This is a genomic window from Lentibacillus populi, from assembly GCA_014642895.1.
Taxonomy (GTDB): Bacteria; Bacillota; Bacilli; order Bacillales; family Amphibacillaceae; genus Lentibacillus_C; species Lentibacillus_C populi.
The window spans coordinates 57,672-115,342 of sequence record BMJD01000002.1; the positions used below are offsets into that span (position 1 = coordinate 57,672).

The window sequence follows — 57,671 nt, forward strand, 5'->3', positions numbered from 1 at the left end:
GAAAGGAAGGAGCTTGGCACTGTTGCAAGCTCTTTTTCTCTTTCGAATAGGAAAATAGTCCAGTGTTTACACTATACATATTGCAGTTGGTAGAGGGAAGTGGAAGTAATGGCCAAACGGAAGAAAAATGAGTGGTTTGACTGGTTAAAGGCACTGTTGATTGCATTAGGACTTGCTCTGATTGTCCGGACGTTCTTTTTTGCCCCGATAGTTGTAGACGGTCCATCGATGCAACCGACATTGCACAATGGGGATCAAATGATTGTGAACAAATTTGTATACAACATTAGCGAACCAGATCGCTTTGATATCGTTGTTTTTCATGCAACGGACAAGAAGGATTTTATCAAACGCGTAATTGGCCTGCCGGGTGAGCATGTTGCGGTCAAAGATGAAGTATTATATATTGATGGCGAACCGGTCGATGAACCCTTCTTGGAGGAACAGAAAGAAAATTTAGAACCGCAGGAAGTGTTAACGGATGATTTTCGGTTAGAGGATTTACCTGGTAATGATACAACCATACCTGATGGATACGTATTGGTTCTCGGTGACAATCGTGATAACTCAACAGACAGCCGTATACTAGGATTGATCTCTGAGGATCAGATCGTTGGAAAAACCAGTTTGGTCTACTGGCCATTCGATCGTTTCCGGTTATTAAAAGAATAGGGTGAAAAGGTATGCCGATACAATGGTTTCCAGGCCACATGGCTAAAGCACGACGTGAAGTCGAGGAAAAGTTAAAGCTAGTTGATTTTGTAATGGAATTAGTTGATGCACGCGCCCCATTATCATCGCAAAACCCAATGCTGCAGCAGGCTTTACAGAATAAGTCAAAAATGATTGTTTTGATGAAAAAAGACTTGGCTGATCAGCGGGAAACAACAAAATGGGTCGATTATTTTAATGAAAGAGGTACAAAAGCAGTAGCGATCGATGTAAATGATAAAGCAGATATAAAACACGTCATCCAAAATGCTAAAGAGCTTGGCCAGGAAAAAATGGAAAAACTGAAGGCCAAGGGAATACAGCCCCGTCCAGCAAGGGCCATGATTGTCGGGGTTCCGAATGTCGGTAAATCAACATTAATTAATCGCCTTGCCAACAAAAAAATCGCCAAAACAGGAGATCGCCCTGGGGTGACCAAACAGCAATTATGGATCAAGGTAAAGAAAGATTTTGAATTGCTCGACACACCGGGAATATTGTGGCCGAAATTTGAAGATGAGCTTGTTGGATATCGACTTGCTGCATTAGGCACGATAAAAGACCAGCTGCTATCCATGCAGGATATAACGGCTTTCGTAATCACGTACATGCAGCAGCATTATCCCGATTTGCTTGAAGAAAGATATCAAATTGCTCCTGATATGGAGGATATGTGGGAAATTTTTGAGATAATTGGTAAACAACGAGGCTGTCTGGAAAGCGGTGGCAATGTTAATTTTGATAAGGTTGCCGATGTCGTCATACGCGATCTTCGGACAGGCAAACTGGGCAGAATAACATTGGAGTCAGTTGAAGATTGATGGATTTGGCATACATCTCCGGGTGGATGCCTATTTTTTATTACTCAAAGTAATGCGGTTTTAGCCGATATAAAGATAGAGGTGTACAGATGAACAGAAAATCAATTGCTCTATTAAAGCAATTATTTGCAGCAAATCAGATCAATGAAGAACTTATCGCAGAATTGCGTCTGGATGAACGAAAAGGTGTCCAGCAATTAGTGGAACGCTATGATCGCCAAAAACAGAAAGATCAGGATCTTGAGAAGAAGTTTGCGGAAATGTGTCTGTATGAGAACAGAATTTATGATAATGGCTGTACTTATATTGCCGGAATGGATGAGGCAGGAAGAGGTCCGCTAGCAGGTCCGGTAGTGGCAGCTGCCGTTATTTTACCACGGGATTTTACTTTGCTCGGTTTAAATGATTCCAAACAATTAAATGAAGCAACCCGTAATCAGTTTTTTGACATCATCAAAAAGCAGGCAGTAAGTTATGGTATTTCCGTCATTAGCAATCAAAAAATAGACGAGATTAATATATTTGAAGCAACCAAATTAGCAATGTACGAGGCAGTCAATCAGTTAGATCCAATACCAGATCATATATTAATTGACGCCGTTCGTTTAGCTGATCTTCCTTGCTCCTCGGAAGCAATTGTCAAGGGGGATCAAAAGAGTATCTCGATTGCAGCCGCTAGTATCTTAGCAAAGGTTACGCGTGATCAGATCATGAAAAAAATACATACCGAATTTCCGTACTACGATTTTGCCTCGAATATGGGGTATGGAACGAAGCATCATTTAGATATGCTTTTGCAGTATGGTATTTCACCCTATCATCGGAAATCGTATGCCCCGGTTAGCAATGCAGCAAAGTAAACATTAGGAAAATGAGGTGATTCTACTTGAGCATTCAGCACATCACATCTCCCGCCAAATCCGATGTACATCATACGAAACAAGTATTAAGGCAAGGGCAGATTATCCAAGGAAAAGTTTTACATCTATATCCAAACAATAAAGCACAAATTCAAATTGGAACACAAAAAATGATTGCTCAATTAGAAGCTTCATTAACCATAGGGGAAACCTATCATTTTCAAGTACAAGCTACGGACGATATCATTCGCCTGAAGGTGCTTGGTGACAAGGTCAAAAGCAATATGACGGATAATGTCATGAATCTCTTGAAGCAATTAGGCCTAAAAGCGACGAAACAAAATAAAGCATTAATACAGATTCTGATGACGGAGAAAATCCCGTTTGATAAAGAACAGATAACCAAAGCATTTCAACTAATAGATAATACAGAAAATAAAATCCAGGCAAGGCAAGTAATAAAGGAAATAATTGCGACAAAATTACCATTGACGGATTCAATTTTTCAGGCGTTGTACACGAAAAGTACGAGCGGATTTTCAGAACGAATAAACGCACTACTGTTACAGCTTAAACAAGATACAAATATGGCACTGCAACAACTTTCTTTAATAGAACGCCTTACTGCCCTAACAGATGGAACAAATAGACAAAATGTTTTAGTGAAACACATCATTACAGAGGTAAACCGTAATAGCCCGACATTTTTTCAATTCGCAAAAGCTGCTGGATTTCTGGATACAACCGTTAATTTTGCAACGTGGAAGGCCGAATGGACGGGGTTTGAGAAACAATATAATAATGGCAAGGGGCTTTCCTTACCGTTTCATTTGGATGATGGCTCCATTTTAAGAATGCTGGAGCAATCCAACAGCAGACGATTTGGAAAGGTTGTGCAACCGTTCCTGCAAAAATGGACAGATGCTATCCATCAAGCATTGCAGAAAAATAAGCCTTTAACACAAAATGAATTTACTGTACTAAAACAAGAAATTAATGAAATAGTATTGCCATCGCTTACAGATAAACAAGCACGGCATATAAAGCAACCCGTACAAAATAATCCGGAATCATTACGAACCTTTTTAAGCTTTTTAACTGCGGCGTCCACGGATCAACTCGATCCAAAGCTGGAACTGCTGCTAACGAATATGATACGGAATAGGTACGTTACATTATCAAATCCAAGAGAGCAGTTTTTAACTCAAATTAGACAAGTTTTGCAATTCACAGGGTTGGATTATGAAAACCAGCTTGTAACGAAAGATCAGACTATGACAGTAAAAGCAATGCTGCTGCAACTGTTGCACAACAGTGATGGGATAACCCATGAACGGGCCCAACAATTACTGCATTTTATTAATGGTTTACAGCTTAACTCGGTACACGAATCGGCCAATTTCATTCAGGCAAGCTTATTACTGCCTGGTGAAAAGCTCGGACTAAATCAAGATTTGCAGCTTGAATTTGCAGGGAAAAAGACCGAGACAGGAGAAATTAGTGCTGATTATTGTCGGGTATTGTTTTATTTGGATTTAGCTCATTTAAACGAAACAGTTATTGATATGAATGTGCAAAAACGGTCGGTTGCGATAACGATTTATAATGATCACAGTGCATTGAATGCCCAAACGAATGCACTTAAACCAATGTTAAAAGCGGGTCTTGAAAAGCTTGACTACCATTTGTCGACAGTGTCGGTAAAACCGTTAAGTCAAAAGGAAAAAGCGAAAGCAAATAGTAGTTTTTATTCCACACAAGGAGTGGATTTTCGCATATGAATAAACGGCAAAAACTGCTGCATTACGCTATGATCATGGCGCAAGTGAGGCACCAATAGTGCAGTCTCGGAAAAGCATGATAGCAGAAGAGATTATTAAAAGGGACAAGAAAATGATGTCCAGGTTACAGGAAGATGCATCATTTGTGTACTTTTAACTGAGCTTAATATTAATGAAACAATTCCGGAAGAATTGTTTCAGGCGGTTGCCGAAGTGTTTGCCTTTGTTTGCCGAGGCGATAAGAAAAGAATGGAGAATGGTTAAAATGAATGAAAATCTAACTTTAAGAACTTTGGAAAAAACAGATTTGGAGTTTATTCATGCGTTATATAACAATCCGGAAATCATAAGCTACTGGTTCGAGGAGCCGTATTTGTCCTTTGCCCACCGGGAAGACTCTTTTGATAAAAACATGGACAATCAGAGGCACCGGCAATTTATTTTAATGAACATAGACGAAAAAGTTGGATTTGTTGAACTGGTCAGCATTGATCCACGTCATCGGAATGCCGAATTCACCATTATCATTCACCCGGATTTCCAAGGTAAGGGTTATGCCTATACGGCAACAAGACTGGCTATGGACTATGCTTTTTCCGTAATCAATTTGAATAAACTGTACTTGTATGTGGACACGACGAATGAAAAGGCGATACATATTTACGAAAAAGCTGGATTTCAAATGGAAGGTGTTACACAGGAGATGTTTTTTGTGAACGGAACTTATCATGATGCGGCAGTTATGTGTATATTTGACCGGGATTACTGGAAAATGCACGAGTAGTTTTTGTGCTGGTCAGGCATTGGTACCTCATTCTTGTGAGATATGTCGTTTTTTGTCCGCTGTTGGATCTTGTTTTATCTTCCTTTGGCAAGAATACCCTTTCCTCAGGGGGATCATGACCCATTGAAAGACAAAGCAATGGCGCAACAACCATTGTTGAGAGATGGACTTGGAATGCTTGATTACCATTTTTTAATCGTACTGGTTAAGCCGTTAAGCCAAATGGAAAAGCTAACAGATCGTACTTTTTATTCGGGACAAGGAGTGGATTTTTTGCATATGAAGACAAAACGGAAAAAAGCTGCTGCATTGCGCTATGATCACGACTCAGATTATGCACCCAGAGTTACAGCAGCTGGGAAGGGACTAATTGCCGAAACAATCATTGAAAAAGCAAAAGAAAACCAAGTGCCAATACAGGAAGATCCATCGCTTGTCGAACTTTTGGGAGAGCTGAATATAAACGAGAAGATCCCGGAAGAACTTTATCAGGCGGTTGCCGAGGTGTTTGCATTTGTCTATAAAGTGGATAGGGGTGTAATAGGAGAACAAAATGAATAAGTTAGGCGTTGAATCATCACGCCTTTATTTATCAAGCATTAACGGGCTGTAATACTCCTACCTCTAAGCGTGAGTAAACCAAAAACATAAAGGTGGGAGGAAAACAACTCGTAAATAACCGATTTTAGTCTTTTCGACCCACACCGCGTGGGCCTCGGGCTAATTCAGCGGGAGGTAGGTGAGGCTAAAACCGTCACGTCTGCATACCTTCGCCTCCACTAGCACGTCCTGTGCGTCGGAAATCCTCACTGAATGAAGTTTTACTTTATGATATAATAAATGAAAAAGGAAGGTGAATCGTTATGATGAATCGTAAAGAACTACACTGGATGGTTGACAAGTTACCAGAAGATAAGCTACCAAGACTAAGCGATTTTTTTCAACACATTTTTGATGAAGATAAATTAGAATTAAACGATACAACTAAAAAAGAGATAGATCAAGCGCGGGAACGTATTAATAAAGGCGAATACGTAACGTTGGCTGATCTTTTAAAGGATTTGCAAGATGTATAAGCTAAAGATTGACAAAAATGCTGAAAAATATATCAAAAAGTTAGATAGTCCAACTAGAAAAAGGATTCTAAACGCACTTATTGAACTTGCTGAAAATCCATTTGCCGACACCAGTGTTACCAGGATGAAAGGCTATACTAATTTGTTTCGGAAACGTGTCGGTGATTTTCGTATAATTTTTGAAATTGATCAGGGGAGCCTTATCGTTCTCGTACTAAAGGTGGGAAGCCGTGGTGATATTTACAAAAAATAACTGGGTTCCCACTACCTTTTTAATTTACCGATCAATCTTCCATTTTCAACTTTGGCATTGGGTTTTATAGGAACAAGCTAATTATCTTAACAACCTGTTACTTCTTCTTAAACTTAAAGGGAACTCTTCCCTTAAACTATTATGTATAACTCCTTGTAAACATCTATCAACCAATGCAATTTTCCCGTTCCTTAATTTCAAAAACAATATTAGACAACTACCTTTCTCTTTCCAGTCATTCGAATGATGGTCCTTATTCTTGTGAAATTTGTTGTTTTTTAATACAATGGAAATGCAGTGAATTTTGATGGGAGGATGAAGGATGAACATTCATGAGTATCAAGGCAAAGAAATCTTGCGCGAATATGGCGTAAACGTGCCAAACGGCCATGTTGCATATACGGTAGATGAAGCTGTTGAAGCTGCCAAGAAGTTAGGTACATCTGTAACAGTTGTAAAAGCACAAATCCATGCCGGAGGCCGCGGTAAAGCCGGCGGGGTTAAAGTTGCCAAAAATTTGGATGAAGTGCGTACATATGCGGATGAAATTTTAGGTAAAACACTTGTTACGCATCAAACGGGCCCAGAAGGCAAGGAAGTTAAACGCTTGCTTATTGAAGAAGGATGCGATATTAAAAAAGAATACTATGTAGGGGTTGTTTTAGATCGTGCAACTTCCCGTGTTGTCATGATGGCATCAGAAGAAGGCGGTACGGAGATCGAAGAAGTAGCTGCTAAAACTCCAGAGAAAATATTTAAAGAGGTCATTGATCCAATAGTAGGTCTAAGCCCATATCAAGCTCGCAGACTAGCATTCAATATCAATATACCTGATGAATTGCTATCCAAAGCAGTTAAATTTATGACTGGTCTTTATCAGGTATTTGTTGAAAAAGATTGCTCAATCGCAGAAATTAACCCACTTGTTACAACGGGTGATGGTCAAGTTATGGCACTCGATGCAAAATTAAATTTTGATGACAATGCAATTTACCGTCAAAAAGATGTTCAGGAATTCCGTGATTTAGATGAAGAAGATGAAAAGGAAATTGAAGCATCCAAATACGATTTAAGCTATGTTGCGCTCGATGGCAATATTGGCTGTATGGTTAACGGTGCAGGACTTGCAATGTCAACGATGGACATTATCAAACATTCCGGCGGAGAACCCGCAAACTTCCTTGATGTTGGGGGCGGTGCGACTGCTGAGAAAGTTACCGAAGCTTTCAAAATCATTTTGTCTGATCCAAATGTAAAAGGAATTTTCGTTAATATTTTCGGTGGAATCATGAAATGTGATGTTATCGCTGAAGGTGTTGTGGAAGCGACAAAACAAGTTGGTTTGGAACTGCCATTAGTAGTGCGTTTAGAAGGTACAAATGTTGATTTAGGCAAGAAAATTTTAGATGAATCTGGCTTAAACATTACTTCAGCTGGTTCCATGGCTGACGGTGCAGAAAAAATCGTTTCAATGGTTAAATAATTTCAGGCAGCATTCAGGCGATCTCTGTGTACGAATTGCCAGGAATGAAAAGCCAGATGGTTTAACCTTGAGTTTCAAAGAACGTATGAAGTGAAGATTACGTGGAAAGGACGGACGAAAATGAGTATATATGTCAATCAAGATACAAAAGTAATTGTCCAAGGAATTACCGGTGGAACTGCCAAATTTCATACCAAACAAATGCTTGAGTACGGTACGAAGATCGTTGGTGGTGTAACACCAAAAAAAGGTGGTACAGAAGTTGAGGGTGTTCCGGTATTTAATACAGTGAAGGAGGCTGTCGACCAAACAGGTGCAACGGCTTCCGTTATTTATGTACCAGCTCCTTTTGCTGCTGATGCGATTCTGGAAGCAGTAGATGCAGAACTGGATCTTACTATTTGTATTACCGAACATATTCCGGTTATGGATATGGTTAAAGTAAAACGTTATATGGAAGGCAAGAAGACACGCCTTGTCGGACCAAACTGCCCTGGTGTCATTACGCCAGAGGAATGCAAAATTGGTATTATGCCTGGTTACATTCATAAAAAAGGTCATATCGGCGTCGTATCCCGTTCTGGAACACTGACATATGAAGCTGTCCACCAATTATCGGAAAAAGGCTATGGCCAATCTACTGCAGTTGGTATTGGTGGGGATCCTGTTAATGGTACGGATTTTATTGATGTATTATCAGCATTTAATGAAGATCCAGACACAGAAGCAGTGGTCATGATTGGCGAAATCGGCGGTACTGCGGAAGAGGAAGCTGCTGCATGGATAAAAGCGAACATGAAGAAACCTGTTGTTGGCTTTATTGGCGGGGCAACTGCACCTCCAGGAAAACGTATGGGACATGCTGGTGCGATCATTTCCGGTGGCAAAGGTACAGCTGAAGAGAAAATCCGTGTTATGACAGAATGTGGCATTAAGGTTGCTGAAACACCTGCTGTAATGGGTGAAACAATGATCAAAGCATTAAAAGAAAATAACCTTGAAGCAAAATGTAAAACGCATTAACAAGTTAGAGGGAAGTCTGTCTTCCCTCTTCTTTCTATTGGAAATTTTTTGAATAAAAAAACCTATACCTAATAAAGGAAGTGGTTTCGTGCACATACTTCGAAAAAAATTAATTCATTTACACCGTTGTCGCGGGATTACCAGAAATTCGATCAGGAAAATGCTCCGGGCAGATCCTTCCTTATCCAATCTCTACAAGCTATCGTCTTCACAGTTAAGTCATCAATATACGATTCCCTTTCAAAACGCTCAATTACTCTATTCCGATCTTCATGACAAGCACGTCCATGCATCTATTAAACACGATTTGGATATGTTCCCTGTGGTAACAATAGTTGACGACAACTACCCCCCTGTGTTAAAAACAATTAAAGATCCGCCGTTTGTGCTTTATATGCTGGGGGATTTGTCTTTATTAAGCTATAGACCAGCTCTAAGTGTCATCGGAACACGCAGGCCATCACAAAATGCTTATAGGAAGATGCAGTTTATCTTACCGGCTTTGATTGAAAAAGGACTTTTGCTTGTCAGTGGCATGGCTAAAGGAATTGACGGGTATGCTCATCAACTGGCATTACAGCATAATGGGAAAACAATTGCTGTTTTGGGCAGTGGTTTTCATCATATTTATCCGAAACAAAACCGATCATTATTTCAGCGAATTGCCCAAGCAGGATTAGTTTTGTCCGAGTATACACCGAATACACCTCCAGAACGATTCCATTTTCCTGAACGAAATCGCATTATAAGTGGTCTCAGCTTTGCAACATTGGTCATCGAAGCAACGGAACGAAGCGGAACATTGATAACGGTTGATCAGGCACTTGATCAAGGAAGAGAGGTATATGCCGTTCCGGATTCACCGTTGCTGCCGCAAACGGTAGGATGCCATCGGATGATTCAGGATGGCGCCAAGCTGGTTATGAGTGCACATGATATTCTGGAGGATTGGGAATCAATGAAGCACATTTCCATGTAAAACTAGCATAAACTTGAAGAAAACGCTTTAAATTATCTGGGAAATTATTTCATCATGTTTGACAAATGGGAACGATATATTTACTATTAGTGAAGATTTCCAATTGAAAAGGGTGTTCAAAAAGTTACCAAATGATAAGGAGTGTACTTGGACACTTACAACTTTTCGAGTACACAATTGAAATAGGGTTACCTCAATCTGGGAGGAGAAAGAAAGTATGTCAGATTATCTTGTAATCGTTGAGTCGCCGGCAAAAGCAAAGACGATTGAACGATACTTAGGAAAAAAATATAAAGTGGAGGCATCCATGGGACATGTTCGGGATTTGCCGAAGAGTCAAATGGGCGTCGATGCAGAAGATCAATTCAAACCAAAATATATTACCATTCGTGGTAAAGGCGATGTTTTAAAGAAGCTGAAATCAGCCGCAAAAAAGGCGAAAAAAGTTTATCTCGCAGCCGACCCCGATCGAGAAGGGGAAGCGATTGCCTGGCATTTAGCACACAGCTTAAATATTGATGAGCATTCGGAATGCCGGGTTGTATTTAACGAAATTACCAAGGATGCGATTAAAGAATCATTTAAGCATCCGCGCTCGATTGATACAGATTTAGTCGATGCACAGCAGGCTAGACGGATTCTTGACCGGTTAGTGGGATATAACATTAGTCCGTTATTATGGAAAAAGGTAAAAAAAGGGTTGAGTGCTGGGCGAGTGCAATCGGTAGCAGTAAAAATGATTCTTGACCGCGAGAAGGAGATTGAAAACTTCAAGCCGGAAGAATATTGGTCGATTGAAGCAAGTTTCCATAAGGACAAAGATACGTTTGAAGGGTCTTTTTACGGAATTGATAACAAGAAGCATGAGTTAAAAACCGAAGATGATGTAAATCATATTCTAAAGCGCTTGGAAGGTAAAACATTTACAGTCGAAAAGGTCAATAAACGGGAACGCAAGCGTAATCCGGCACTGCCGTTTACGACGTCATCACTGCAGCAGGAAGCGGCTCGTAAACTGAATTTCCGAGCTAAAAAGACGATGATGGTAGCACAGCAGCTTTATGAAGGGATTGACCTTGGCAAAAAGGCTGGCGGCATCACCGGTTTGATCACGTATATGCGTACAGATTCAACACGTATTTCCGATACAGCAAAAAATGAAGCACAAGGTTATATTGAAGAAAAGCATGGCAAAAATTATATAGGTCATTCTAAAAAGACGAAACAAAAAGAGGGTACACAGGACGCCCATGAAGCGATTCGTCCAACCTCTGTACTAAGGGAGCCGAGCTCATTAAAAGCGGTTTTATCACGTGACCAGTTACGCCTATACAAATTAATCTGGGAACGATTTCTGGCAAGCCAAATGGCACCCGCTGTAATGGATACAATGACGGTTCATTTATTGAACAACGGTGTTGAGTTTCGCGCAACAGGCTCTAAAGTTAAATTTAAAGGGTTTATGTCTGTCTACGTGGAAGGTACGGACGACAAAAATAAAGAAGACAATAAATACTTGCCTGACCTGCAGGAAGGGATGGAGGTTAAAGCAGAAGAAATAACACCAGACCAGCATTTCACGCAGCCGCCACCTCGTTATACAGAGGCCAGACTCGTAAAGACGATGGAGGAGCAAGGGATTGGCCGGCCGTCAACGTATGCCCCGACACTTGATACGATTCAGCGACGCGGCTATGTGAGTATTGATAATAAGCGGTTCATCCCAACTGAGCTCGGGCAAATTGTCATCGAGCTATTACAGGAATTTTTCCCGAAAATTATTGACCTTGACTTCACAGCCAAAATGGAAGAAGATCTGGATTCGATTGAGGAAGGGAAAGTAAATTGGATTGCCATTCTGGATGAATTTTATGGACCTTTTAGCGAACGGCTGGAAAAAGCGGAAAAGGAAATGGAAAAAATCGAAATCAAGGACGAACCTGCTGGGATTACCTGTGAGAATTGTGGGCATGAAATGGTCTATAAAATGGGGCGCTATGGCAAGTTTCTCGCGTGCTCCAACTTTCCGGATTGCCGCAACACAAAACCGATTTTAAAAGAAATCGGTGTTAAATGTCCGAAATGTAAGGAAGGTAATGTCGTCGAACGGAAGTCGAAAAAGAAACGGACGTTTTATGGGTGTGACAGGTTCCCGGATTGCGATTTTGTCTCATGGGATAAACCAATTGCCCGACCATGTCCAAAATGTGACTCACTGCTGGTTGAAAAGAAAAAGAAAAAAGGAACGCAAATTCAATGTACGAACTGTGATTATGAGGAAGAAGCACAGAGTTAGGTAAAGCCGCCCGTGAAAAGGGCGGCTTTGTTATGTTCTTTTGTGATTAACCGAGCCCTAAAAGAAGGGAAGGGGTGTCAAGAAAATCATAGCAAATTTATGTAGTAACCCATGCGTTTAGTATTCCGGACAAGGTGTTACCCTCATAGCTAATTATTATTAAAAAGAAACTTTTTTTCATTTGGAATCGTATAATTTAATATATAAATTTGGAGTGATAATTGATTAGTGTGGGAGAAGATTGTAAGAGTATAATTATAAGAAAACGGCAGAATAATGTGGTTAATTTAGCGAGAGAAGTAGATTGAAATCCCGTAGTTTGTTAGAGAAAAGTGGTGATGAGATTGAAATTATTTATGGACATACTATTTTTCACTATCATCAGTTACTGCAGCTATAAGTTTATTCAAGTCATAATAAAAATGAAGCAGGGTATTATTTTGCCTATAACGGAAGAGGAAATTGTGTCCATTAGAAGATATCCTCAGAAAACAGTGGACTTCCCGATATATTCTAAACAAAAAGCAGGGATCATTGCTTATTCTATTATCCTTTTATTTGTGGTTAGCGTGTTTTTGTTGGGAGTATTCCTAGATTGGTCTTTTTATTTGCTGATGCTTATCCCCTTGATCAATTCGTATAATCTCCTAAATATCTTTGCCGTAATCGGTGACGGTGTAATCAGTGGAGGCCGCTTTATCGCTTGGAGCAAAATAAACTCATTTCAATTTATCCCTATTGACATAAACCATAAGTATTATGCTATGCAAAAGAAGTTAATGACGGGAATGAATTAAAAATAGTGGCTAAAGGCCATTCTGTAAATTGTATTGTTACGACGGGTGAAATGAGAGAGAAACTGAATAATGTTTTGGGTGGACATGTAGCAGCAAATGAGCAGTCAGAATAACAGTAAACGGGGGAAAAGTAAAAATGAATGATCATTTCACTACCATCTATGAACCGCCAACTCCTAAAGAATATAATGATTTGCGATTGGAGGGTGGTATAAGTGGGAAATCACTAGAAGCTGCAGCAGTTGGTTTGAAAAATTCATTATTTGCAGTGTGTATTTATGATAAAACGACATTAATCGGGATGGGACGTGTAATCGGTGATGGCGGAGCCTTTTTTCAGATAGTCGATATCGTAGTAAAGCCAAGCTATCAAGGAAAAGGGCTAGGTAAGATGGTTATGAAGGAACTAATAAACTACCTGGACAAAAAACACATATCCCGGTTCTTATGTTAGTCTAATAGCCGATGATCCAGCCAATAAACTTTATGAACAATTTGGATTTAAGTACACCTATCCCAGATCACATGGGATGTATAGAATGTATTAGATTTTAAAGGAACGAGGATAAAAGCTTGATCAGTGAGTGTTTCATTCATGAGCTTAATCATGTCTTGGTCTACCGGAATAGGTTGAACAATTGAACTGGATGAGGGGAGTGGAGTGATACCCTTAACCGTATTTGTTAACCCGGAAATTTCGGTAATGGCAGATTGATGCTGTAAATGAAACAGGAAATTACTCTGACCTTAACGGTGTATCTGTAATGATGATATTTTCAGGGCTATTTGAACTGTGTTGGCACATTCATATTTATTTACGGTGCCCATTATATCTCATGGTAATCTAATATAAAGGGAATCAATCGGGCGCATTACTGCAGCAATAAATGTTCTACTCTTTATGGGTAGCTGTACCAAATGTTTAAACATTTGCCACAATTTTTAACAAAGAATGTTGTGAACTGTTGATAGATTTTGCTTTAGATCTTCTATATATTTAAATATAGAAGGAGATGAAAAACATGATCGGTATGAATATCCGTGTTTTGCGTAAAAAGCATAAACTGAGTCAGGAACAATTAGCTGAGAAGGTAAACGTATCACGACAGACCGTAGCAAAGTGGGAAAACGAAGAAGCCTTCCCTGATATTTATAAATGCAAGATACTCAGTGATATTTTTCAAGTAACTTTGGATCAAATGTCCCGTAATATGAGTGAAGAAGAGGCAAGCCAGCTCGCTCCCAAGGGAAAGCAGTTTTTTGGTGTTGTGAAGGTAGGAGAACGGGGCCAGATTGTGATTCCCAAACAGGCACGCGAAATGTATCAGATTCAAGCTGGTGATAAGCTGGTTATTTTGGGGGAAGATGCGACAAAAGGAATTGCTGTCTTAAAAAGTGAGGGTTTCCTGGAATTAGCAGAGATGATCCGAAAAACCGAACCAGCTGATGGTGATTCAGAATGAGCAAATTTGTATTTTTTTCTATACCTGCACATGGACATACCAATCCAACCATTCCGGTGGTAACCGAATTAGTAAATAGAGGCCATCAAGTTTGGTATTATTCCTTTCTGGAATTTCAGGAAAAAATAGAAGATGCCGGTGCAGTATTTATTGCTTGTGATGCATTCTTGCCCAAGCTATCACAAAAAGAATTGGATCGCAAAGCTGGCAAAGATTTTGCTGCATTGATTGAAATGGTTGTCGATACGACCATTGCTTTGGATGAAAAGGTATGTAAAGAATTAGGGGAAATCCGGCCAGATTGCATTATATCAGACTCTTTATGCTTTTGGGGAAAATTATTTGCCAAGAAACTAAGAATCCCATATATTAGTTCGACTACTACCTTTGCTTTTAATCAGTATACAGCAAAACTAATGAAGCGGAGTTTTATGGAATTATGGAAAATGATCGTCGGTATGCCACGAATTAACAAAAAAATCCAATTGTTAAAGGATCATGGTTATGAAGTAAAGAATTTTGTTTCGATTGTCCAAAATGATAATGAAACGGACACCATTGTTTTTACATCGAAAGAATTCCAGCCGATGGCGAATACCTTTTCTGACCGATATGCATTTGTTGGACCATCCATTAGGAACTTTCCTCCCGTTCAGAATAATAAAAAAGATAGAAAAATACTCTATATTTCCCTTGGAACTGTACTTAATCAAAATGAGGATTTTTACCAGAACTGTATCAAAGCATTTGCAAATACGAATTATGATGTCCTGATGTCAGTTGGTGAAAAAACTGAGATTTCTGCTCTTGACAGCATACCAGGAAATTTTACAGTGAAAAACTCCGTCGACCAGATTTCGGTATTACAGACAGCAGATTTATTTATTACCCACTGCGGAATGAATAGTGTGAATGAAAGTCTGTATTTTGGAGTTCCAATGGTTTTATTTCCGCAACATAGTGAACAAAGAATAATAGCTGACCGGGTTGCCATAATGGGTGCAGGATTAAAATTGAAAGGGAAGAAGCCAAAATATTTGGTGTCAACGGCAGCTGAGGTGCTGGCGAATCGGACATATAAGAAAAATGCACAGAAGCTGTCAGAAACCTTTCAAAATGCCGGCGGTGCTACAGAAGCGGCCAATGTGATTCTGACTAAAATTGGGGAGAAGTTTTAATTAGCTTAAGTATCTGAGCGTTTGGGCATTGTTGATGAAATTCTGAAAACTGGTATTGACGTTCAGGAAATGATTTGATAAACACTGGGGGATAGAATGGAAATCAATCTACGAAAATATAAATGCAGCAATCATGGGTTAGAACTCGTTCCTATTACAGGGCGGGTTTTCGCATTTGATGAAGAAAAGAGGACTGAGTCCATGAAAAAGGTAAAACATGGGTGAAAGATAGTGCATTATAGCTTGTGGCATCTCTTATTCATTATTTTTTTAATTGTCATTACTATAAATATTTATGACAATTTTAGTAACTTTATTTTAAGTCTCCCGTATAAAAGTTTTACCACTTGGAAAAAGGGTAACATTTATATTGATAAAGGAGGGCTACAAAATGAATCAGAAGAAAACGTATTTTGTAACAGTTGATACGGAAGATATTCGTGAAGTCTCGATTCCTGAAAGTGGAATTGAATATGAAATAAGCGCAACACCCGAGGAGATCAAAGAAATAGAAATGTTATTTATGAACAAAGATAAAAATGCAAAAAAAGCAGTCAAATTTTTGGGAAAACCATTTGATGAATGGGGTGCTGACAAAGAAAGAGGCAGCTATGACGATCATTTAATGACAATTTATCAGCGTTTGTATGATTTGGGTACAGAAGAAACGAGAAAGAGAATAAAGGAATTAGATATACTGTAACATTTGGTAAAACTTTACTTTAATTTGACAGTTTTGTTGCAAATAAAATATATTTGAATTCTTTAATAGTTGTTTGTTGACTATTCATTTTGGAAAAGCTATAATTACCAATTGGTAAGTTTATTTACTTGACAGTGATTACGGAAGGAGAAAAATTTAAGTGAACTGACTGCGATTCTGAATTTTATTGCAATTTTGTTAAATCTGTTGCCATCCAGATTATAATATGATATGATTTATTCGCTGTTAAGAAGAAGGTGAAATTTTGCATCAACTTTCAGCCGATTGCAAGGGATTCATCGAATATCTGCAAATTGAAAAAAATGCCTCGCCGTATACTGTGAGGTATTATCAGAATGATCTGGAAACGTTTTTTCTCTTTTTGGAGGGAGAGGGGATAGATGACTTGCGAGAGGTTGATACTCGAGTTGTACGTCTATTTCTCACTTTACTTTATGACAAGGGCTTAAGCAGACGGTCTGTATCGAGGAAAATTTCCAGTTTGCGAAGCTTCTATAAATACTTGGAGCGTGAAGAAAAGCTTACAAGTAATCCTTTTCTTCATTTGACATTACCAAAAGCTTCGAAACCAATTCCAGGCTTTTTATATATGGAAGAATTGGAACAACTATTTGAAGTCAGCGATGTAACGGACCCTTTGGGACAGCGCAATCAGGCAATGCTGGAGATGTTGTATGCAACAGGAATGCGTGTAAGCGAGTGTCAGGAGCTGAAAATTGAGGATATTGATTTCTCGATCGGCACAGTTCTTGTAAAAGGTAAGGGCAGAAAAGAACGCTATATTCCGTTTGGTCGATTTGCGGAAATCGCACTGGAGACGTATATAAATGAAGGCCGAATACAGCTACTTGGTAAAGCAAAAACAAATACAGACAATGTCTTCCTAAATGCCAGAGGTACACCATTAACAGCAAGGGGCATGCGATTGGTACTGAATAAAATGGTAGAAAAGACAGCGTTGACCGTACATATCCACCCCCATAAATTGCGGCACACATTTGCAACGCATCTCTTGAACGCGGGGGCGGATCTTCGTACTGTACAGGAACTGCTCGGTCATGAAAACTTATCATCTACACAAATATATACGCACGTTACAAAGGACCGTTTGCGTAACGTCTATATGAACAGCCACCCAAGGGCTAATGTACAAAAATTGAAGTCAAGAGGTGATGATCATGAATAATCAAATGCATGCGACAACCATATTTGCTATCATGCATGATGGACAATGTGCGATGAGTGGAGATGGCCAAGTTACACTGGGGAATGCAGTTGTCATGAAACATAGAGCGAAGAAAGTACGTACATTATTCAACGGGCAAGTTTTAGCGGGGTTTGCCGGATCTGTCGCAGATGCATTTACACTGTTCGAAAAATTTGAAGGAAAGCTTGAGTCATTTGATGGTAATCTTGCTCGTGCTGCTGTAGAATTAGCCAAAGAATGGCGGAGTGATAAAGTTCTGCGAAAGTTGGAAGCGATGCTGATCGTCATGAACAAGGAAAAGATGTTTTTAGTTTCTGGAACCGGTGAAGTAATTGAACCGGACGATGGCATATTGGCAATTGGTTCCGGCGGTAATTATGCATTAAGTGCTGGCCGGGCATTGCGGAGGTACGCTGATAACCTGTCTGCCAAGGAAATTGCCCAGGCAGCATTAGAAATTGCTGGTGAGATATGCGTGTACACGAATGATCACATAACGCTGGAAGTACTTGAATAACAAGGAGGCTGTTTTATGGGAATTGATTTAACGCCTAAGCAAATTGTTGATCAATTGGATAACTATATCATTGGCCAGCATCAAGCTAAAAAGTCGGTTGCCGTTGCACTTAGAAATCGCTATCGCCGGATGAAGCTGGATGAATCCATTAAAGATGAAATCGTACCAAAGAACATTCTGATGATTGGTCCTACAGGGGTTGGTAAAACAGAGATTGCCCGAAGACTGGCAAAGCTTGTTGGCGCCCCATTTGTCAAGGTAGAAGCAACTAAATTTACTGAAGTTGGTTACGTTGGCCGCGATGTAGAATCAATGGTTCGCGATCTGGTTGAAATGGCTATGCGGATGGTTAAAGAGGAAAAAATGGAAAACGTGAAAGGAAAAGCAGAGGTAGAGGCAAATAAAAAGCTTGTACAGCTGCTGATGCCACAAGCCAAAAAGCAATCCGGAGTTAAAAATCCATTTGAAATGCTTTTCGCTAACGGGTCTGATGAGGAAGATGATGAAAAAGACCAGGAAAAAAATGAAGAAATTCGCAACAAGCGAAAACGGATGGAGCAAAAGCTTGCTTTAGGCGAAATGGAAGATCACATTGTCACTGTAGAAATCGAGGAGCTGCCTCCTTCCATGTTTGATATGCTGCAAGGTTCCGGAATGGAGCAAATGGGAATGAACATGCAGGATGCGCTTGGTCAGTTTATGCCAAAGAAAAAGAAAAAACGAAAACTTCCGGTGTCTGAAGCAAGAAAAGTATTAACCTTACAGGAAGCCCAAAAGCTTGTTGATATGGAAGAGGCCGCACAAGAGGCAATTGAGCGAGCTGAACAGTCCGGAATCCTGTTTATTGACGAAATTGACAAAGTAGCTGGTAAACAGGATAATTCCGGAAACGCAAACGTATCCCGGGAAGGGGTGCAACGTGATATCTTGCCAATTGTAGAAGGCTCTACGGTTGTCACGAAGCACGGCCCGGTAAAAACGGATCATATGCTGTTTATTGCAGCAGGGGCTTTCCATATGTCAAAACCGTCTGACCTGATTCCAGAGCTGCAAGGAAGATTTCCAATCCGGGTAGAACTGGAAAAGCTTACGGTAGAAGATTTCCAACGCATTTTAAAGGAACCGTCCAATGCACTGCTGAAACAATATCGGGCATTGTTAAAAACAGAAGGTATAAATGTTGAATTTACAGACAATGCTGTAATTAGACTTGCGGAAATCGCCTATCAAGTTAATCAGGAAACAGATAACATCGGGGCACGCAGATTGCATACCATTTTGGAAAAGCTTCTCGAGGATTTATCATTTGAAGCACCGGATATAACAATGGGAACAGTCGAGATTACCCCGGAATATGTCGATAAGAAATTAAGTACGATCGTAAAAAATAAGGATTTAAGCCAATTTATATTGTAATTTAAACAATCGAATGGAGGATTATCATGGAACTATTAAATCGTGCAAGAAAAATCAATGCAATGCTGCAGAAAGCAACAGGAAAATCGGTGAATTTTAATGAAATGTCGGCATCTTTAAGAGATGTTATTCGCGGGAATGTTTTTATTGTAAGCAGACGTGGCAAACTATTAGGATTCGCCATTAATCAGGAAATTGAGAACGACCGTATGAAGTCAATGCTTGAAGAACGGCAATTTCCAGAGGAGTATACACAAGGATTGTTTGCTATCCATGAAACGACAGCAAACTTGGATATTGACAGCCCGTATACAGCATTTCCGGTAGAAAATCGTGAATTATTCCAAAATGGATTAACAACGATTGTACCGATTATTGGGGGCGGCGAACGTCTTGGGACATTGGTGCTCAGTAGATTAACAGAAAGCTTTAATGAAGATGATTTATTGCTTGCTGAATATGGTGCGACAGTAGTCGGAATGGAAATTCTTCATGAAAAAACGGAAGAAATCGAAATGGAAGCTAGAAGCAAAGCTGTTGTGCAAATGGCTATCAGCTCCCTCTCCTACAGTGAACTAGAAGCAATCGACCATATTTTCGAAGAATTAAACGGAAATGAAGGCTTGTTGGTTGCAAGTAAAATAGCGGACAGAGTTGGAATTACCAGATCGGTCATCGTTAATGCACTTAGAAAGCTGGAAAGTGCCGGCGTAATTGAATCACGTTCATTAGGTATGAAGGGAACATACATTAAAGTTCTTAATAACAAATTCCTTGTTGAGCTTGAAAAATTACGTTCAAGATAAATGTAAAGTCAGGCCCGTTGAAACTAGTTGCAAGGAAAAACATTTTAACTTGATTGGGAACGTATAAATATCAGAGTAAAAAATTAAAAAGACCTAGCAATTTATAAAAATTGCTAGGTCTTTTTTGCTGTAAAATTCCAAGAAATGTACTGAACAATGGGAATATAAGCCCTATAAAATATGTTCAATTACTTACGTTGTATAGAGCATAATATCAATAATGTAAAAATAAACCATTTTTATAGGTATAAATAGGTAGTTAATTATGACCATTTTAGTTTCCCAAGTCGTAATATGTCGAAATATGATGGACATCTTAAGTAGGATAAATTACAATATTCGTGTGGGTATTTTTGATTATGTCTGTCTATTAATTTGGTACTTATTTCAAGGGAGGGTATGACAATTGAATTTGTTTGGCGGAACCATCCGGGCATTGGAAAATTCGCTTGATTATGCAGCGGTTAAAAATCGTACGATAGCAAACAACATTGCAAACGTTGATACGCCGAATTATAAAGCGAAAGATGCCGTTTTTAAAAATATGTTACATAATGAGCTTACAAGTTCAATAAAGGCAAACAGAACACGGCCAGAACATCTGCCATTTGATGGCACATTACATAATTCCTATCAGGTTATTACAAGAAAGGGTACCATGTATAACCACAATGGCAATAATGTCGATATAGATAAGGAAATGGTAGAACTTGCGAAAAACCAAATTTATTACCAGGGGTTGGCTGATCGGATAAGCAGCAAATTTAACAGTTTGCAAACCGTCATTAGAGGAGGAAGATAGCAATGTCGATTTTTAACGCGCTAAATACGAGTGCAAGTGCATTAACAGCTCAGCGGTTACGGATGGATATCGTTTCTTCCAATATCGCTAATGCACAAACGACACGTGCAACGGTTAATGAAAACGGTGAATACGAACCATACCGAAGAAAAATGGTCGTAGCGGAGCCAAAAGAACAGAGCTTTCAATCTTTCCTGCAAAAAGCTTCGCACACCTCATCTTCTCCTGGAGCAGGAGTGAAGGTTACGAAAATAATAGAAGATGACGAGCCTTTTAAGCTGGTTTATAGCCCAGGGCATCCGGATGCGAATGAAGCTGGATATGTGCAAATGCCAAATGTTGATCCATTGAAGGAAATGGTTGACCTAATGAGTGCCACAAGATCATATGAGGCAAATGTCACGTCATTGAATGCGACGAAAAATATGCTGTTGAAAGCATTGGAAATTAGTAAATAAAGACTAGGGAGCGTTGATTGTGATTCAAGGTTTAAATGGTATATCACCAACATTATTATCAGCAGGAGTACATGCTAAACCTAATGTTTCGTCTGGTGAAGCACAGTCGGATTTTGCAAATACTTTAAAACATGCCCTTCAGTACGTTAATGATACGCAGATAGCATCAAATCAAAAAACAGAAAGTCTGGCGAACGGACAAATTGATAATTTGCATGATGTCATGATTACAGCCCAAAAGGCAAATATTACATTGGAAACTTCTGTCCAAATGCAGCGGAAAGTTATCGATGCTTATAATGAAATCATGCGCATGCAAGTGTAAGAAGCGGGAAGACCGGGTAACAGAATATAAACTGGTCTTAAGATTAGATCATAACAATAGGTATACAAATAAATGGTTGTTCGAAGTCATCAAATGCTTTTTGAACGAGCATTTTTATAGATTTTTGGATTTGGCGGGGGAATAAATGAAAGAAAAAATGTTGTATTTCAAAGATAAAGCTAAATCTTTTTGGACGAACAGGTCAAGAAGCCAAAAAGGAATATTTATCGGATCTATTGTTATCGTTGCAGCTTTGATAATTGGGATTGTCTTGTTTACTTCCAATACAAAATTAGTTCCGCTATACAATAATTTGTCAGCACAAGAGGCCGGACAGATAAAGACTGAGTTGGATACAAGAGGCGTACCTTATGAACTGGAGGATGGTGGTTCGACGATTACTGTCCCGGAGGAGCAAGTTGATTCGTTGCTGGTCGATTTCGCCGGGCAGGGTCTTCCGGATAGCGGCAACATTGATTATTCCTTTTTTAGCGAGAATGCTTCATGGGGGATAACGGATAATGAATTCAGCATGATAAAATTGGACGCGATGCAAACAGAGCTTGCCAACTTAATCAAAGGCATCGATGGCATTGCAGATGCCAAAGTAATGATTAATATGCCGAAGGATCCTGTTTTTGTCAGTGATAATGCGGAACAGGCAAGTGCATCCGTCGTAATTAATACAAAGCCCGGACAACAATTTCAAGGGAATCAGATCGAGACACTTTATCATTTAGTGTCAAAAGCAGTTCCGGATTTACCACCAGAAAATATCGTCATTATGAATCAATATTTCGAGTATTATGATCAAAATGCACAAGATGCAAATGGCAATCAGGATACGTATACATATCAGCAAACAGTGAAGAAGGATATTGAACGGGACATTCAACGAAGGGTGCAGCAAATGCTCGGTGCTATGGTAGGACCGGAAAATGTGATTGTATCAGTTACCGCTGATGTCGATTTTACAAAGGAAAATCGTGTAGAAGAAATTGTTGACCCGGTTGACGTGGAGAACATGGAAGGGGTTCCTGTAAGTATCGAGACGGTTCACGAGACATATTCCGGAAACCCTCCCGCAGGCGGTGTACAAGGAACTGGCGACGAAGATGTTCCAGGCTATGAGAGTGTCGATGGAGGAGAAGATGGGGATTATGAGCTTGTAAAAGAAACGGTTAACAATGAATATAACCGTATTCACAAGGAAATAGCGGAAAGTCCGTATAAAGTCCATGATCTCGGAATTCAGGTAGCTATTGATAAGGTGAAAGGGAAAGACGGGGATGAACTGCAATATTTATCACAGCAGGATGAAAACACGGTTGAGGATGGAATTTCTTCTATATTAAATTCGATCATTACAACCTCCATTGACAAAGAGTTTGGGGAAGTGGATCCGGAAGAGAAAACATCAATCGTATTTCAGGAATTCAGTGGGGATACGGCATTTCCAGAGCCAACGTCACCAGTTATTCCATTATGGTTATACATTGTCGGAGGAATCCTGCTAATTGCTATTATCATTCTCGTTATTCTGCTGTTGAGAAGTCGCCGGGATCAAAAGGAAGAGATAGAGGAAGAAACAACAGCAGCACAAACGGAAGTACGCATTCCGGAAATTGGGGAGAACCCGGACACGGAAGCTGATGCTCGCAGAAAACAACTAGAAAAAATGGCAAAAGAAAAACCGGAAGACTTTGCAAAGCTGCTGCGAAGCTGGATAGCGGAAGACTAGGAGGAACAGGCTATGGCAAGACAAAAAGGTGTATTGAGCGGAAAACAAAAAGCTGCGATTCTCTTAATTTCTTTAGGTCCGGATGTATCTGCCCAAGTGTATAAACATTTAAGTGAAGAAGAAATTGAAAAGCTAAGTTTAGAGATTTCCTCTGTAAAGAAAGTAGAGTCAAATATCAAAGAAGATGTGCTGGACCAATTTCACCAAATTGCCCTGGCACAAGATTATATTTCTCAAGGTGGTATCGGCTATGCCAAAACAGTTTTGGAAAAAGCGTTTGGTAAACAGGAAGCGGCCAATATCATCAATCGGCTTACATCATCATTACAAGTAAGACCGTTTGATTTTGCCAGAAAGGCTGATCCGCAGCAGGTGCTAAATTTCATCCAAAGTGAGCATCCGCAAACGATTGCACTTGTATTGAGCTATCTTGATGCTGAGCAGGCTGGTCAGATATTGTCTGCATTACCACAGGAAATGCAGGCTGATATAGCTAAACGAATTGCAACAATGGATTCAACATCACCGGAAATTATTAGTCAAGTAGAACAGGTGCTGGAACGGAATATTTCTTCCTCTTTAACCGAGGATTATACGCAAACCGGTGGTATTCAGGCTGTTGTGGAAGTATTGAATGGGGTTGACCGCAGTACTGAACGAACAATTTTGGATGCTTTGGAGGTTCAGGATCCTGAGTTAGCCGATGAAATCAAAAAACGGATGTTTGTCTTTGAAGATATTGTCATTCTGGATAATCGTGCTATCCAGCGTGTCGTCCGTGAAGTGGAAAATGAAGACTTGCGTTTGGCACTCAAGGTTGCCAGTGAAGAAGTAAAAAATATTGTCTTTAAAAATATGTCCCAGCGAATGGCCGAAACATTTAAGGAAGAAATGGAGTATATGGGTCCGGTAAGATTGCGGGATGTTGAAGAAGCGCAAACACGTATTGTTTCCACCATCCGCAGACTGGAAGATATTGGCGAGATTGTTATCGCGCGCGGTGGAGGTGACGATATCATTGTCTGATACGTTCTTACACAATCAGCCCACATCAACGGGAAAACGAATTAAAGTAGTACCGATCGAGCTGATTAAACAGAATCCTGTGAAAGAGGAAAACATCAATTCTAAAGAAAATTCATATCCAGTAATTCAGGAGCAGCTGCAGGCTGCCCGTCAAGAATTACAGCAGCTGGAGGAGAAAAAGAAACAAATGATTTCCGAAGCACAGGCGGTAATAGCGCATGATCAAGCCGAATGGGAAAGAACAAGAGAATCCTATATCAAGCAGGCGCAAGAGGAAGGATATCAGGATGGATTTGCGGCAGGCAAACAGGAGAGCATGGAACAGCACAAGCAGCTACTGGAAAAGGCAAATCAAATCGTTCGTACCGCAACAACCGATTATCATGCCAAACTGGAACAAAGCGAAGAGACAATCGTTGACCTGGCAATTCATACGGCTGAGAAAATTATCAACGAAAAGCTGACGGAAGACCCGACATCATTTTTGTCCATTGTAAAAGCTGCAATTAAGGAAATCAAAGATCAATCAACGATTACGGTTTACGTCCATCCGGAAAATTATGAATTCGTATTGCAGCATAGGGATGAACTGGTTCATCTTTTACATGCCGATACCGCCTTGACCATTTATGTGAATGAAGAACTAGCTAAATCAGGCTGCGTGATTGAACACCCTTTTGGAAAAATTGATGCAAGCATTGATACACAATTGCAGCAGCTTCAGGAAATTTTACATGAACTTGCATTGGAGAACGAACAATGAATCGATCCTTGTTTTTAACAGCAATTGAACAAGCTGATACATTTAAACGTTATGGAAAAGTATTGCGTATCGTTGGATTGATGATCGAATCGCAGGGACCGGATGCAAATATTGGCGAAGTTTGCCTTATTCATGCAGCGAAAGTAAGGAACCAGACAGTGATGGCGGAAGTAGTCGGATTTAATAATGAAAAAATTATGCTTATGCCCTATTCCGAGGTAAGCGAAATTGGACCAGGGTGTCTCGTTGAATCAACAGGAAAGGCGCTGACTATTAAAGTTGGGCGTAGGTTGATTGGCAAGGTAGTAGATTCATTGGGGAAAAGCCTGGACAATGCAAAACTTCCAAAGGGATTGACGAATTATTTAACGGAGCAATCTCCGCCCAATCCATTAGCCAGACCACCGATTGACGAGCCGATCCAGGTCGGGGTAAAGGCGATTGATTCGTTATTAACGGTTGGAAAGGGGCAGCGGATTGGTATTTTTGCGGGTAGTGGTGTTGGAAAAAGTACATTACTAGGCATGATTGCCCGAAATAGCAGTGCAGATATCAATGTTATTGCTCTGATTGGCGAACGAGGCAGAGAAGTAAGGGAGTTTATTGAAAAAGATCTTGGTGAGGCAGGCTTGAAAAAGTCAATTGTTGTTGTTGCAACCTCTGATCAACCAGCATTAATGCGAATTAAAGGTGCCTATACCGCAACAGCAATCAGTGAATATTTTCGTGATTTGGGTTTCCAGGTCAATCTGCTGATGGATTCAGTAACAAGGGTAGCAATGGCACAGCGGGAAGTAGGATTAGCAACAGGTGAACCTCCTACAACGAAAGGGTATACCCCATCCGTATTCGCTGCATTGCCGAAACTGCTGGAGAGGACTGGAACAAGCAGTACCGGCACCATTACAGCATTCTATACGGTACTGGTCGATGGAGATGACATGAATGAACCGATTGCCGACACGGTTCGCGGTATTTTGGACGGACACTTTGTATTGGACCGGAGGCTCGCTGAAAAAGGGCAATTTCCGGCAATCAACATTTTAAAATCGATCAGCAGAGTAATGAATCAAATAGTAGACAAGGAGCATCAAGAAGCTGCCCAGAAATTGCGTTCACTAATGGCTAAATACGAAGACAACAGTGAATTGATTCAAATCGGAGCGTACAAGCGGGGAACTGATCAGGAGATTGATAAGGCAATCGCTTATTACCCTAAAATACAGCATTATCTGAAACAGGCAATATTTGACTACGTGACCCTGGATGATTCGATCAGGCAAATGCAGAAATTACTAAATGGAGGTGCTGATTGATGGCAGCAACAAAAAGGTTATCGAAAATCTTACATATTCGCGAACAGGAAAAGCATGATGCGCAAAAGGCATACCATCATTCGCAGGAGCTGTTTGAGGATGTCGCTGTAAAATTATATACACTGCTTAGGACAAAGGAAGCGGCAGAAGAGTCTTATGAGGGATACCTAAAGCAATCAACACCTATCACAACAATAAAGGAACAATTAACGTATATTGAAATGCTAAATAAAAAAATTATTTCCATGCAGCAATCGGTTGAACAAGCAAGAAATGAAATGAAAACGAACCAGCGACATTTGACAAACGCGCACGTTGAAGTGAAGAAATTTGAAAAAATAATTGAAATAAGACGGCGGGAACAGGATGAAATTGTCCGGAAAAACGAAAAGCAGGCAATGGATGAAATAGCCATACAGCAGTATTTAGGCAGGAAAAATGGGTGAAGAGCTATGGGGAATCAGCCGAAAACACAAGGAAAACAAAAAACAAATCCAATCGTATGGTTTCTATTTGCCATTGTCATTCCGGTAATTGTTGCGATTACACTCGCCATTATTATTTTTACATTGGCTGGTGTGAATGTTATCGACTGGGTGAAAAACACTGGTAATAATATACCGGTCATTTCATCGTTCGTTACTACCGATGAAGAAAAAAATCTGCAGCAAACAGAGGAGAAAATGAAAGCTGCATTGGAAAAGAAAGATGAAAAGATTGAGGAATTGACCCAAAATGTAAATGACCTTGAGGCAACCATCGATAAAATGGAACAAGAAAAGTTAAAACTGGAAAACCGAACAACAAGCGATGAATTAGATGGATCTACCACCGAACAGGAAAGTGAAAATGACACAGTAAAAACCATCTCCTCTTCATTTAAGGAAATGGATCCGAAGCAAGCAGCTTTAATTTTCCAAAAGCTTGATAGTGATATGGCGATTTCCATCCTGAAAGAACTCTCAAATAAAGCCCGTGGCAAAATTATTGCGGAAATGGATCCAGAAACGGCAGCCAAATTGACCAAAATGTTTATCAATAGTGATTAGCTGCCATTTCCTTGAAAGGAGGTGAGAAACGTGAATGGAATAGGTATGATTGCTCAACAGTTGAATCTGCCTGTGCGTGACGTTCCAAGGCAGATGGCAGGTCAAACAGGCAAAACGTCAATTTTTCAAGGATTATTGTTGAACCAAACAGCTGAAGCTGACCATTCATTTGCAGCACAAACACAAGAGGGAGAGGAGGATGGTAACGACTTAAACTTCGAAGGGCTGTTAGCTTTGCTTCAAGCCTTTACAGGTGAACTGTTCCCAGGACAATCTGTGAAATGGGATGAATTTACCCCAAGTATGGAAACAGCGTCGGTTGATGAAAAACTTGGATTAATGCTGGATGCTTTAGCAGGAAAAGCTGCTACAAAAAACTTGCAAACCGATTTAGAGCTTTCAACTGCCCAGCCAGACACTGCTGTACTTTCAGAAACAGCTATTCAGCAGCAATTAGCCACTATTCTTAAGCAGGCAAAAACAGTGATTGGTCAGATCCAAACAGATCTGGATCTGCCAAAAGCAGCGAGATCCATATTGAAATTGTTGGAACAATGGACAGGGCTTACGAAAGGGCTACCTAATAACCAGAGTGCATTGGAAATAATCGTACCTGAAACGACTGAAAATGGGAAAAAAGAGCTGAGCGTTTGGCGAGACCTGGTTACTTTTTTTCAAAAGCGGGACCAGTTTGTGTCCAATCAGCAATACAATATAAATGCTAAAGTAACAAGTCATGACGTGGCAAAAGTGCTGCATAAGGCATTAAACGAGCAATCTGTTGAGAAAGGCTCGACCCAGCAAATACAGGCATTATCATCGATGCCGATGTCTAAAGTGGAACAATACGTTATCTATCTGAATCAGAGTCAACATTCCCAATCGGCGCCTCAGCAACTGATCGAGCAGCTGCAAAAGGTGATGAAGACGAGTAAATTTCTTACGATGAACAATGGTACATCACAATTGTCCATTACACTGAAGCCAGATAATCTTGGTGAAATGATGGTGAAGTTAACCCGAATTAATGGCGAAATGACCGTAAAAATCATGGTCACGTCACAAGCAACGAAAGATATGCTAGAGTCTAATATGCATCAGCTGAAGCATATGTTTTCGCCACAGCAGGTTGTTGTCGAGAAACAAGACATAACTTCACAGCAAGCACAAGGCTTTCAAGGTAAACAAGAAGAACGGTCCATGAATGAACAAAGCGAGGAACATTCCCAGCATCATACGAAGGATGGGGATTCAGGTCAGCAAACAGATGAGACCGAATTGGTATTTCATGACCTGTTAATGAATGAGAAAGTGTAGGTGTTCACTGTGACAAAAATTGATCCATCACTTTATTTAAGTAACCAGCAAAACCAGAACGTACCAAGTCCAGAACTTGGCAAAGACGAATTTTTAAAGATTTTAATGACGCAATTACAAAATCAGGATCCAACCAACCCAATGGATGATCGTGAATTCATTTCGCAAATGGCTACTTTTTCATCGCTTGAACAGATGATGAATATGACACAATCAATCGACACCTTAGTACAAAGTCAACTTGTTTCGCCGGTTATTAAATATAGCCATATGATTGGTAAAGAGGTTACGTATCAAGCTTATGATGAAGAATCCGGAGAAAAGACTTCCATTGAGACGGGTACAGTTGTCGCTGTCAGTCAAAAGGATGGATGGGCTATTTTGGAATTGGAAAATGGTGAAAAGGTCTACGCAGACGCCATCTTAAAAGTTAACGATCCAAGTGCAGCTGCTGATGAAGAAGATGGGAATGCCGATCCCGATTCAACTGAAGGAAGTGAATAGCATGGATCATCGTATTCATCAATTACCATCACATACACTGCCACTGCAAAATGTGAAAAAGGTAGCAAATCCAGCCAAACAATCGGATTTTAAAGCCGTGCTGGCAGGTGTTGATAAAGTAAAGGTTAGTAAGCATGCCAAGGAACGGATAGACGAACGCAATATATCCATTAACGAAAAAGACTGGCAGTTGATTACGGAAAAAATGGCAGAGGCTAAACGAAAGGGCGTTACAGATTCATTAGTTGTGATGAATAATGCTGCATTACTTGTCAGTACAAAAAACAATACGGTCGTAACAGCAATGAACCGGGAAGAGGCAGCAAGCAAAATTTTTACCAATATTAATGGGACAATTCTAATCAATGAATAGGCCGGACCCTTCTGGGAGGCCAACCAAGCTGTTGAATGACTGATTCAGCTTTAAATAATAAAACGAAAAGGGGATTGAAAATATGTTACGTTCAATGTATGCGGGTATTTCAGGAATGAAGGGTTTTCAAACAAAATTGGATGTTATCGGCAACAATATTGCAAATGTCAACACACCAGGCTTTAAAAAAGGTCGTGTGACGTTTCAGGATATGATGAGTCAAATGACTTCAGGTGCACAAGGAGCAACTGCTACGCGTGGCGGGATTAATCCGAAACAAGTTGGACTAGGATCACAGTTAGGAACAATCGATAACATTCATACACAAGGATTCCGGCAAACAACCAATTTCCCGTTGGATTTTGCTTTGGAAGGTGACGGCATGTTTGTTGTAGACGCTGGAGATGGGAATAGATTCTATACTCGTGCTGGAAACTTCCGTCTGGATGACAATGGGGATATTGTAAATCCAGATGGTTACTATTTAGTCGGAATGGATGGAGATCCTCTTAACATTCCTAATACGGCGCAGGATTTTAGCGTGCAAACGGACGGAACGGTAAATTATACTGACGAGAATGGCGATCCGCAAACAGCTGGTCAAATTGCGTTGGCGAACTTTTCCAACCCAGCCGGTCTGCAAAAGGCCGGGAATAACCTGTTCCTCAATACAGAGAATGCAGGATTAGCAGCAGACCTGGCTGCACCCGAGTCTGACGGCACCGCTTCGATCGTTAGCGGCGCACTGGAAATGTCCAATGTAGATCTGTCGGAGGAATTCACGGAAATGATTACTGCCCAGCGTGGTTTCCAGGCGAACACGAGGATTATTACAACATCAGATGAAATTTTGCAGGAATTGGTTAATTTAAAACGATAAATGGAGGGGAAGGGGATGCTTTGATGGTGTCACCCATTGAAGCAACCCCCACTATAGGATGATCAAACTTACGCGATTGAACGATGAAACCTTTACATTGAATGCTTGTATGATTGAGCAAATTCAATCACATCCGGACACAACCATCACATTGTTAAATGGCAAGAAACTGGTTGTAAAGGAAACAGAAGCTAGGGTAGCGGAATTAATTACATATTATTACCGGAAAATCGGGTTTCATGGAATAGTAAAAGAGGTGGATAGTGCCGATGAATAAGCTGGCAAAATCGATGATAACGACCCTGGTTATCCTGCTGATCGCGGGCGCTCTTGCCTTGGTTGTTGTTCTAAATGTAAAGGGCGATGACAAAAAAAGCGGTAGTGCCCAAACACTGGATGACATAGTAGCGTATTCCTATCAAACATCTGATATGACAACTGATTTACAAGATGGCAGCTTTGTCCGTATTCAATTTCAAATTGTTACGGACAGCAAAAATGCTAAAGAGGAAGTAGAAAAGCGCGAATTTCAATTAAAAAATATGTTAATTAAAGAATTAGCAAACATGGATGAGGAAGCTTTCAAAAGTGGCCTCTCCGACTTGGAAGATCATGTGAAGCAAAAATTGAACGAAGTCATGACGGAAGGAAAAGTAACCGACGTTTACACGATTAGCAAAATACTGCAATAACGTGTAATAAAATGAGGCTTAGGGTAGGGGCACATTCCCTGCTGAATTACTCCACGATGGAGGTGAGGATTTTTGGTAGAAGAAGTACTTTCGCAAAATGAAATCGACGCGCTGCTTTCTGCAATATCATCAGGCGAAATGAATGCTGAGGAATTAAAGAAGGAAGAAAAAGAAAAGAAAATCCGCGTTTATGATTTTAAACGTGCACTTCGTTTTTCAAAGGATCAAATTCGCAGTTTGTTACGTATTCATGAAAATTATGCTCGATTATTAACTACTTTTTTCTCTGCACAATTACGTACATATGTCAATATATCGGTTGCGTCGGTTGATCAAATTCCTTATGAAGAATTTATACGCTCCGTACCGAAAATGACGGTGTTAAATATATACAGTGTTGCACCATTGGAAGGCAGAATTTTGATGGAGGTCAACCCGAATATCGCTTATGGGATGCTTGATCGGGTGCTGGGTGGAAAAGGAAGCAGTGTCAACAAAGTAGACAATCTGACAGAAATCGAAACGATGCTGATGTCACAGTTGTTCGAAAAGGCCATTGTTAATCTGCAGGAAGCATGGTCATCACTTGTGGAAATTGATCCGGTTCTGGAAGACTTTGAAGTCAATCCGCAATTTTTGCAAATGGTTGCCCCAAATGAGACAGTTGTTGTCGTTTCCTTGAATACAACCATTGGAGAAACTAGCGGAATGATTAATATCTGTATTCCGCACATTGTATTGGAGCCAATTATTCCGAATCTTTCCGTCCATTATTGGATGCAGACACAGGCGAAGAAACGTGATCCGGAAGCATATGAAAAATTAACCAAAAATGTCCAAGAGGCAAAAGTGGAAGCAAAAACATTGCTTGGTGAAACAACCATTTCAATTCAACAGTTTTTACATTTAAATAAAGATGATGTAATCGGCTTGAATCAGGCAATTGATCAGCCGTTAACACTAAAAATAAATAATGAACCAAAATTTTATGTGCAGCCGGGTAAATTTAAAAATCGGATGTCCGTGCAAATATTAGAAAGAATGATTAAGGGGGGCGACGATGATGAATGATGGAATGCTTTCACAGGATGAAATAGATGCACTACTACAAATTAGTGAAGATGCAGATGAAGGAGATGATACAACACAAGGTACGCGTGCAAAGGCAAATGCTGATGATTATTTCTCCTCGCTGGAAATCGATACGCTAGGAGAGATCGGCAATATCTCATTCGGCAGTTCAGCTACAACACTGTCCACATTATTGCAGCAAAAGGTGGAAATAACGACACCAACTGTTTCTATTATGGAAAAGGCTAATTTGATCGAGGAGTTTACCTTTGAACATGTGAGTATTCAAGTGAATTATGTGGAAGGTTTCAGCGGCAAGAATGTTTTTGTGATCAGGGCAGAGGATGCAGCCGTTATTTCCGATATTATGCTTGGCGGAGAGGGGACAGCTCCAGTTAAGGAATTAACAGACATTCATCTCAGTGCCGTACAGGAAGTAATGAATCAAATGATGGGTGCCGCTGCAACGAGTATGTCTACCGTGTTTGAAAAGCGAATTGACATATCACCGCCGTCGATCAATTTAATAAACTCGGAAAATCTCGCAGATACGGAATCAATGCATGACGAGGAAGTGTTTGTGAAGGTTTCTTTTCAACTAAAAGTAGGAAGTTTGATAGATTCAAATATTATGCAATTGATTCCGATTTCGTTTGCCAAACAATTAGTGGCCCAATTGCTGAACGAATCTGGGGAAAATGCCCAAGAGCAGGCGGCTGCGGCTGTGGAACTACTGGAAAATCCTGTGGAACCGGCCACCGCCCATCAGGAAGTACCATTTGATGTTGAAGAAGAAACACCACAGTATTTAGGAGATCATATTGACCAAAAAAGCGCGACCGTTCAAGAGGCAAATTTCTCCAGCTTTGCTCCTGTTGAGCTGAATAAAAATGAGCAACGTAACCTTGATATGCTGTTGGATATCCCATTAAAGGTTACCGTTGAACTTGGCCGTACGAAGCGAACAATTAAGGATATACTCGATTTGTCATCTGGATCCATCGTTGAACTGGATAAGCTTGCGGGAGAACCAGTCGATATCTTTGTGAATGAAAAACGAATTGCAACAGGTGAGGTTGTCGTTATTGATGAAAACTTTGGTGTTCGAGTAACAGATATTATTAGTCAATCTGCTAGATTAATGAAATTAAAGTAGGGAGAATGGATAAATGGCACACAGTATTTTAATTGTAGATGATGCAGCATTTATGCGAATGATGATCAAAGATATTTTAACGAAGAACGGATTTACTATTGCAGGTGAAGCACAGGATGGGGCTCAGGCAGTGGAAAAATATCAAGAATTGACGCCCGATCTTGTGACAATGGATATTACCATGCCGGAAATGGATGGGATAACAGCATTAAAGGAGATCAGGCAAATAAATCCGAATGCAAAGATAATCATGTGTTCAGCAATGGGCCAACAGGCAATGGTCATTGACGCCATCCAGGCGGGGGCAAAGGATTTCATTGTGAAACCATTTCAGGCCGATCGGGTCATCGAAGCAATTCAAAAGGCGTTAGATTAAGAAAAGCGGAAGCGCCCGGTTAAGGTAGGCCGACTAAAACCGGCCGACAATAACCAACTTCCGGCATGACCGCAACCTGCAGGCCCGCGTATGTGGTGGACATGGCCTTTTCTGATAATGAATTAATATAGTTAAAATTATATTCTTCCTTTACTAGGCAGATAAGAAAGTATAAACTTTCTTATCCTGCATAAGTGCAACTAAGTCATTCGCCCAAAGGCTTGGCGAATGCCAAGTTTTCTAATAAGAAACGAGTGAGTAATGTGGGTAAAAAAATTGGTATCACGGTGGGGTTACTTCTGGTAATCCTATCAACCGTGATGAATATAAATGTCCTGGCAGCATCACCAAATGTCAAGGATTGTATGGAAGGAAACGCTGATTGCGTTGATCTGGACGGGGAGACACCTGATAAGCAGCAGAAGTCTGAAGATGATCAAGCCAATCCAAGCATCGGTAATGATAATGGATCATTGGTATTTGAATTCGTAAAAATGGGGTTTGCCTTATTAATCGTAGTTGCACTTATCTATCTGGTGCTGAAATTTCTAAATAAGCGGAATAGGCTCTTTTCCCGGGTTAAGGCGCTTGAGAATCTTGGCGGTATATCGGTTGGCCCAAATAAATCCATTCAAATTGTCCGTATAGGCAAAAAAATGTATTTGATTGGTGTCGGTGAGAATGTCGAAATGCTTCAGGAGATAACGGATGAGGAAGTAAAAAACGACCTGTTACATCATAACGAGGGACAAAACGAACGTACTATGCCATCACTTTTTTTAACAAAAAATGACGAAGCTCGTACTGGAGAAACGGAGAAACGCAATGAATTCAAAAGACTGTTTACTACTGAACTTGAAAAATTAAAAGAGGGAAGAAAAAAGCTGATTAATCAATCCAGGCAGAAGGAAGATAAACATGAATGATTTTATTGATATGTTTTCAGGTTCAGATCCTTCATCTGTTGCAACATCCGTAAAGCTATTATTATTATTGACCGTTTTGTCGCTGGCACCTAGTATATTAATTTTAATGACAAGTTTTACGAGAATAATCATTGTACTGTCATTTGTAAGGACATCGCTTGCAACACAGCAAATGCCGCCAAACCAGGTCTTAATCGGAATCGCATTATTTTTAACTTTTTTCATCATGGCACCGACGTTTCATGAGGTCTATGATGATGGACTAAAACCGCTTTTTGATGAAGAAATAACACTGGACGAAGCCTATGAACGGGCTAGCGCACCAATGAAGGAATTTATGGCAAAGCACACGAGACAAAAGGACTTGGCGCTATTTATGAACTATGCGGAAATGGAAAAGCCGGAGACTGTTCAAGATATCCCAATTACAACGCTTGTCCCAGCTTTTGCAATAAGTGAATTAAAAACGGCCTTCCAAATGGGATTCATGATCTTTGTTCCTTTTTTGATCATTGATATGGCGGTTGCCAGTGTCTTAATGTCGATGGGGATGATGATGCTGCCACCGGTGATGATTTCACTGCCGTTTAAGATTTTATTATTCGTGCTTGTAGATGGCTGGTATTTGATTACCCACTCCCTGCTTGAAGGGTTTCAATAAAAGAGGTGTGTTCGGTTGAATAGTGAATTTGTTTTAGCGTTAGCAGAAAAGGGAATTTATACGATCTTACTTGTGACAGGACCACTGCTTATCCTGGCGCTCGCAGTCGGACTGCTTGTTAGTATATTCCAGGCAACAACACAAATTCAGGAACAGACTTTAGCTTTTATACCTAAAATAGTTGCTGTCCTGGTTGGGATGGTCTTTTTCGGGCCATGGATGCTGACAAAAATGATTGAGTTTACTGTAGATTTGTACCAAAATTTAAATCAGTTTGTAGGGTAAAACATGTTGGATATGATCAATTTTACTACTGTACCGGCTTTTTTGCTCATTTTTGTACGGATTGCTGCCTTTTTCGTAACGTTGCCATTGTTTTCGTATCGAACAATTCCTGCACCGTTTAAAATAGGTTTCAGCTTTTTTTTGGCATTAATTTTTGTTTATACGGTTGATGCATCCGAAATACCAATAAACGAAACGTATTTTTTGCTGCTGATGAAAGAGGCAATAGTCGGGCTGTTCGTTGGGTTAATCGCCTATATTATTTTAGCGGCAATCCAGATAGCTGGCGGATTTATTGATTTTCAAATGGGCTTTGCAATTGCAAATGTTATCGATCCACAAACCGGTGCACAAAGCCCGTTAACAGGACAATATTTTTATATGATTGCCCTCCTGTTTCTATTATCGGTCAATGGACACTATTTGTTAATCGATGGAATGTATTATAGCTATCAGCTGATTCCAATTGATGCATTTATCCCGTTTCATAACGGGTCAATCGCCGATTTTGTAATTGACACATTTAATCAGATGTTTTTAATAGCATTTCAAATGGCGATTCCGATTGTTGGTTGTTTGTTTCTGGTCGATGTCGCGTTAGGAATCATCGCCAGAACGGTGCCGCAGCTTAATGTATTTGTCGTTGGATTACCATTGAAAATCGGTGTTAGCTTTGTAGTTATTTTGTTTTTCCTTAGCTTATATGTCGTGCTGGTGAAAAATCTGTTTTCAACCATGTTCGACACGATGAGGGGATTAATGCAAATATTCGGAGGTGCTTAATTTGTCATTAAAGCTGGATTTACAATTTTTTGCAGGTGAAAAGACGGAAAAAGCCACTCCGAAAAAACGGCAGGATTCCCGGAAAAAAGGGCAGGTTGCAAAGAGTCAGGATATTAATACAGCATTTCTGCTGCTGTTTTGCTTTCTAATATTATTTCTGTTTGGCGGCTTTATGAAGGATAGCATGACAGCCTTATACAGCCATGCTTTTACAGAATATATTCAATGGAATGTAACCGAGAATACCGTTCATCAGGTCTTTATAGAATCTACGATTGAAACAGCAAAAATGCTTGCACCAATTATATTAATCGCGATTATTGCCGGGTTAGCCGCCAACTTTATGCAAATAGGGTTTTTATTTACAACCGAACCATTGAAATTTGATTTAAAAAAAATTGACCCCATTAAAGGGGCAAAGAAAATCTTTTCCATCCGTGCATTGGTTGAATTGCTGAAGTCATTATTAAAAATTGTTTTCATTGGCGTCATCACGTTTGCGGTCATCTGGATGTACAAAGATGACATGATGATGCTTTCATTTAAAAATGTTGACAGCGCATTGGCCTTTTTTGGCAAGGTTACGATCATTATGGGAATGGCCGCAACGATTGCTTTGTTATTTTTGGCTGTATTTGATTATGCCTATCAACGATATGATTTTGAAAAAAATATCAAAATGTCCAAACAGGATATTAAAGATGAATATAAAAATATCGAAGGGGATCCATTAATCAAATCAAAAATCAAGGAGAAACAGCGGCAAATGGCCACAAGAAGGATGATGAGTGAAGTACCTGCTGCAGATGTCGTTATTACGAATCCAACCCATTTTGCTATTGCTATTAAATATGAGGAAGCAAAGGCAAGTGCACCGTACGTTGTCGCAAAGGGTGTTGATCACCTGGCGTTTCGCATTAAAGAAATTGCACGAAAAAATAAGGTAATGACAGTTGAGAATCGACCGCTGGCCCGTGCGTTATACGATGCTATTGAAATCGGTGACGTAATACCGGAAGAATTTTACCAGGCTGTGGCCGAGATTCTGGCATATGTCTATCGAATGGAAAAAAAGGTTTAGTACAGACAGGGGTGAGATCCGTGAAAGCACGTGATTTATCGGTTTTATTAGGTGTTATTTTAATCATTGTAATGTTAGTTGTGCCGCTTCCAGGATGGCTCTTAAGTGTTCTTATTTTATGTAATATATCGCTCGCACTTATTGTTATTTTAGTATCAATGAACACACAGGATACGTTGCAATTTTCCGTTTTTCCTACATTGATCTTACTATTAACCTTATTTCGACTAGGGCTTAATGTCTCAACAACGAGATCCATTTTGTCGGAAGGGGATGCCGGTGGAGTGGTAGATACGTTCGGATCCTTTGTAATCGGTGATAATCCGCTTGTTGGATTTGTCGTGTTTATTATCTTGGTAATCATCAACTTTTTGGTTATTACCAAAGGATCTGAGCGTGTATCGGAAGTGGCAGCACGATTTTCACTGGACGCTATGCCTGGGAAGCAAATGAGCATTGATGCTGATTTAAATGCCGGTTTAATATCGGAGCAGCAGGCAAAGGAACGACGTGAAAAGGTGGAAGCCGAAGCAGACTTTCATGGCTCGATGGATGGTGCCAGCAAATTTGTTAAAGGGGATGCGATTGCTGGGATTATCATTGTCTTAATTAATATCATTTTTGGGCTAATAATTGGCATCGTACAGATGGACATGTCATTTCAGGAAGCGATCAATACGTTTATGCGACTGACAGTAGGAGATGGGTTAGTTAGTCAAATTCCGGCATTATTGATTTCAACGGCAACAGGGATTGTCGTAACCAGAGCCAGCAGTGATGGAAATTTAGGTACTGAAGTAACGGGACAGCTGCTCCGGTATCCAAAATTGTTATTTATTGCTGCCGGAACTATTTTTTTGCTTGGACTTACACCGATTAACTTTTTCTTAACAACATTACTTGCTGCACTACTAGCGCTGAGTGGTTATTTGCTATTAAAACAGCAAAGCGTTTCCGAGGTACCGGACACGGAAGAAGAGGAGCAGCAGGAGTCTTCGGCGATGAAGGCACCAGAAAATGTTGTCAGCCTGCTTAGCATGGATCCGATTGAATTTGAATTCGGCTATGCACTGATCCCATTAGTTGATGCCAATCAAGGCGGTGATCTGCTGGACAGGGTTATAATGATACGGCGACAACTGGCAATCGAGCTAGGGATTGTTATTCCTGTTGTAAGAATCCGTGATAATATTCAGCTTAATCCCAATGAATACCGTTTAAAAATAAAAGGGAATGAAGTTGCTTCCGGTGAACTGCTTCTGGATCATTATTTGGCAATGACACCGGATCCTGATGAAGATTTACTAGAGGGGATCGAAACAAAAGAACCGGCTTTTGGCTTACCCGCCAAATGGATAAGCGAGGAAAATAAAGATGAGGCTGAATTGTCCGGCTATACAGTAGTCGACACGCCATCGGTTGTCTCTACGCACATCACAGAGGTACTAAAGCGGCAGGCCCATACATTGATAGGCCGGCAGGAAACAAAACAACTTGTCGATCATTTAAAGGAAAGCTATCCGATCCTGGTCGAAGAAGTTACACCAGAGCCACTTGCTATTGGCGATATCCAAAAAGTTTTAGCCAAATTATTAAAAGAAAATATTTCTATCCGTAATTTGCCAGTTATTTTTGAGACACTTGCCGACTTTTCCCGGATGACAAATGATACGGAGCTGTTAACGGAATATGTAAGACAGGCATTGTCCGCGCAAATTACCAAACAATACGCTAGCAATGATAAAGAGTTAAAAGTTATTACCATTTCCGGCAAAGTAGAAAAACGAGTAGCGGAAAATATTCAACAGACAGAACATGGAAATTATTTATCATTGGATCCGGAATCCCAGCAGGAAATCGTTACAACCCTGCATGATGAGGTAGAAAAACTTGCATTACAGGAGGAGACAGCGATTGTCCTATGTTCACCGGCAATTCGTATGTACGTGAAACAATTGATCGACCGTTTTTTACCACAGGTTATTGTCCTGTCATATAACGAACTTGAACCAGATGTACAGGTTCAAAGTGTTGGGGTGGTGAATGTTGCGTGAAAGTAAAAAAATATATAGCACCAACAATGCCGGAAGCAATGCAGCAAATTCGTAAGGAGCTTGGGACAGATGCAGTCATTCTTCATTCGAAGGAAGTACAAGCTGGCGGTATGCTCGGTTTGTTTAAAAAACGGAAAATAGAAGTCATTGCGGCACTGGATCCACAACCGCAAAAGCCAAAAAGGGAACCTGTTCCCGAACCAGTTGTCAGCCAAAATGCTGAAGCGAAAAACGATCAAACAGATCCTGTAATTAAGGAAATTAAACAGTTAAAGAAAATGATGGAATGGCAACGAGCTGGAACTAAAATGGAATTCCCGTTCGAGTATCAAGCTGTTTACCAGCATTTGCAAGATCAGGAGGTTTCCGAGAGTCTGGCTGCAACATTAGTTAGTGAAATTATTGAAAACCATCGGCGTGATGGGTTTACTCCAGAACAAGCGCAAATTTTTCAAGATACGAAAGAGGAGATTCAAAAGCGGATCGGGGATTTACCATTTCACGGTATTACATATGAGAAAAAAATTATTCAGGTTGTCGGTCCAACCGGTGTTGGGAAAACGACAACACTCGCGAAGCTTGCTGCAGTTTGCACGCTACATGATAACAAAAAGGTTGCCTTTATTACCGCCGACACGTACCGAATAGCCGCAATTGAACAATTGAAAACATATGCGCGGATATTAGATGTGCCAATCGAAGTAGCTTACAATAGGAACGATTACCAAGCGGCCATCGCAAAATTTCAGGAGTATGACTTGATTTTTGTGGATACAGCAGGTCGAAATTTCCGTGATAAACACTATGTCGAAGAATTAAATAAGACTATTAATTTTGATGAACAGGTGGAAACCTATCTTGTTTTATCGCTGACGGCAAAGTCAAACGATATTCTGGCAATATATGAACAATTTCAGCACATACCGATTAATTCGCTAATTTTTACAAAAATTGACGAAACAAGGGAGTACGGCAGCATACTTAATGTTCTATTACGTTATGGAATTGGAATTGCCTATTTGACAAACGGGCAGGATGTTCCAGACGATTTACTAGCCCCGTCAGCAGAGGTTATCAGTAATTTACTAGTGGGTGATTATGATGCCAGATGATCAGGCGGCGAAATTAAGGCAAAAGTTAGCTGTGAAAAATAATCAGACCCATGCAAAAACAATAGCCATTGTCAGTGGAAAGGGTGGTGTCGGCAAATCCAATTTCGCTCTGAACTTTGCATTAGAGCTTTTAGATAAACGCAAAAAAGTTCTTTTGTTTGATTTAGACGTTGGTATGGGAAATATTGATATTTTACTAGGTATGCAAACAAATAAAACGATCGTTGACATGCTGGCCGATCAGTTGGCATTTAGGGATTGTTTGGAAATAGGACCGAACAATTTGGATTATATTGCTGCCGGTTCGGGGTTGTCCGAATTTTTTACAATGGACAAGATGAAAATGAATTATTTCCTTGAACAGTACAATGATCTGATTCCAAAGTATGATTATATAATTTTTGATATGGGTGCAGGCACAACAAGTGACAGTTTGGCGTTTGTCATGGCAGCCGATGAGTGTATTGTCGTTACAACACCAGAACCAACATCCATCACAGACGCATACGGAATGACTAAACATATTGTAAACAAACAGCGAAATATGCCGATATATGTAGTAATGAACCGATCTCGTACAGCAAAATTCGGGACAAAAGTACTAAATCAATTCCAACGGGTTGTTTTCCGATTTTTACAGGTGAATGTTTTCCCAATGGGGGTTTTGCCGGATGATAAAACAGTCCAAACGGCGGTGACCAGGCAAATTCCTTATCTATTATTGAACAGCAAAGCACCCGTTTCAAGAGCACTTAAACAAATCGTGACCAGTTATCTGGCAAACGAAATCAGCCTTAATCAACAGGAATCCCTTTCATTCGTACAAAAAGTAAAACGGTTCATGACAGAGAGGAACAAGCAATGAAGCCGATCCGTGTTTTAGTTATTGATGATTCAGCTTTTATGCGGAGAATGATTTCCGATATCATTGGAAGTGATGACCGTCTGGAACTTGTCGGAACCGCACGAAATGGAAATGATGGAATAAAAAAGATAAAGCACTTATCACCTGATGTTGTGACATTGGACGTGGAAATGCCGATAATGGATGGAATAACGACATTGCAGAAAATAATGGAGGAACGGCCACTTCCGGTGGTGATGGTTTCCAGTGTGACGGCAGCTGGAACCGATAAAACGATTCAAGCTATCTCTAATGGTGCGGTCGATTTCATTACGAAACCATCTGGCGCTATCTCGTTGGATATTACCAGGATCAAACGGGAAATTATTAGAAAGGTTGTTACAGCTGCACATGCTGTATTACCGAAAAGGGAATCAAAAACACAACATCCAATTAGAGCACAGCAGATCGAAAAACCTTTACGGCCACATGCAAAGACAGTTGTAGCAATTGGATCGTCAACTGGAGGGCCGAAAGCACTGCAGCAAATTTTAACCGAATTACCGGCCGATTTTCCGGCACCGATTTTAATTGTGCAGCATATGCCAGCCGGATTTACAAAATCACTTGCAACGCGGTTGAATGCGCTGGCTGGAATTCATGTAAGGGAAGCGGTTCATGGGGAAATAATCCAACCGGAAACAGCATATATTGCTCCCGGCAATTTTCATATGAAAATACGAAAGGCAGGTACCGCCTTAGCTATTGAATTAACACAGGAAAATGAACTATTTGGGCACAGGCCTGCTGTTGATGTGTTATTTGAATCATTGGCACTACAGGATAACGTGAATAAAATCGCTGTTGTATTAACTGGCATGGGGCACGATGGGTCACAAGGAATTATCCAATTAAAACAACGAGACAAAAATACAATTGTCATCGCTGAAGCCGAAGAATCATCGATCGTGTACGGCATGCCAAAATCAGCTGTAAAAACAAATTGTGTGAACTATATCAGGCATTTACATAAAATTGGTGACACGATTGCACAGTTTGCTGAAAGCTTAAGGGGGAAGTAGCATGGATACGACAGAGTATTTGGATGTATTTCTTGATGAAAGCAGAGAACATCTGGAGTCTTTATATAAACAGTTATTGGCACTGGAGAAAAATCCAGCTGAAAAAACAATTATCGATGAGATTTTTCGAGCTGCACATACCCTAAAAGGCATGTCTGCTACGATGGGATACAATGATTTGGCAACATTGACACATAAATTGGAAAATGTGTTTGATGGGATCCGCTACGACAAGATAAAGGTAAAAACGGAAATGATGGATGTTTTATTTGATGCGGTCGATCATTTAACTGCAATGGTAGAAGATATTGCAGCAGGAGGTAATGGAAACCGGGACGTTCATCAGGTTACAGCACATTTGGACGCCATTGAGAACAAAGAGACAACTGATGACAAAAAAACTGGCGAGCCGGCCAACGCATTGGAAACCATTACGTCTTTAAATGAATTTGAGTTGTCTATCCTGAATGAATCGGCAGAACGCGGATTTGGAAATTTTGAAATTACGGTAGAGCTCAGGGCGGATTGCCTGTTAAAAGGCGCCAGGGTATTTATGGTATTTGAAGTATTGGAGAAACTTGGAGAAGTAATTAAATCAGAACCATCCGTTAATGATCTGGAAGATGAGAATTTCGAAAGTTCCTTTACCGTATTGTTCGTTTCCCGCTGCAACCAAAGGGAGATTGCGGAGAAAATCAATAAAGTATCCGAGATTAAACAGGTTACGATTAATCCTTTTTCCATTTCCGGGTATAAACAGGAGCAGGCAAAGCAGCAACAGACTGCTGAAAAACCTGTACAGCAAACGAAGGAAACAAAGACCGAAGAAATAACCTTAAAACAACAAGGGAAAAGCACCTATAACAAAACGATCCGGGTCAATATCGACCGGCTGGATGTTTTAATGAATCTATTTGAGGAGCTGGTGATTGACCGGGGGCGTTTAGAACAGATCTCCATGGACTTAAATCATAGCGATCTGCAAGAAACAGTAGAGCGGATGACAAGAGTTTCCGGCGATTTGCAATCTATTATTCTAACGATAAGGATGGTACCGGTTGATCAGGTATTTAACCGATTTCCCCGCATGATCCGGCAATTGGCACGTGATTTAAACAAAAATGTTGAGATAGAAATCATTGGTGCAGAGACAGAGCTTGACCGGACGGTGATTGATGAAATTGGTGATCCCCTGGTTCATTTGATCCGCAACGCGATGGATCACGGAATTGAAACACCTGAGATACGCAGACAGAAAGGAAAGCCGGAACAAGGAACGATTAAACTGGAAGCTTATCATAGCGGCAACCATGTTTTTATCGAAATTTCCGATGATGGCGCTGGAATCAATAAAGACAAAGTTCTGAAAAAAGCCATTGCGAATGCAGTGATCAGTCAGAATCAGGCCAAATCATTAACCGATAACCAAATCTACGAACTGATCATGGCAAGCGGATTTTCAACTGCAGATACCATTTCCGATATATCGGGGCGTGGTGTCGGATTAGATGTTGTAAAAAATACAATTGAATCATTAGGTGGGAATATTTCCATTGCTGCAGAGGTGGGCAAAGGTTCTACCTTTTCCATCCAGTTACCATTAACCCTGTCGATTATTTCCGTTCTGTTAATCGAATTGCAAACGGAGAAATATGCGATTCCTTTATCATCCGTCATTGAAACTGCGATTATTCATAAAGATGATATCATGCATGCACATCGTAAAAAGGTGATCGATTTCCGTGGGAAGGTTATTCCGTTAGTATTTTTAAAGGACATCTTTGCCGTTCAAGGGAAGGACCCGGAACAGCAAGAGTATGAATCGATTGTCATTGCCAGAAAAGGGGATAAACTGGCAGGACTTGTTGTTGATTCGTTTATCGGCCAGCAGGAAATTGTCTTAAAATCGCTTGGTAACTACTTAACCGATGTCTTTGCAATTTCCGGTGCAACCATTCTTGGTGATGGACAAGTAGCATTGATTATTGATTGTAATGCATTAATTAAATAGTAGTGGATGTTCAAAAATAACATTACAGGAGGATTATCATGGAAAATGAGGCTGTACTGGATAAAAAGGTAATCGTATTTCAATTAAAGAATGAGGAGTATGCTGTTTCTGTAGAACAGGTTGGTTCAATTGAGCGGATTGAGCCAATTACTCGAGTGCCGCAAACGGCTGATTTTGTTAAAGGTGTAATTAATATGCGCGGTGTAGTGACACCAATCATCGACCTAAGAAAACGGTTTGGCATTGAGGAAGCAGAATATAGTGAGGCGACAAGAATCATTATCGTTTATATGGATGATATCGAAGTCGGCTTAATTGTTGATGCTGCAAACGATGTGATCGATATCCCGGAAAGTTCGATTGAACCGGCACCGGAAGTGGTTGGAACGGTTGATGTAGATTATCTTGAAGGGGTTGCGAAGTTGAAAAATCGGCTATTAATCCTTTTGAATCTGCAGAAGGTTCTCTCAAAAAATGAAATAAAACAATTGAAATCGGTGGAAGGATAAAAAACGATGGATTTTACCGATCAGTTTTCACACATACAATTGGATGTGCTTCGTGAAATCGGCAATATTGGTGCAGGAAATGCTGCTACGTCCATGGCAAAATTAATTAATAAGAAAATCGATATGCAAGTTCCCTCTGTCAAAATAGTAGCTTTTGATGAAGTAATGGAGCTAATCGGCGGTCCCGAGGAATTAATTGCTGCTGTCTTTATTCGCATCCAGGGACAAGCACCTGGAACCGTTTATTTCATTTTAACAAAAAAGGAAGCGGAATATTTGGTGCGAGAGATAACGTCAGATAAGGAATTTTCCCTTGTCGGAGATAAAGGACCAAGTGAACTAGCTATCTCGGCACTGCAAGAGGTCGGAAATATTTTGGCAGGCTCCTATCTTTCGGCCTTAGCTGACTTTACGAATATTAATATGCAGCCTTCTGTACCATCCTTAAGTATAGATATGGCAGGAGCGATTTTGGCAGTTGGCTTAGTTGAGTTATCACAGGTATCTGATTACGCAATTATTATCGATACAAAAATAAATGAACAATCAAGCGTAGCTGGTATTCACGGTCATTTCCTGTTATTGCCTGATCCGGCTTCATTTAAGAAACTATTTACCAGTTTAGGGATTACTGATCATGCATGAGACTGGGATCGTCGTCAAAGTTGGCATAGCGGATCTGAATATTGTATTCCCGCCAAACACAATACGTACCTCCGGGCTTGGCTCATGTGTTGGTGTGGTACTTTACGATCCACCGAAGCAGGTTGCGGGTCTTGCGCATATCATGCTCCCTGATTCAACGATGAACAAGCAAAAAACAGTAAATAACTATAAATACGCCGACACGGCAATCGATATTTTAATCGAAAGATTGTGTGCAAGCGGTGCGAGAAAGCATGTTTTAAAGGCAAAGCTGGCTGGTGGTGCGCAAATGTTTCAGTTTTCATCAGCAAGCGAAATAATGCGGATCGGGCCAAGAAATGTTGAAGCTGTTAAAGGGAAGCTGCGTGATCATCAGATTCCAATCGTTGCATCTGATGTTGGTGGAAACTGTGGCAGAACCATTGAATTTAATCCAGAAACAGGGAAATTGAAGATACGTACAATAAATCAGGGAGAAGCATGTATTTGAAGAAGATGTTGAAAAAGTCACCAAATAATGAGCGGCGAACGTAGGAGTCAGCAGGGGGGCTCTGCTAAAATCACCCACGGCAATCACCAACGCAGAAGTTAGCATTTCCCGTGCAAGCCCGATGCTCGGGAGCTACGCCGTCCCGACCTTCTAGACCCGATTTGTCGACTTTTTGAACAAGCACTTAAAGCAATCATGGGAGGGGCGAGCGTAAAAATGACAACGAAAACATCTCCTCTGGAACAACGACTCTGGGAAAGTTGGCTACACGATAAGGATCAAGAGGCAGCAAATGAATTGATTGAGAACTATATGTATTTGGTAATGTTTCATGTGGAAAGAATTTCTAGTCATTTGCCGAATAATGTCAGTAAGGATGACATAAAAAGTTTTGGTCTAATTGGGTTGTTTGATGCGTTAAATAAATTTGATTCCAAACGAGATCTTAAATTTGACACCTATGCATCGTTTCGTATCCGCGGTGCCATAATTGATGGTTTAAGAAGAGAGGATTGGCTTCCCCGTTCCATCCGGGAAAAGACGAAAAAAATAGAAAAAGCTTCCCAGGAACTGGAGCAGCAGCTTCAGCGTTCTCCTAATTCGGAGGAAATCGCTGTAAAGGTGGGGATGAACCGGGAAGAAGTGGAAACTTTAGTGCGCGACACACTTTTTGCTAATGTCTTGTCCATTGAAGACAAACCAAAAGACATGACAAATGATCATAAGGAGGGGATTGGGTATATCATACCAGATGAGGCATCGATTTTACCGGATGAACAGATGATCAAATCAGAACTTCATTTGGAGCTTGCAAAAGGAATAAAACAGCTGAATGATAACGAACAAATGGTGATTAGTTTATTTTACCACCAGGAGTTGACATTGACCGAAATTGGCCAGGTTTTAGGGTTAACAACGTCGAGAATTTCTCAAATCCATCGCAAAGCAATCTTTAAGCTGCGAAATACGTTACAAAAGATTCACGCTTTAGCATAGGCTGACAAGTTTGATTTGAATGTTGAACAATCTTTTACAACGTTAAGTAAAAGGGGATATTAAAATGGGGGATTTGCAGAACTATTTTTATATTAACATATCAAATGATCGGTTACATGCCAGTTTGTATCGAACAGATAAGCCCATTGACGGTGATCTGGAGCTCACCGAAAACGGAATAATTAACATCCTAAAAGAGAAAAAGGTTTGCTACGGAGTGCTTCATGATACAATCCGATTAATCGTTTCCGATCTGTCTGTGGTTGAATTTCCGGTTATTGTTGCAAGAGGGCAACTTGCACAACATGGTGAAAATGGTACGATTACGTATGGGCTTAATTTCGATACTGAATTTGAAAAAACGGCCGATTGGAATTTTCGCGATGTGATGCGCATTCCTTCCGTACAAAAAGGGCAGCGGCTCGCGACGATTACGATGCCGGGAGATGGAAAAAACGGAATCGATATATTCGGTAAGGAGATTAAGGCGCGGCCAGGGAAACCTGTATTAGTAAAGGCAGGAAAAAATGTCGTTTATCATGAACAGGATCACTCTTTTTATGCGACAGCAGAAGGACAGGTTAGCATAAATCCTCGTTCCATTCAGGTGTATGAGGTTTATCAAATAAATGAAACATTGTCAATGAAGGATGGGAATTTGGATTTTGTTGGATCCATTGTCATACATGGAGATGTACCAACAGGCTATACAGTGAAAGCGGGAGGGGATATCAAAATATATGGTATGGTGGAAGCGGCAACATTGATTGCTGGCGGATCCATTTTTATCTCGGAAGGCTTCGCCGGACTCCGAAAAGGTTCTATCAAGGCTGATGGTAACATCCATGTCGGGTATATCAACCAGGGAATTGCCCATGCTGGAGATGATATCTATGTTGAGCGTTCGATTTTACATAGTGAATGTACAGCCAGGTGTCATATTTACTGTCAAAAAGGTAATATTATCGGCGGTATTTTATCGGCCGGAAAATCGGTTGAAGCAAAAGATATTGGCAACCGAATGAGTACGCAAACCGAGATTGTTTTGGGTGTTCATAAACGAATGATGGACAAAGAAAAGGAACTTTCGGCTGAAAAAGCGGAATTACTGGATACACGAAAAAAATTAACGGTCCTCGGTGAAAAAATGCAGAATCAACGTGATCAACAAAACCCTAAAGTTCGAATAACGATGTTAAGACAACGTAATTCAATTAACCAAACAATCGAAAAAATTGCCAGAATCGATGAACAACTAAGCCAGCTTAACGGACAAATCGGCAGTGAAACAGAAGCCAAATTAAGTGTAAGAGGCTATCTTTACAGTAATACAATTGTAACCTTTGGAAAATACAAACGGAAAATAAATAAAACAACCAAAAACGTGCAAATGAGGCTTGAGCAAAATGAGATAAGCCTTTTATCACTTTAACAGGGGAAGTGATCAATCCTGAGCTGGAAATCCATCGAAATGCAGGTGGCCCTCCCAAGGTCACAGGATGCAGGAAAACTGCAGGAGCAAATGCTGAAACAAACGCAGCATTCGCAGGAATCACTTGCAGCGAGTCAATTACTAAAAGATGAGCAGAAGCGGAAACGTGTAAATGAATTTGAAAAAACGGGAAAGCCGACCATTAAACAGGGTTCCGGCCAATCCAAACAGGCAAATCAGGATCAGCAGCATAAGGAGCAGGTAACAGAAGAGGGTCAGGAAATGGATCATCCGTATTTAGACGGCAAAATTGATTTTTCTGGATAGAGGGGATTTTTTTGATAGGATTTCTATTTTTTATTAGTTTTTTATTGCATATCACTGCCCTAATAGCCATCTATCAGCTGGTAAAGCAAAACAAAGCGGCAAAACAAACTAACATGGATGAGATAATCGGACTCTTTGAAACATATCTAGCTGAAATAAAAGAAGAAAATCGACTATTGGAAACAAAACTTGGCGATAATGATACTATGGAATCAAAAGAAGAAAAGAAACAGGCAGAGGCTCCGGTTGCACCGGTGGAAAAGGGAAGTAATAAATTAAATGATTTTTTTGTTCCGGAGGTAGAAGATAGTCTCGAAACCTCATTACAAGCAAGGGTTCTAAAGCTTCATGATCAAGGAGTTTCACATGAAGAAATTGCGAGCAGACTTAATTGCGGAAAAACGGAAGCAGCACTTATTATTAAATTACATGCCGAAACGAATAATAATGCTTGATTGCATTGTAGCCATATGATATATTTATTTTTGGTGTAAATACTATGTTCACTCATGATACGTGAACAAGTTTAATCACACACGTTTGTTGATTTGCAAAAGCGGTGCCGTAACAGAGGTTAGAAGGTGGAGGTCGGAGGTCAGAAAAAACCATTCCACTCTGACTGCAGGCTTCTGGAAAAACGCATCAGCGTTTTCGTATGGTTCTTAGGCAAAGATGATACAAACGGAGGGAAAAAACCAATAGGAGGATATATTATGTCAGTAATTTCGATGAAGCAATTACTCGAAGCTGGTGTACATTTTGGACATCAGACACGCCGCTGGAATCCGAAGATGAAAAAATACATCTTCACGGAGCGTAACGGCATTTACATCATCGACCTGCAAAAAACAGTGAAAAAGGTTGATGAAGCTTACAAATACGTAAAGGATATCGCTGCTGATGGCGGTACTATTCTTTTCGTAGGTACGAAAAAGCAAGCACAGGATTCTGTTCGTGATGAAGCGACACGCTCAGGCATGTACTATGTGAACCAGCGCTGGTTAGGTGGTACATTAACAAACTTCCAAACGATCCGTAAACGCATCAACCGTCTTAAAGACATTGAACGTATGGAAGAGGATGGAACATTTGAAGTACTTCCGAAAAAAGAAGTTGTTGGGTTATTGAAAGAAAAAGATCGTCTTGTGAAATTCTTGGGTGGAATTAAAGAAATGAACAAGCTTCCAGATGCTATGTTCGTTATTGATCCTCGCAAAGAGCGTATTGCAATTGCTGAGGCACATAAATTAAACATTCCGATTATCGGAATTGTTGATACAAATTGTGACCCGGACGAAATCGATTATGTGATACCGGCAAACGATGATGCTATCCGGGCTGTTAAACTTCTTACTTCAAAAATGGCAGATGCGATCCTTGAGGTAAAACAAGGTGAAGAAACCGCTGAAGTGGAAGCAGAACAGACAGAAGAAACTGAAACAGCTGAAGCGGAAAAAGTAGAAGCTGCTGAAGAGTAATCGTTTAAAAGGACAGGTGATAAGAGGATAAGCCTTTTATCACCTTTTTTAAAGAAGTGCACAGACATACTAACATAATCTTTTAAGGAGGATATATAATGGCAATTTCAGCAAAAATGGTAAAAGAACTTCGTGAAAAAACTGGAGCAGGCATGATGGACTGTAAAAAGGCACTTCAGGAAACAGATGGTAATATTGATAAAGCAATTGATTATTTACGTGAAAAAGGGATCGCGAAAGCTGCCAAAAAAGCTGACCGTATCGCGGCAGAAGGTTCTACTTATATCGAGGTGGACAATAATACAGCAGCTCTTTTGGAAGTGAACTGCGAAACAGACTTTGTAACTAAAAATGATCAATTTAAACAATTACTAGCCGAATTGGCAAAGCATATTGTAAAATTAAAACCAGCAACTGTTGAAGAGGCATTACAGCAAAAACTTCATGGTGAAGGGGATACGGTTGAAACATATATCAAATCTGTTATCGCTAAAATCGGGGAGAAAATTTCGCTTCGCCGTTTTGCCGTTTTAACCAAAACAGACAATGATGCATTTGGTGCCTATCTTCATATGGGCGGTCGTATTGGTGTTCTATCATTGCTTGAAGGTACTACAGATGAAACATTGGCAAAGGATATCGCAATGCATGCGGCGGCTGTAAACCCGCGTTATGTTTCCCGCGATGAGGTTGCCAAAGAAGATGTCGATCATGAACGTGAAGTATTAAAAACACAAGCTCTAAATGAAGGAAAGCCGGAAAAAATCGTTGAGAAAATGGTAGAAGGCCGTTTAGGAAAATTCTTTGAAGAGGTTTGCTTACTCGAGCAAAATTTTGTCAAAGATCCAGATCAAAAAGTGAAAAAATATGTAGCCGATAAAGGGGCAACAGTAAAAGCTTTTGTTCGCTATGAAGTTGGCGAAGGTATGGAAAAAAGGGAAGATAATTTTGCTGAAGAAGTTATGAGCCAGGTTAAAAAGTAATAAACAAAGGCGCTGGAGCCGGACGTGGCCTGCTCTGCTGTAAGCATAATAGCGCCTCAAATTTTATACTTTCTTTACTTTAAACAAAAGTCGCTCGACCCTAAGCTGGGCGTATACAAAAATTAGGGGACACGGCTGTTGTTCCCTGTTTCTTAAGTGAATTTCCCGGTAAGAGGAGCAACATTTCAGGTGAAAACTATTTATTTCTATGGAGGTTACTATGACAACAGCACGTTACCGTAGAATTGTACTAAAATTAAGTGGAGAGGCATTAAGTGGAAAGCAAGGTTATGGAATTGAACCGACTATTATGCAATCCATCGCTTCACAGGTTAAAGAAGTAGCCGAACTAGGAGTAGAAATAGCCATTGTAGTTGGTGGAGGAAACATTTGGCGCGGCAAAGTTGGCAGTGAGATGGGAATGGATCGTGCTACCGCTGATTACATGGGTATGCTGGCAACGATTATGAATTCCCTTGCACTCCAGGACAGCTTGGAAAATATCGGAATACCAACACGTGTACAAACATCGATTGAAATGCGTCAGGTTGCCGAACCTTACATACGAAGGAAGGCTATTCGCCATTTGGAGAAAAAACGTGTTGTGATTTTTGCTGCGGGCACCGGGAATCCGTATTTCTCAACGGATACGACTGCTGCTTTACGTGCTGCTGAAATTGAGGCTGAAGTAATTTTAATGGCCAAAAACAATGTTGATGGTGTTTATACAGATGATCCAAAGGTAAATAAGGATGCAGAAAAATACGAGAATCTCTCCTTTCTGGAAATGTTGAATGAAGGGTTGGGAGTAATGGATTCTACAGCATCTTCTTTGTGTATGGATAACGATATACCATTGATTGTTTTTTCAATAACTGATGAAGGAAATATTAAAAAGGTTGTTCTTGGAGAAACAATTGGTACAACAATAAGGGGGAAATAAATGATGTCAGAAGCTATTCTAAAACAAATGCGTGAAAAAATGGAACAGGCTGTACAGGCTTTTTCAAAAAGTTTAGCTACCGTACGTGCAGGACGTGCAAATCCATCTTTATTGGATAGCATTTATGTTGATTATTATGGTGCATCTACACCACTTAACCAATTGGCAACAATTTCTGCACCGGAAGCAAGGCTATTGGTCATTTCACCTTTTGACAAATCATCAGTTGGCGATGTGGAAAAGGCTATTCAAAAAGCGGATTTAGGTTTATCCCCATCAAACGATGGCCAGGTGATTCGGATTAACATTCCGGCGTTAACCGAGGAACGACGCAAAGAATTAGTAAAAGTTGTCGGAAAGTATGTGGAAGAAGCTCGTGTGCAAGTGCGGAATATTCGCCGTGATGCAAACGATCAACTGAAAAAAGCGGAAAAAAATGGCGAGTTAACAGAGGATGAACTACGCAACAAGCAAGATGAAGTACAAAAAGAAACGGATAACCACATCGCTAAATTGGACCAGCTTGCCAAAAATAAAGAAGCAGAAATTATGGAAGTTTAAAATTACATGGTAAATAATTCAGACAGGTAATTAGCAGCATCCTATTGAAATCTTTCTTATTTTACATATAAAATAAGAAGCATCCGCCCTCTTGTTAAAGGGGGCTTTTGTTTTTTATATGAAACCAAGTTATTCCTTAATAACAGGGACATTGTCTTTCGCTTTTGAGATAAGGCATAATGAGAAAAATCATGGTATAATTAAATTTCACAAGTGTGGGGTACTCTGGAGCAAATCATGAGAAGTCATATAATTCTTTTTTCCTTCATATTGTTTATAGTCGAAAGGATTGTATAAGACAAATCGCGGGCTCCATTCAAGCCGTTGCTGCGCTATGCTTTTATCAGGCATTAACGGGCTGTAATACCCCTATCACTAAGCGTGAGTAAACCAAAAAAGTGAGTGGGGCGCAGGAAGGGCAGACTAAAACCGTCACGTCCTGTGCGTCGGAAACCTCCACTAAATGAGGTTTCACTTTATAATTACTCGATCGCTACGCAAACTATCTGGAGGACAAACAATGTCATTGAAACTTCCTTTTTTAAAGAATAAACAACTTGATACAGATGATCAATGCAGTCTGGAAGAAGAAAATATACCAAAACATGTTGCTATTATTATGGACGGGAATGGGAGATGGGCAAAAAAAAGGGGCCTTCCACGGATCGCAGGGCATAAAGAAGGCATGGATGTTGTAAAAGAAATTGTTAAAGCTGCGAGAAAATATAAAGTGGAAATTTTAACGTTATATGCTTTTTCTACTGAAAATTGGAAGCGGCCAAAAACAGAAGTGGATTATATAATGAAACTGCCAAAGGAATTTTTACATATTTATTTGCCAGAGCTAATGGAGAACAATGTAAGAATTGACACAATTGGCAATTTCGATGGATTGCCTGATCATACAAAAGAGGCAATTCAATATGCAAAGGAAAAAACAAGGAATAATAATGGATTATTATTAAATTTTGCTTTAAACTATGGTAGTAGATTCGAAATTATGCGAGCTATAAAGGAAATTATGACCGATATTGACGGTCGTAAATTGTCGATTGATGCTTTGGATGAAAAGATATTTTCCGAATACTTGTACACGACTGGTTTGACCGATCCTGATTTATTAATTCGTACGAGTGGAGAGCAACGGCTAAGCAACTTTTTACTTTGGCAGGTCGCTTATTCTGAATTTTGGTTTACGGATGTATTGTGGCCTGACTTCAATGAAGAGATATTTCGAAAGGCGCTCCATGATTATCAGCAGCGCAAACGGCGCTATGGAGGTATATAGGTGTTGAAACGACGATGAAACAGCGAATACTGACAGCAATTTTTGCTTTAATTATATTTGTACCTTTTGTATTGTATGGCAACTTGCCATTCACTCTTTTTGTCTATCTGTTGGCAACGATCGGGCTACTTGAATTGATTCAAATGCGAAAGAGAGAACATTATGGCGCTCCTGCTATCCTGGCGATCATTTACGTATGGACTATTTTGTGGGAATATGAGAATGACAGTATTCCGCTAATTGGGTTGGATAAAACAGAAGTAACGGTTCTGTTTGTTGTGTTATTATTAACATATATCGTATTCATTAAGAATAAGTTTAATTTTGATGATGCAGGCTTTCTCCTGTTATCCGCCATTTATATTGGAATGGGCTTCTTCTCCATGATTGTTGCCAGGGGAGATGGACCAAACTATATTTTTTATGTACTCCTCGTTATTTGGGCAACCGATACGGGTGCATATTTTATTGGCAAGGCATTTGGCAAGAATAAACTGTGGCCGAAAATCAGTCCAAATAAAACGATTGAAGGAGCCCTTGGCGGGGTTATCCTTGCATGTGCTGTTGGTGTCAGCTTTCAATTAGCTGCCCCGTTTCCATATACAATGGGTGCTATGATTGGCATTACGATCCTGGTATCTGTTTTTGGACAAATTGGTGATCTGGTCGAATCCGCATTCAAACGGCATTACGGTGTAAAGGATTCTGGAAAACTCTTGCCGGGTCATGGTGGTATTTTGGATCGACTTGATAGTTTACTGTTTGTATTACCAATTTTATATTTGATAGGTTTCATTTGAACATGTTGTTGAAACAATGTTGAATGATTTGTATTGATTGCCGCAAAAAGGTTAAACTTAATTGTAGTTGTATGCAGCATCATCCAATTTACCATATGCATGATGGTTAATCGATTCATATAAAGGAAGGTGTCTCTCTTTTGACTACCGTTATTGCGTTTATTCTAATGTTTGGATTACTCGTTTTTATCCATGAGTTTGGTCATCTAATCTTTGCTAAACGTGCTGGGATGCTTGCGCGGGAATTTGCAATTGGATTTGGGCCAAAAATATTTGCATTTACGAAAAATGAAACTGTTTATACAATCAGGCTGCTTCCTATTGGCGGATATGTGCGAGTGGCAGGAGACGACCCGGAAATTATTGAACTAAAACCAGGACATCATATTGGACTGGAGTTTAATGATGAGGGCAAAGTAAATAAAATTATCGTCAATAATAAATCCAAACATCCGAACGCACGTGTTATTGAAGTTGAACATGCAGATTTGGATCATCAATTACTTATTGAAGGGTATGAAATTGACGAAGAAGATCATAAATTGCAGTTTAAGGTAGATCAAAAAGCCTTTTTTGTAATGGATGAGCAAGAAACACAGATTGCTCCATATGACCGGCAATTCGCATCTAAAAGTGTTGGGAAACGGGCAATGCAATTATTTGCCGGGCCGATGATGAATTTTATTTTAGCGATTGTGATCTTTTTTATTCTTGGTCTGATCCAAGGTGTACCAACCGAACAAGCCATTATTGACGAAGCACAGTCCGGTACACCTGCAGCGGAAGCGGGATTCCAGCATGGGGATGAGATTGTTCAAATTGATGGAAAATCCATTTCAACATGGGAAGAATTCACGAAAATTGTCCAAGATAATCCCGAAGAAGAATTAAACATGACGGTAAAGCGGGCAAATGGGGAAACAGAGGAGATCACTGTTACACCTGCGAAACAGGAATCCCAAGGAATCACATTCGGTCAGCTTGGCGTCACACAGATGTTTGAGAAATCATTTACCGGAACGTTTAAATATGGATTTGTTCAAACGTATGATATGACGAAACTGATTTTAACGAACCTGGGTATGCTGATTACCGGGCAATTATCGATAGAAGCGTTATCTGGGCCTGTCGGAATCTATGACGTAACGGATCAGGCTGTCCAAACCGGTTTCAATACGTTTCTGATGTGGACTGCCATGCTCAGTGTCAACTTGGGAATTGTCAATTTGGTGCCACTACCAGCTCTTGACGGCGGCAGGCTGCTATTTGTCGGAATCGAAGCTGTCCGCGGTAAGCCAATTGCCCCGGAAAAAGAAGGAATTTTTCATTTCATTGGACTTGCCTTGCTGATGTTACTAATGATCGTTGTCACCTGGAATGATATCCAGCGTTTGTTTTTATAAGTTTGGACGGGGAACCCTCGGCACTATGCAAGGGTTCCCGTATAATTTTGTCTTGTAGGAGAGGTACGTTATGGCAATAACAAATATAGAGAAAATGAAAGTATTGTTGCAACAACTTGAAATGCCTGCGGAATATATCAACCATTTTCAGGATAGCGAACTAATTCGGTTGGAGGTTTATAAAAAGACAGAAACATGGCACTTTCATATCCAGGTCAAACGTGTATTGCCAAGTAATATCTATCAATATATGGTTGCCAGGCTACAGGATTCTTTTAAGAAAATTGCCAAAGTAGATGTCACGTTGTATGCAGAAGATAAGCGTTGCGATGAACAAACCATTTGCGATCATTGGAAATGTTTTAACCAATCGATCTCCAATTTATCTCCTGCTTATAAAGATTTAGTACATAATCAAACACCCAAGGTAAACAATAATAACATTATGTTAACAGCGCGGAATGACGCAGAGGCTACTGCGTTAAAAAGACGGTTGGAAGAACCATTTCGGGCTTATTGCAAAAAGATTGGCGCGCCAGCCTATTCTTTAGTGATTGAAGTAAAAACAGAAGCAGCCGATTTACAAAAATTCCGCGAACAAAAAGCGATGGAAGACCAGCAAATTATTTTAAAAACTGTTCAGGAAAAAGAAAAACGCGAACAAAATAAAGAAAATGAACAGACGAATAAACCATTTGCAATTGGTTACGGGATCCAGGATGACGCCATAAAGATGGAAGAAATTCAGGAGGAAGAACGGCGGGTTACCGTACAAGGCTATGTGTTTTCGGCTGAAATCCGTAAGCTCAGATCGGGAAGAAGTCTTCTAATTGCTAAGGCGACTGATTATACGGACTCTCTTCAAATTAAAATGTTCTCTAAAGGTGACGATGACGCTAAAGTATTTGAGCAGCTAAAAAAGGGGATGTGGATAAAAGCGCGGGGCAGTATCC

General features: G+C 40.2%; 63 protein-coding genes and 1 pseudogene (1 of these 64 only partly in view). All 64 read left to right on the forward strand.

What is annotated here, in order from left to right; all coding sequences use genetic code 11:
• Window positions 1–108: 108 nt before the first annotated feature.
• On the forward strand, window positions 109–672 hold the full coding sequence (lepB, locus tag IEX12_RS02145; RefSeq protein WP_088050171.1) for a signal peptidase I: 564 nt from the start codon (window positions 109–111) through the stop codon (window positions 670–672).
• 11 nt (window positions 673–683) lie between these two features.
• Complete coding sequence (gene ylqF, locus IEX12_RS02150; protein WP_088050172.1) at window positions 684–1,532, forward strand: ribosome biogenesis GTPase YlqF; 849 nt, start codon at window positions 684–686, stop codon at window positions 1,530–1,532.
• A gap of 89 nt (window positions 1,533–1,621) precedes the next feature.
• Window positions 1,622–2,392: a ribonuclease HII gene (gene rnhB, locus IEX12_RS02155; protein ID WP_088050173.1), complete on the forward strand. Its 771-nt coding sequence runs from the start codon at window positions 1,622–1,624 to the stop codon at window positions 2,390–2,392.
• Window positions 2,393–2,418: 26 nt separating this feature from the next.
• Window positions 2,419–4,173 (forward strand): TP0910 N-terminal domain-containing protein, encoded by a 1,755-nt coding sequence (locus tag IEX12_RS02160; protein ID WP_102415282.1) that lies wholly within the window; start codon window positions 2,419–2,421, stop codon window positions 4,171–4,173.
• 265 nt (window positions 4,174–4,438) lie between these two features.
• Complete coding sequence (locus tag IEX12_RS02165; RefSeq protein ID WP_102415281.1) at window positions 4,439–4,957, forward strand: GNAT family N-acetyltransferase; 519 nt, start codon at window positions 4,439–4,441, stop codon at window positions 4,955–4,957.
• Between the two features lie 279 nt (window positions 4,958–5,236).
• Window positions 5,237–5,518: an EscU/YscU/HrcU family type III secretion system export apparatus switch protein gene (locus tag IEX12_RS02170; RefSeq protein WP_088050984.1), complete on the forward strand. Its 282-nt coding sequence runs from the start codon at window positions 5,237–5,239 to the stop codon at window positions 5,516–5,518.
• A gap of 302 nt (window positions 5,519–5,820) precedes the next feature.
• Window positions 5,821–6,033 carry a hypothetical protein gene (locus IEX12_RS02175; protein WP_088050176.1) on the forward strand — a complete coding sequence of 71 codons (213 nt, stop codon included), beginning with the start codon at window positions 5,821–5,823 and terminating at the stop codon, window positions 6,031–6,033.
• The gene (locus IEX12_RS02180) at window positions 6,026–6,286 is read left to right on the forward strand and encodes a type II toxin-antitoxin system RelE family toxin (protein ID WP_088050177.1); all 261 of its coding nucleotides are present in this window, start codon (window positions 6,026–6,028) and stop codon (window positions 6,284–6,286) included. The genes IEX12_RS02175 and IEX12_RS02180 overlap by 8 nt, the downstream gene beginning before the upstream one ends.
• 322 nt (window positions 6,287–6,608) lie before the next feature.
• Window positions 6,609–7,769, forward strand: coding sequence for an ADP-forming succinate--CoA ligase subunit beta (gene sucC, locus IEX12_RS02185; RefSeq protein WP_088050178.1), 1,161 nt, complete (start codon window positions 6,609–6,611; stop codon window positions 7,767–7,769).
• A 120-nt stretch (window positions 7,770–7,889) separates the two neighbouring features.
• Entirely contained in the window at window positions 7,890–8,792 is a 903-nt protein-coding gene (gene sucD / locus IEX12_RS02190; protein WP_088050179.1) for a succinate--CoA ligase subunit alpha, read from the forward strand.
• A gap of 88 nt (window positions 8,793–8,880) precedes the next feature.
• Entirely contained in the window at window positions 8,881–9,771 is an 891-nt protein-coding gene (gene dprA / locus IEX12_RS02195) for a DNA-processing protein DprA (RefSeq protein ID WP_088050180.1), read from the forward strand.
• A gap of 217 nt (window positions 9,772–9,988) precedes the next feature.
• A complete protein-coding gene (topA, locus tag IEX12_RS02200; RefSeq protein ID WP_088050181.1) occupies window positions 9,989–12,067 on the forward strand; it encodes a type I DNA topoisomerase in 2,079 nt (692 codons plus the stop codon).
• A gap of 344 nt (window positions 12,068–12,411) precedes the next feature.
• Window positions 12,412–12,864 (forward strand): hypothetical protein, encoded by a 453-nt coding sequence (locus IEX12_RS02205; RefSeq protein WP_088050182.1) that lies wholly within the window; start codon window positions 12,412–12,414, stop codon window positions 12,862–12,864.
• A gap of 136 nt (window positions 12,865–13,000) precedes the next feature.
• Window positions 13,001–13,412 (forward strand): annotated as a pseudogene (locus IEX12_RS02210) (GNAT family N-acetyltransferase).
• A gap of 474 nt (window positions 13,413–13,886) precedes the next feature.
• Window positions 13,887–14,327 (forward strand): helix-turn-helix transcriptional regulator, encoded by a 441-nt coding sequence (locus IEX12_RS02215; RefSeq protein ID WP_088050184.1) that lies wholly within the window; start codon window positions 13,887–13,889, stop codon window positions 14,325–14,327.
• Window positions 14,324–15,505 carry a macrolide family glycosyltransferase gene (locus IEX12_RS02220; protein ID WP_188724605.1) on the forward strand — a complete coding sequence of 394 codons (1,182 nt, stop codon included), beginning with the start codon at window positions 14,324–14,326 and terminating at the stop codon, window positions 15,503–15,505. The genes IEX12_RS02215 and IEX12_RS02220 overlap by 4 nt, the downstream gene beginning before the upstream one ends.
• Window positions 15,506–15,896: 391 nt before the next feature.
• Window positions 15,897–16,208 carry a hypothetical protein gene (locus IEX12_RS02225; protein WP_088050186.1) on the forward strand — a complete coding sequence of 104 codons (312 nt, stop codon included), beginning with the start codon at window positions 15,897–15,899 and terminating at the stop codon, window positions 16,206–16,208.
• A 265-nt stretch (window positions 16,209–16,473) separates the two neighbouring features.
• The gene (gene xerC / locus IEX12_RS02230; protein ID WP_286170835.1) at window positions 16,474–17,415 is read left to right on the forward strand and encodes a tyrosine recombinase XerC; all 942 of its coding nucleotides are present in this window, start codon (window positions 16,474–16,476) and stop codon (window positions 17,413–17,415) included.
• Window positions 17,408–17,953, forward strand: a complete 546-nt coding sequence (gene hslV / locus IEX12_RS02235) for an ATP-dependent protease subunit HslV (protein WP_188724606.1) — start codon at window positions 17,408–17,410, stop codon at window positions 17,951–17,953. The genes xerC and hslV overlap by 8 nt, the downstream gene beginning before the upstream one ends.
• 15 nt (window positions 17,954–17,968) lie before the next feature.
• The gene (gene hslU, locus IEX12_RS02240) at window positions 17,969–19,369 is read left to right on the forward strand and encodes an ATP-dependent protease ATPase subunit HslU (protein WP_088050189.1); all 1,401 of its coding nucleotides are present in this window, start codon (window positions 17,969–17,971) and stop codon (window positions 19,367–19,369) included.
• A gap of 26 nt (window positions 19,370–19,395) precedes the next feature.
• Window positions 19,396–20,175 carry a GTP-sensing pleiotropic transcriptional regulator CodY gene (gene codY, locus IEX12_RS02245; RefSeq protein WP_088050190.1) on the forward strand — a complete coding sequence of 260 codons (780 nt, stop codon included), beginning with the start codon at window positions 19,396–19,398 and terminating at the stop codon, window positions 20,173–20,175.
• A gap of 406 nt (window positions 20,176–20,581) precedes the next feature.
• Window positions 20,582–20,977, forward strand: coding sequence for a flagellar basal body rod protein FlgB (gene flgB, locus IEX12_RS02250; protein ID WP_088050191.1), 396 nt, complete (start codon window positions 20,582–20,584; stop codon window positions 20,975–20,977).
• A 2-nt stretch (window positions 20,978–20,979) separates the two neighbouring features.
• Complete coding sequence (gene flgC / locus IEX12_RS02255) at window positions 20,980–21,435, forward strand: flagellar basal body rod protein FlgC (RefSeq protein ID WP_088050192.1); 456 nt, start codon at window positions 20,980–20,982, stop codon at window positions 21,433–21,435.
• A gap of 40 nt (window positions 21,436–21,475) precedes the next feature.
• The gene (gene fliE / locus IEX12_RS02260; RefSeq protein ID WP_503826790.1) at window positions 21,476–21,760 is read left to right on the forward strand and encodes a flagellar hook-basal body complex protein FliE; all 285 of its coding nucleotides are present in this window, start codon (window positions 21,476–21,478) and stop codon (window positions 21,758–21,760) included.
• A 145-nt stretch (window positions 21,761–21,905) separates the two neighbouring features.
• Window positions 21,906–23,501 carry a flagellar basal-body MS-ring/collar protein FliF gene (gene fliF, locus IEX12_RS02265; RefSeq protein WP_188724607.1) on the forward strand — a complete coding sequence of 532 codons (1,596 nt, stop codon included), beginning with the start codon at window positions 21,906–21,908 and terminating at the stop codon, window positions 23,499–23,501.
• 12 nt (window positions 23,502–23,513) lie between these two features.
• Window positions 23,514–24,527, forward strand: a complete 1,014-nt coding sequence (fliG, locus tag IEX12_RS02270; RefSeq protein WP_088050194.1) for a flagellar motor switch protein FliG — start codon at window positions 23,514–23,516, stop codon at window positions 24,525–24,527.
• Window positions 24,520–25,290 carry a flagellar assembly protein FliH gene (fliH, locus tag IEX12_RS02275; RefSeq protein WP_188724608.1) on the forward strand — a complete coding sequence of 257 codons (771 nt, stop codon included), beginning with the start codon at window positions 24,520–24,522 and terminating at the stop codon, window positions 25,288–25,290. The genes fliG and fliH overlap by 8 nt, the downstream gene beginning before the upstream one ends.
• The gene (gene fliI / locus IEX12_RS02280; protein WP_088050196.1) at window positions 25,287–26,606 is read left to right on the forward strand and encodes a flagellar protein export ATPase FliI; all 1,320 of its coding nucleotides are present in this window, start codon (window positions 25,287–25,289) and stop codon (window positions 26,604–26,606) included. The genes fliH and fliI overlap by 4 nt, the downstream gene beginning before the upstream one ends.
• Complete coding sequence (gene fliJ / locus IEX12_RS02285; RefSeq protein ID WP_188724609.1) at window positions 26,606–27,052, forward strand: flagellar export protein FliJ; 447 nt, start codon at window positions 26,606–26,608, stop codon at window positions 27,050–27,052. Before fliI ends, fliJ begins: the two co-directional genes overlap by 1 nt.
• Before the next feature lie 6 nt (window positions 27,053–27,058).
• Window positions 27,059–27,655, forward strand: a complete 597-nt coding sequence (locus tag IEX12_RS02290) for a MotE family protein (RefSeq protein ID WP_088050198.1) — start codon at window positions 27,059–27,061, stop codon at window positions 27,653–27,655.
• Window positions 27,656–27,685: 30 nt separating this feature from the next.
• Window positions 27,686–28,972: a flagellar hook-length control protein FliK gene (locus tag IEX12_RS02295; protein ID WP_155554950.1), complete on the forward strand. Its 1,287-nt coding sequence runs from the start codon at window positions 27,686–27,688 to the stop codon at window positions 28,970–28,972.
• Between the two features lie 9 nt (window positions 28,973–28,981).
• A complete protein-coding gene (flgD, locus tag IEX12_RS02300) occupies window positions 28,982–29,476 on the forward strand; it encodes a flagellar hook assembly protein FlgD (RefSeq protein ID WP_088050200.1) in 495 nt (164 codons plus the stop codon).
• A gap of 1 nt (window position 29,477) precedes the next feature.
• Window positions 29,478–29,849, forward strand: a complete 372-nt coding sequence (locus IEX12_RS02305) for a TIGR02530 family flagellar biosynthesis protein (protein ID WP_088050201.1) — start codon at window positions 29,478–29,480, stop codon at window positions 29,847–29,849.
• A gap of 82 nt (window positions 29,850–29,931) precedes the next feature.
• A complete protein-coding gene (flgG, locus tag IEX12_RS02310; protein ID WP_088050202.1) occupies window positions 29,932–30,729 on the forward strand; it encodes a flagellar basal body rod protein FlgG in 798 nt (265 codons plus the stop codon).
• A gap of 58 nt (window positions 30,730–30,787) precedes the next feature.
• Entirely contained in the window at window positions 30,788–31,006 is a 219-nt protein-coding gene (locus tag IEX12_RS02315; RefSeq protein WP_088050203.1) for a flagellar FlbD family protein, read from the forward strand.
• The gene (fliL, locus tag IEX12_RS02320) at window positions 30,999–31,421 is read left to right on the forward strand and encodes a flagellar basal body-associated protein FliL (RefSeq protein ID WP_088050204.1); all 423 of its coding nucleotides are present in this window, start codon (window positions 30,999–31,001) and stop codon (window positions 31,419–31,421) included. The genes IEX12_RS02315 and fliL overlap by 8 nt, the downstream gene beginning before the upstream one ends.
• A 72-nt stretch (window positions 31,422–31,493) precedes the next feature.
• Window positions 31,494–32,492 (forward strand): flagellar motor switch protein FliM, encoded by a 999-nt coding sequence (gene fliM, locus IEX12_RS02325; protein WP_088050205.1) that lies wholly within the window; start codon window positions 31,494–31,496, stop codon window positions 32,490–32,492.
• Complete coding sequence (gene fliY, locus IEX12_RS02330) at window positions 32,482–33,648, forward strand: flagellar motor switch phosphatase FliY (protein ID WP_088050206.1); 1,167 nt, start codon at window positions 32,482–32,484, stop codon at window positions 33,646–33,648. Before fliM ends, fliY begins: the two co-directional genes overlap by 11 nt.
• Window positions 33,649–33,661: 13 nt before the next feature.
• A complete protein-coding gene (locus IEX12_RS02335; RefSeq protein ID WP_088050207.1) occupies window positions 33,662–34,024 on the forward strand; it encodes a response regulator in 363 nt (120 codons plus the stop codon).
• Between the two features lie 263 nt (window positions 34,025–34,287).
• Complete coding sequence (locus IEX12_RS02340) at window positions 34,288–34,950, forward strand: flagellar biosynthetic protein FliO (protein ID WP_088050208.1); 663 nt, start codon at window positions 34,288–34,290, stop codon at window positions 34,948–34,950.
• Window positions 34,943–35,611 carry a flagellar type III secretion system pore protein FliP gene (gene fliP, locus IEX12_RS02345; protein WP_088050209.1) on the forward strand — a complete coding sequence of 223 codons (669 nt, stop codon included), beginning with the start codon at window positions 34,943–34,945 and terminating at the stop codon, window positions 35,609–35,611. The genes IEX12_RS02340 and fliP overlap by 8 nt, the downstream gene beginning before the upstream one ends.
• A 15-nt stretch (window positions 35,612–35,626) precedes the next feature.
• Entirely contained in the window at window positions 35,627–35,896 is a 270-nt protein-coding gene (gene fliQ / locus IEX12_RS02350) for a flagellar biosynthesis protein FliQ (protein WP_088050210.1), read from the forward strand.
• A 3-nt stretch (window positions 35,897–35,899) separates the two neighbouring features.
• Window positions 35,900–36,679 carry a flagellar biosynthetic protein FliR gene (gene fliR / locus IEX12_RS02355; RefSeq protein ID WP_088050211.1) on the forward strand — a complete coding sequence of 260 codons (780 nt, stop codon included), beginning with the start codon at window positions 35,900–35,902 and terminating at the stop codon, window positions 36,677–36,679.
• 1 nt (window position 36,680) lies between these two features.
• Complete coding sequence (gene flhB, locus IEX12_RS02360; RefSeq protein WP_102415267.1) at window positions 36,681–37,760, forward strand: flagellar biosynthesis protein FlhB; 1,080 nt, start codon at window positions 36,681–36,683, stop codon at window positions 37,758–37,760.
• Window positions 37,761–37,780: 20 nt separating this feature from the next.
• Complete coding sequence (gene flhA / locus IEX12_RS02365) at window positions 37,781–39,814, forward strand: flagellar biosynthesis protein FlhA (RefSeq protein ID WP_155554366.1); 2,034 nt, start codon at window positions 37,781–37,783, stop codon at window positions 39,812–39,814.
• Complete coding sequence (gene flhF / locus IEX12_RS02370) at window positions 39,811–40,926, forward strand: flagellar biosynthesis GTPase FlhF (protein ID WP_088050214.1); 1,116 nt, start codon at window positions 39,811–39,813, stop codon at window positions 40,924–40,926. Before flhA ends, flhF begins: the two co-directional genes overlap by 4 nt.
• Window positions 40,916–41,791 carry a MinD/ParA family protein gene (locus IEX12_RS02375; protein WP_088050215.1) on the forward strand — a complete coding sequence of 292 codons (876 nt, stop codon included), beginning with the start codon at window positions 40,916–40,918 and terminating at the stop codon, window positions 41,789–41,791. The genes flhF and IEX12_RS02375 overlap by 11 nt, the downstream gene beginning before the upstream one ends.
• Window positions 41,788–42,852, forward strand: a complete 1,065-nt coding sequence (locus IEX12_RS02380; protein ID WP_102415265.1) for a protein-glutamate methylesterase/protein-glutamine glutaminase — start codon at window positions 41,788–41,790, stop codon at window positions 42,850–42,852. The genes IEX12_RS02375 and IEX12_RS02380 overlap by 4 nt, the downstream gene beginning before the upstream one ends.
• A gap of 1 nt (window position 42,853) precedes the next feature.
• Window positions 42,854–44,863 carry a chemotaxis protein CheA gene (locus tag IEX12_RS02385; RefSeq protein WP_088050217.1) on the forward strand — a complete coding sequence of 670 codons (2,010 nt, stop codon included), beginning with the start codon at window positions 42,854–42,856 and terminating at the stop codon, window positions 44,861–44,863.
• 38 nt (window positions 44,864–44,901) lie between these two features.
• Window positions 44,902–45,372, forward strand: a complete 471-nt coding sequence (locus tag IEX12_RS02390) for a chemotaxis protein CheW (RefSeq protein WP_188724610.1) — start codon at window positions 44,902–44,904, stop codon at window positions 45,370–45,372.
• 6 nt (window positions 45,373–45,378) lie between these two features.
• Complete coding sequence (locus IEX12_RS02395; protein WP_088050219.1) at window positions 45,379–46,017, forward strand: chemotaxis protein CheC; 639 nt, start codon at window positions 45,379–45,381, stop codon at window positions 46,015–46,017.
• Window positions 46,010–46,507 carry a chemotaxis protein CheD gene (locus tag IEX12_RS02400; RefSeq protein ID WP_088050220.1) on the forward strand — a complete coding sequence of 166 codons (498 nt, stop codon included), beginning with the start codon at window positions 46,010–46,012 and terminating at the stop codon, window positions 46,505–46,507. Before IEX12_RS02395 ends, IEX12_RS02400 begins: the two co-directional genes overlap by 8 nt.
• 216 nt (window positions 46,508–46,723) lie before the next feature.
• Window positions 46,724–47,503 carry a FliA/WhiG family RNA polymerase sigma factor gene (locus IEX12_RS02405; protein ID WP_088050221.1) on the forward strand — a complete coding sequence of 260 codons (780 nt, stop codon included), beginning with the start codon at window positions 46,724–46,726 and terminating at the stop codon, window positions 47,501–47,503.
• Window positions 47,504–47,567: 64 nt separating this feature from the next.
• Window positions 47,568–48,935 (forward strand): flagellar assembly protein A, encoded by a 1,368-nt coding sequence (locus IEX12_RS02410; protein WP_088050222.1) that lies wholly within the window; start codon window positions 47,568–47,570, stop codon window positions 48,933–48,935.
• A 39-nt stretch (window positions 48,936–48,974) separates the two neighbouring features.
• Complete coding sequence (locus tag IEX12_RS02415; RefSeq protein ID WP_230856020.1) at window positions 48,975–49,262, forward strand: hypothetical protein; 288 nt, start codon at window positions 48,975–48,977, stop codon at window positions 49,260–49,262.
• An 11-nt stretch (window positions 49,263–49,273) separates the two neighbouring features.
• Window positions 49,274–49,717: a DUF6115 domain-containing protein gene (locus IEX12_RS02420; RefSeq protein WP_088050224.1), complete on the forward strand. Its 444-nt coding sequence runs from the start codon at window positions 49,274–49,276 to the stop codon at window positions 49,715–49,717.
• 258 nt (window positions 49,718–49,975) lie between these two features.
• On the forward strand, window positions 49,976–50,740 hold the full coding sequence (gene rpsB, locus IEX12_RS02425) for a 30S ribosomal protein S2 (protein WP_088050225.1): 765 nt from the start codon (window positions 49,976–49,978) through the stop codon (window positions 50,738–50,740).
• A gap of 98 nt (window positions 50,741–50,838) precedes the next feature.
• The gene (gene tsf / locus IEX12_RS02430; protein WP_088050226.1) at window positions 50,839–51,723 is read left to right on the forward strand and encodes a translation elongation factor Ts; all 885 of its coding nucleotides are present in this window, start codon (window positions 50,839–50,841) and stop codon (window positions 51,721–51,723) included.
• A 220-nt stretch (window positions 51,724–51,943) separates the two neighbouring features.
• A complete protein-coding gene (gene pyrH, locus IEX12_RS02435) occupies window positions 51,944–52,666 on the forward strand; it encodes a UMP kinase (RefSeq protein WP_088050227.1) in 723 nt (240 codons plus the stop codon).
• A gap of 3 nt (window positions 52,667–52,669) precedes the next feature.
• Window positions 52,670–53,227: a ribosome recycling factor gene (gene frr / locus IEX12_RS02440; protein ID WP_088050986.1), complete on the forward strand. Its 558-nt coding sequence runs from the start codon at window positions 52,670–52,672 to the stop codon at window positions 53,225–53,227.
• A 520-nt stretch (window positions 53,228–53,747) separates the two neighbouring features.
• Window positions 53,748–54,515, forward strand: a complete 768-nt coding sequence (gene uppS / locus IEX12_RS02445) for an undecaprenyl pyrophosphate synthase (RefSeq protein ID WP_088050228.1) — start codon at window positions 53,748–53,750, stop codon at window positions 54,513–54,515.
• 14 nt (window positions 54,516–54,529) lie between these two features.
• Window positions 54,530–55,315 carry a phosphatidate cytidylyltransferase gene (locus IEX12_RS02450; protein ID WP_088050229.1) on the forward strand — a complete coding sequence of 262 codons (786 nt, stop codon included), beginning with the start codon at window positions 54,530–54,532 and terminating at the stop codon, window positions 55,313–55,315.
• A 140-nt stretch (window positions 55,316–55,455) separates the two neighbouring features.
• Window positions 55,456–56,718 (forward strand): RIP metalloprotease RseP, encoded by a 1,263-nt coding sequence (rseP, locus tag IEX12_RS02455; protein WP_188724611.1) that lies wholly within the window; start codon window positions 55,456–55,458, stop codon window positions 56,716–56,718.
• 70 nt (window positions 56,719–56,788) lie between these two features.
• Window positions 56,789–57,671, forward strand: the start of a protein-coding gene (locus IEX12_RS02460; RefSeq protein WP_188724612.1) for a PolC-type DNA polymerase III. 3,407 nt of this gene lie beyond the right edge of the window; the window shows 883 of its 4,290 coding nt (coding positions 1–883); it begins with the start codon at window positions 56,789–56,791; the stop codon falls past the right edge of the window.

What these genes read in the sequence shown, in the direction of transcription:
- hslU (WP_088050189.1), top strand. Translation starts at nt 17,969, where the DNA reads ATGGGAATTGATTTAACGCCTAAGCAAATTGTTGATCAATTGGATAAC.
- IEX12_RS02315 (WP_088050203.1), top strand. Translation starts at nt 30,788, where the DNA reads ATGATCAAACTTACGCGATTGAACGATGAAACCTTTACATTGAATGCT.
- fliR (WP_088050211.1), top strand. Translation starts at nt 35,900, where the DNA reads ATGTTGGATATGATCAATTTTACTACTGTACCGGCTTTTTTGCTCATT.
- fliJ (WP_188724609.1), top strand. Translation starts at nt 26,606, where the DNA reads ATGGCAGCAACAAAAAGGTTATCGAAAATCTTACATATTCGCGAACAG.
- IEX12_RS02180 (WP_088050177.1), top strand. Translation starts at nt 6,026, where the DNA reads ATGTATAAGCTAAAGATTGACAAAAATGCTGAAAAATATATCAAAAAG.
- IEX12_RS02385 (WP_088050217.1), top strand. Translation starts at nt 42,854, where the DNA reads ATGGATACGACAGAGTATTTGGATGTATTTCTTGATGAAAGCAGAGAA.
- IEX12_RS02220 (WP_188724605.1), top strand. Translation starts at nt 14,324, where the DNA reads ATGAGCAAATTTGTATTTTTTTCTATACCTGCACATGGACATACCAAT.
- rpsB (WP_088050225.1), top strand. Translation starts at nt 49,976, where the DNA reads ATGTCAGTAATTTCGATGAAGCAATTACTCGAAGCTGGTGTACATTTT.
- topA (WP_088050181.1), top strand. Translation starts at nt 9,989, where the DNA reads ATGTCAGATTATCTTGTAATCGTTGAGTCGCCGGCAAAAGCAAAGACG.
- IEX12_RS02375 (WP_088050215.1), top strand. Translation starts at nt 40,916, where the DNA reads ATGCCAGATGATCAGGCGGCGAAATTAAGGCAAAAGTTAGCTGTGAAA.
- IEX12_RS02175 (WP_088050176.1), top strand. Translation starts at nt 5,821, where the DNA reads ATGATGAATCGTAAAGAACTACACTGGATGGTTGACAAGTTACCAGAA.
- IEX12_RS02305 (WP_088050201.1), top strand. Translation starts at nt 29,478, where the DNA reads ATGGATCATCGTATTCATCAATTACCATCACATACACTGCCACTGCAA.
- pyrH (WP_088050227.1), top strand. Translation starts at nt 51,944, where the DNA reads ATGACAACAGCACGTTACCGTAGAATTGTACTAAAATTAAGTGGAGAG.
- IEX12_RS02390 (WP_188724610.1), top strand. Translation starts at nt 44,902, where the DNA reads ATGGAAAATGAGGCTGTACTGGATAAAAAGGTAATCGTATTTCAATTA.
- rnhB (WP_088050173.1), top strand. Translation starts at nt 1,622, where the DNA reads ATGAACAGAAAATCAATTGCTCTATTAAAGCAATTATTTGCAGCAAAT.
- IEX12_RS02405 (WP_088050221.1), top strand. Translation starts at nt 46,724, where the DNA reads ATGACAACGAAAACATCTCCTCTGGAACAACGACTCTGGGAAAGTTGG.
- codY (WP_088050190.1), top strand. Translation starts at nt 19,396, where the DNA reads ATGGAACTATTAAATCGTGCAAGAAAAATCAATGCAATGCTGCAGAAA.
- IEX12_RS02335 (WP_088050207.1), top strand. Translation starts at nt 33,662, where the DNA reads ATGGCACACAGTATTTTAATTGTAGATGATGCAGCATTTATGCGAATG.
- IEX12_RS02380 (WP_102415265.1), top strand. Translation starts at nt 41,788, where the DNA reads ATGAAGCCGATCCGTGTTTTAGTTATTGATGATTCAGCTTTTATGCGG.
- flgG (WP_088050202.1), top strand. Translation starts at nt 29,932, where the DNA reads ATGTTACGTTCAATGTATGCGGGTATTTCAGGAATGAAGGGTTTTCAA.
- IEX12_RS02395 (WP_088050219.1), top strand. Translation starts at nt 45,379, where the DNA reads ATGGATTTTACCGATCAGTTTTCACACATACAATTGGATGTGCTTCGT.
- IEX12_RS02400 (WP_088050220.1), top strand. Translation starts at nt 46,010, where the DNA reads ATGCATGAGACTGGGATCGTCGTCAAAGTTGGCATAGCGGATCTGAAT.
- IEX12_RS02215 (WP_088050184.1), top strand. Translation starts at nt 13,887, where the DNA reads ATGATCGGTATGAATATCCGTGTTTTGCGTAAAAAGCATAAACTGAGT.
- sucD (WP_088050179.1), top strand. Translation starts at nt 7,890, where the DNA reads ATGAGTATATATGTCAATCAAGATACAAAAGTAATTGTCCAAGGAATT.
- frr (WP_088050986.1), top strand. Translation starts at nt 52,670, where the DNA reads ATGTCAGAAGCTATTCTAAAACAAATGCGTGAAAAAATGGAACAGGCT.
- fliG (WP_088050194.1), top strand. Translation starts at nt 23,514, where the DNA reads ATGGCAAGACAAAAAGGTGTATTGAGCGGAAAACAAAAAGCTGCGATT.
- fliY (WP_088050206.1), top strand. Translation starts at nt 32,482, where the DNA reads ATGATGAATGATGGAATGCTTTCACAGGATGAAATAGATGCACTACTA.
- tsf (WP_088050226.1), top strand. Translation starts at nt 50,839, where the DNA reads ATGGCAATTTCAGCAAAAATGGTAAAAGAACTTCGTGAAAAAACTGGA.
- uppS (WP_088050228.1), top strand. Translation starts at nt 53,748, where the DNA reads ATGTCATTGAAACTTCCTTTTTTAAAGAATAAACAACTTGATACAGAT.
- IEX12_RS02415 (WP_230856020.1), top strand. Translation starts at nt 48,975, where the DNA reads ATGCAGGTGGCCCTCCCAAGGTCACAGGATGCAGGAAAACTGCAGGAG.
- flgC (WP_088050192.1), top strand. Translation starts at nt 20,980, where the DNA reads ATGTCGATTTTTAACGCGCTAAATACGAGTGCAAGTGCATTAACAGCT.
- IEX12_RS02290 (WP_088050198.1), top strand. Translation starts at nt 27,059, where the DNA reads ATGGGGAATCAGCCGAAAACACAAGGAAAACAAAAAACAAATCCAATC.
- IEX12_RS02165 (WP_102415281.1), top strand. Translation starts at nt 4,439, where the DNA reads ATGAATGAAAATCTAACTTTAAGAACTTTGGAAAAAACAGATTTGGAG.
- fliF (WP_188724607.1), top strand. Translation starts at nt 21,906, where the DNA reads ATGAAAGAAAAAATGTTGTATTTCAAAGATAAAGCTAAATCTTTTTGG.
- sucC (WP_088050178.1), top strand. Translation starts at nt 6,609, where the DNA reads ATGAACATTCATGAGTATCAAGGCAAAGAAATCTTGCGCGAATATGGC.
- hslV (WP_188724606.1), top strand. Translation starts at nt 17,408, where the DNA reads ATGAATAATCAAATGCATGCGACAACCATATTTGCTATCATGCATGAT.
- lepB (WP_088050171.1), top strand. Translation starts at nt 109, where the DNA reads ATGGCCAAACGGAAGAAAAATGAGTGGTTTGACTGGTTAAAGGCACTG.
- IEX12_RS02170 (WP_088050984.1), top strand. Translation starts at nt 5,237, where the DNA reads ATGAAGACAAAACGGAAAAAAGCTGCTGCATTGCGCTATGATCACGAC.
- ylqF (WP_088050172.1), top strand. Translation starts at nt 684, where the DNA reads ATGCCGATACAATGGTTTCCAGGCCACATGGCTAAAGCACGACGTGAA.
- IEX12_RS02450 (WP_088050229.1), top strand. Translation starts at nt 54,530, where the DNA reads ATGAAACAGCGAATACTGACAGCAATTTTTGCTTTAATTATATTTGTA.
- fliP (WP_088050209.1), top strand. Translation starts at nt 34,943, where the DNA reads ATGAATGATTTTATTGATATGTTTTCAGGTTCAGATCCTTCATCTGTT.
- IEX12_RS02410 (WP_088050222.1), top strand. Translation starts at nt 47,568, where the DNA reads ATGGGGGATTTGCAGAACTATTTTTATATTAACATATCAAATGATCGG.
- fliI (WP_088050196.1), top strand. Translation starts at nt 25,287, where the DNA reads ATGAATCGATCCTTGTTTTTAACAGCAATTGAACAAGCTGATACATTT.
- IEX12_RS02225 (WP_088050186.1), top strand. Translation starts at nt 15,897, where the DNA reads ATGAATCAGAAGAAAACGTATTTTGTAACAGTTGATACGGAAGATATT.
- fliL (WP_088050204.1), top strand. Translation starts at nt 30,999, where the DNA reads ATGAATAAGCTGGCAAAATCGATGATAACGACCCTGGTTATCCTGCTG.